Raw genomic sequence first — 51,523 nt, forward strand, 5'->3', positions numbered from 1 at the left:
AAGCGATCGTTCAAGCCTTTAGTCAGATTACATTGCGAGACATCCATCACTGGTTTACCCATTGTTGCTATTGCGATACCCCTTTTAAAGAGCCTACCTAGTCATCCATGCTGTACCTCATTCAACTGAAACCCGCTATAAGGAAAAAAATTAATTGTAAAAACTTGAAGAGATTCAGTATAATGCTTTATTGATTCTTTTATATTATCGCTTTTATTTCCTTGTATTCTGTATTGGTAGGCATCACCTAAAATCATTTTTGTAAATGCCCAATCATAAGGATAGGCTGTTAAAGTTCTCACTTTAAGAGATTCATTGCAAAAGTTAATAGCCATTTCAATATTATCAGCTTTGTTCCCTTTGATTCTATCTATGTAAATGTTCCCTAAAGCATTTTGATTCATTGCCCATTCATAAGGGTAAGCATTTAATGTTCTTACTTTCAGAGATTCAGTGTAACACTTGATTGCTTCTTCTATATTATTAGCTTTATTACCTTTAATTCTATGAGAATAAGCATGGCCTAAATTATATAGAGTTGTTGCCCAATAAAATGGAGAACTCTTAAAGGTATAAACTTTTAGAGATTCATTAAAAAATCCTATCGCTTCTTCGATATTATCTGCTATATCACCTTTTATTCTACTAACATAAGCATTTCCTAAATTATTTTTTGATATTGCCCAGTCATAAGGAAAATCATCAAAATCAAAGAAAGTGAGAGAAATTTTATGAAATGTAATAGCAATCTCTTGATTAATAGAAATATTACCCAGAGGAAATTCTTGAAATTTATTGCCAAGATTTACTAGAGCATCCGCAGTATATTTGATATCAAAATCTAGTACACCACCATCTTCAGTATATTCGACTGTCTTTTTCTCAAAAGTTGAAAATGTATTTATCCCCCAATCACTGATTACTTCTATAAAAGAATTATCTAATTTATCTAAGTGTTTTTTAAGAAAATAATTAAAAGATGCAGAAGGTGCAGAACTTAGCTCCAATAACTTTATAAACAACTCAAAATAACTTTGAGGTTGGTTTGCTGAATTGATAATTTCAACTTCATACAAATCAAATAAGCTTGGTAATTCTTGAGCTATGGCAATAATTCCTTGTGATCCTTCTTTTTCCCCGTTTTCTTCAAGCTGCTGTGCAAAACTCCTCATCGTTTCAAGTAACTCCGAATCTAGCAAATCTAAGTTGTCTTCTAATACTTGAGCGAATATTTGTGCGGTTTGTTCCTTATCTTCTGAAGCTGTAGAAAGTATTTTATGAATTAGCTCTAAATACTCTATTTTTAATGAAGGTTTTGAGTCATTAAGTTCTGATGTTGCTTGATTAAAAATTACACCTTCTCTAGGAGGATTTCGATTTTCTTCTTCTGGCACTAAATCCCAATCATAACCCTGCTGCTGACAAAATCCCAAAATATTCTCATATTCTACTGCTTCAACACTCGGTACAGGAAAATTCTGCTCCCCTAATTGTCGTGCGAAAGTAGCCGCATCTTCTTGAGTCTCAAATATTAATATTGTATCCTTATTGCCTGTGCTTATAGTATGAATACCCTCATCATCTGTTCCCACATTGTAAAGCAGAACATAAACAGTTTGAGGTAACTGATTAGAGGGTTGCTGCTGAAAATACTGAGTCAAAGAAACAGTTAAATCTTTTAGATTAACCTGTAAATTTTGTAAAATTATCGCTGTACTTTCCCCCTCTTGAAAAATCCCAATCAGTAAATGCTCTGTATCAATAGATTCACTCCCTAATTTATCAGCAAATGATAATGCACTGTTTAAAATGAGTTTTGCGGACTCTGTAAAAGGAATATCTACAGGATTCATTTCTGGGCTAATTCCTGAACCCTTTCCTAGAATTTTTTCAACTTCAATTCGAGCATTTTTTAGCGTTATTCCCTGCTGTCTTAAAACTTGCGACGCAATTCCTGTCGCTTCACCGATTAACCCTAAAAATATAAACTCCGCTCCTACAAAATTATGCCCCAAGCGACGCGCTTCCTCCTGCGCTAACATAATTACCTTAATCGCTTTCTCTGTAAACCGTTCAAACATAATTTAGACTCCTTATCACTTCTAAACCACGAAACTTATCAGAACTACAACACCTTGATTCGCCATTCCGTAAAAAATTGGACATAATTGAATGAGGACGATGATAATTGATTAATGAGGTTTAGGTATGTTTGGGTGCGTTGTTCATTCATAGCGTGGCAGATGGGGAATTGATGGGTAGGGGCGAAGCATTCGGATAAAAAATCTAGGATTTTAGCGATAAGTTATTGTCCGAATGCTTCTCCCGTACAGGGATTTAATGGGGAGATTATCGTAATTCTATCATCGGCATAATAGGCGAAGGTTATTAGTTTATTGCCCAGGGTAGGGGCGAAGCATTCGGATAAGAAATTTATGGTTTCAGCGATATGTTATGCCCAAATGCTTCGCCCCTACAGGTTATTCGTCCCCGCAGGTTATTTGTCCCCACAGGTTATTTGCCCCTACATTGGTTTGAATTTATTCAGATTGTTCTCGTCTTGTTCCCAATTTCGCGGATTATCAAGAATGTATTGCCAGATTTTTTGATAAGAATTTTCATTGCGAATGATATGTTCATAATAATTGCGCTGCAAATTTTCAGGCGATCGCCACATAAAAAATTGATTTTACGAGTAGAAATTGATTTAAAATTCACAATAGCCCCCAAAGATTCCGGCATTGTACCGTGAGGATATTGCGAATCGTGTGCAGCCTTTTCCAGAGCTTGATTTTGTATTACTATAATTCCATGAATATGATTGGGCATGACAATAAAAGTATCTAGTTCAATAAACTTAAAATGTAGAGGCAGTCTATACCATACCGCTTCAATAGTATCAGCAAGTAAATTTCGCTCCATATTTCCTTCAACAATTTCACCAAATAGATACTGCTTCTGATAAGAACAAATTGTTATATAATAAGCTCCATTAAGCCTATAATCATAGCCTTTTAAACGAATAGATTGTCGATGTTTTTTGGGTTCATTCATGGCGTGGCGGATGGTGGCGGTTAATTCAGTTATCTTTAGCGATAGGTTATTGTTCGGGGGTAGGGGCGAAGCATTCGGGCAATAACTTATCGCTGAAACCCTAGATTTTCTATCCGAATGCTTCGCCCCTACAGGGATTTAATGGGGAGATTATCAAAATTGTATCACAGGGATAATATCCAAAAAAAATCCTAGTCAATCAAACAATCAAAAAAATCATAATTTAGACACAATCATCGGTTAAAATAAGAGTGGTTTAGAATTAAGGATTGAGTTATGCCGCAACAAACCTGTGAAGCCGTCTTTGAAAATGGCGTTTTACGTCCTCTTGGTAATCTCCAACTCAATGAAGGACAGTGCGTTAAACTCATTATAGAATCGAATTCAATTTCCCAGCTTACTCCCCAAAAATGGTCAGAAACGGGTATAATCGCCCAGTTAACAGCAAATCCGATTAAAATCGAAGACTTCCATCCTCTTACCAGAGAACAAGCCAATGAACGCTGGTGAATCTCAACCCTTCTTTATTGATTCCAATATTTCGCTCTATCGCTTCATTGTTAATGTCAATTGTAGCGATCCCCTAATGCCATTATCATAAAAATGAAGTGTAACCTAATCTCGAAAAACTGCTTTTTTAGCCTCTTCTAAATCGTCATCACTGATCACAACATCTTTCCATAAACCTTTAATTTGAGTCTGATGATGAATGACCATTTTTTTTAAGGCTTCTAATTCTTCCTGAATCACTTGAATCCGAAGTAAAACATATTGACTCATGGCAAATAATACCCTTACTCTTTGATTTGATTTTTTAATACTGCATATTTTATTGTATCACAGGGACGATAGCCGAAAAAAATCATAGTCAATCAAACAATCAAAAAAAATCATAGTTTAGACGGTATTGGGTGCGTTGTTCATTCATAGCGTGGTAGATGGGGAATTGATGGGTAGGGGCGAAGCATTCGGATAAAAAATCTAGGATTTCAGCGATAAGTTATGCCCAAATGCTTCGCCCGTACAGTGATTTTCTGCAATTTGAGGAATCACTGTTGCACAAGGCGGTTCAAAATTCATTGTCTTAATTATGATTGAGGAAAAGGGAGAATAATATAGCGAATCACTGTTCCTAGTAAAGCTGTTCCCAAGATGCCGATTAACGTCCAAATCTGGGCTTTCTGAGAGCCTTTTAATTCTTTTGTATCTTCTTTTACCCCTTCAATATCTTTTTCTAAACTATCGAATTTTTCCTCTAATCTTGCCTGTACTATTTTAATATCCATAACATCTTTTTGCAGATTATCCAACTTCTGATTAATTGAACCTAAAATTTCTTTGAGATCCTGTTCAATAGTAACTGACATCTAATGATTCTCCTAATAATGATAGTTATCAGCATTGTTATCTATCTTATCTTAAGTGTTTGCCCAACCGAAGCGCCTCATTTTCCCTTGCTGCCTTCCCTCATTGTTGCCCTCCCCCTCCCATTATCTCCACTAATTTATGAGCCGATAATTCCTGATTAAGCCAATCCTTTCTCAGCCAACCATTGAGGATTATATAAACGAGATTGATAACGGGACCCACCATCACAAAGAACAGTAACGATGGTGTGGCCTGGTCCCATTTGTTTAGCTAAAGCTACGGCAGCACCAACATTAATACCCACAGAACCTCCCATAAATAAACCATCTTTTTGTAATAGTTGATAAACAACTTTAATGGCAGTGGGATCATCAATTTGAATGGCATCATCTATGGGTGCGCCTTCCATATTAGCGGTAATACGACTATTACCAATCCCTTCCGTAATTGAACTACCTTCCAGGGTAATTGTCCCAGTTTTCACATAACTATATAAACCGCTACCCATCGGATCCGCCACCACGCAACGCACCTGCGGATTTTGGTCTTTTAAAAACATCGCCACCCCCGCGTAGGTTCCCCCGGTTCCTGTGGCAGCCACCCAAGCATCAATTTTACCGTCGGTTTGTTCCCAGATTTCCCGGCCGGTGGTTTCGTAGTGAGCGCGACGATTAGCCAGATTATCGAATTGATTGGCCCAGATAGCATTTTCCATCTCGCCAGCCAATCTCCCCGATAATTTAACGTAATTATTGGCATCTCGGTAGGGAACGGCGGGAACAGTACGCACTTCCGCGCCAAGGGTTCTCAATAGGTCGATTTTCTCTTGGGATTGGGTATCGGGAATGATAATCAGGCATTTATAACCTTTAGCATTGCAGATATGGGCCAAACCGATGCCAGTATTGCCGGCGGTTCCTTCGACAACGGTTCCCCCCGGTTGGAGAGTACCGGCTTTTTCCGCTTCTTGGATAATATATAAAGCGGCCCGATCCTTGACCGAACCACCGGGGTTAAGAAATTCGGCCTTACCGAGAATCTCGCAGCCGGTTTCCTCGCTAAAACTATTGAGACGAATTAGGGGAGTATTACCCACCGCATCGACGAAACCATTTTTAATATCCATAATCTGTTATTTTTCGTGCTGTTCGTAGGCTGAGACGATTTTTTGTACTAAGGGATGACGCACCACATCGGCCCGCGATAGGTAAGAAAAAGCGATCCCTTCTACTGATTTTAGGATTTTTTGAGCGGCAATTAACCCCGATTCCTGTGGTTGCGGTAAATCGGTTTGGGTGACATCTCCGGTTACTACCATGCGCGAACCGAATCCCAAGGGAGTTAAGACCATCAATGCGATCGCACTTTCTCCACTGGGGAATTGAATCGTTGGCCAATTTCTACCACTTTAGCAAAATTGTTGTCTTAGCTGGAAATATTGATTAAATTGGAAGTTTTTTAGCTGTTATTAGTTACTTAACCTAATATATTGGTGGCATTCTGTAAGGAGTCCCGCCGTGACTAACAATTCCCTCGAGCCTTTGAATATTGGCAATACGATTAATACTGCCTTCCGTCTTTATCGTGATCGCTTCCAGACTTATGTATTCTTTGCTGTCCGCGCCTGTTTGTGGTCGCTTCTCCCCTTAGTTTTGCAATTAATTCTCAGTCAATTACTTTATCAAACAATTACCCCCGAACAAGGCAGCGATATCGGTTTACGTTTATTTCTTTTCCCGATACAAATTTTCTCGGCTGCTAAGTATCTTTTCAATAATGCGGTTATCTCACGATTAGCTTTTCAAGACATCATTTATCAGCCAGAAACTGCCGGACAAGCGGAAAAAAAAGTTAAGCCGAAAATGTGGCGCTTGTGGTGGATGCAGGTTTTGATCGGTTTGTTGGGAGCGGCAATAATCCTGCCGATAACGCTGTCTCTGGTGCTAGTCAGTTTTATCCCCATCCTTGGTGTATTGCTTATTTTACTGGCTTCTTTCTGTCTTCCTTTTTTCTTCCTTTGGTTATCTGCTCGCATTTGCATTGCCGAATTGCCCTTAATAATTGAAGATGATTTAGGCAGTTGGCAAGCAATCAAGAGAGGTTGGCATTTAACTAAAAACTCGGCTTGGAGAATTGTGGGAGTGATATTTATTGCCAGTTTATTAATTATTCCAGTTTATATTCTGTCAGTAGCTTTGGCTTCAATTCCCTTTTGGTTCAATTCTTCGGAGGACTGGCAAACGCTCGCGGAAAATCCTCTTTTTTTCCAACAAATGGCGATGTTTTCCTATGGTATGATTACTGTTTTTGTACTTCTGAATATTTTATTAGTTCCTTTTTGGCAATCTCTCAAAAGTGTGATCTATAATCATCTTTTGGACCAGGAAAAAAATGATGGGGGAGAATACTAATAACTGAGCGGCTGTTGATGTATCTAAATTACTTGTTAAGACTGTCTATGAGAGGGGTTTTGAGCATTTGTACTAAAACCCCCTGTAGGTAGTTTAAATACAGTACAGCTTAACAGAATCACTAATTACTAAGTACCTAAGCAAAATTAATTAGACATCTTGCTAACCCTCTCACCAGAGTACAAGAGCGACTATCTCAACAATCTGTTATTTTTCGTGCTGTTCGTAAGCTGAGACGATTTTTTGTACTAGGGGATGACGCACCACATCGGCCCGCGATAGGTAACAAAAAGCGATCCCTTCTACTGATTTGAGGATTTTTTGAGCGGCAATTAACCCCGATTCCTGTTGTTGCGGTAAATCGGTTTGGGTGACATCTCCGGTTACTACCATGCGCGAACCGAATCCCAAGCGAGTTAAGACCATTTTTAACTGTGCTGGGGTGGTATTTTGGGCCTCATCAACGATAACAAAAGCATTAGCTAAGGTTCGTCCCCGCATATAAGCTAAGGGAGCGATTTCGATTTTACCCCGTTCCATCAGGTCGGGAATTTTGGCCGCTTCGATAAATTCGTATAAAGCATCGTAGAGGGGACGCAAAAAAGGATCAACTTTTTGCTGTAAATCCCCCGGGAGAAAGCCTAATTTTTCCCCTGCTTCCACGGCCGGCCGGGTGAGGATAATCCGTTCTACTTTATCTTCTAATAGAGCTTGTACGGCTAAAACGGCGGCTAAAAAGGTTTTCCCCGTGCCAGCAGGTCCAATACAAAAGGTGATATCGTGACTTTGAATCGCTTGGATATATTGACGCTGACGGAAGGTTTTCGCCCGAATTAGCTCCCCGCGACGGGTACGAGCGAGAATATCCTGCTGTAGTTCTTTATACTCGCTAGAACGCCCCGTATCGAGGGCATGGATAGCGGTCATAATATCGGCTTCGGCGATTAACTTGGCCTCTTGCCATAAAATACTTAAGGAGCGTACAATCGCTGTGGCACGCTCCACCGGGGTCGGTTGCCCCGCAATCCGCAATTCCATGCCTCTGAGGACTAAATTCGCCCCAGTTTGCCTGGCTATCAATTTGAGGTTAGCTTCTTGATGACCCGCTAAAGCGATCGCACTTTCTGAACTGGGGAATTGAATCGTTTGCCAAGTTTCCGTCATGCTCGGGGCTAAATTATCCTTTGGCTAGTTCTACCACTTTAGCAAAAGCGACGGGATCGAGGACGGCTAATTGGGCCAACATTTTCCGATTGAGGAGGATATTAGCTTTCTTTAATTGTCCGGTCAGTTGGCTGTAACTGATGCCCTGTTGACGAGCAGCGGCGTTAATGCGGGTAATCCAAAGACGACGAAAATCGCGTTTCCGTTTGCGACGGTCTCTATAGGCATTCCGCAAGGCCTTCATTACCTGTTGGTTAGCTGTACGGAATAAGCGCGAGTGAGAACCGCGAAAACCTTTGGCTAATTTGAGAATTTTTTTGCGTCGCTTGCGGGCGACATTCCCCCGTTTTACTCTAGACATGATAATCCTTTAGACGATTTTTCTGGAAAATTTACAAATAGGGCAACATTAAGCGCACTTCCTTCTCGTCGCGCTCGTGTACCAGGGTAATCTGGGACAAACGACGGCGTTTGCGTTCGGCACTCTTATGATCGAGTAGATGATTTTTGAAGGCTTTGCGACGTTTGATTTTTTTGCCGCTTCCCGTGGCCTCGAATCGTTTGGCCGCCGCCTTTCGCGTTTTTAGCTTGGGCATAAACTCCTTTTTATTAAATCGACACAATCACTAATACTATCACAAATAAAGGACTTTGGGCAAGGAGTGGCCAAAAGATTCCCCGGCTTATCCCCACTTTGGCCAGGTCTGTGCTTGGGAATTAAATCAATCGGGAATTTTCCCCTTCCTCTCGATCGAATCGCTAAGATCCAGATAAAGTCTTGCGTTAACACGCATCTGGAGAAGTTATGGCTAAAACCCTACTAGAACAATTACGCCAATTTACAGTGGTTGTTGCCGATACCGGCGATATCCAAGCGATCGAAGCTTTTACCCCCCAAGATACCACCACTAACCCCTCTCTGATCACGGCTGCGGCCCAAATGCCCCCATATCGGCCGATTGTCGATCAAACCCTGCAAGCGGCCAGAAAAGAATTGGGAAAGCAGGCGACCCCGGAAGATGTGGCCAAATTGGCTTTTGATCGCCTAGCGATCGGTTTTGGTCTGCAAATCCTGCAAATCGTCCCCGGCCGCGTCTCCACCGAAGTGGATGCCCGTCTTTCCTACGATACCCAAGCTACCATCGACAAGGCCCGTTATCTCATTTCCCAGTATGAACAAGCGGGTATCTCTAGAGAAAGAGTCTTAATTAAAATTGCCTCGACGTGGGAAGGGATTAAAGCCGCAGAAGTCCTCGAAAAAGAGGGAATTCACTGTAATTTAACTCTATTATTCGGTTTTCATCAGGCGATCGCCTGTGCGGAAGCGGGAGTCACCTTAATTTCTCCCTTTGTCGGTCGCATTCTCGATTGGTATAAAAAAGAAACCGGTAAAGACTACGTTGGTGCTGAAGATCCCGGAGTCCAATCCGTTACCCAGATCTATAACTACTATAAAAAGTTTGGTTATAAAACCGAAGTTATGGGGGCAAGTTTCCGCAATATCGGCGAAATTTGCGAGTTAGCTGGTTGTGATCTTTTAACCATTTCCCCGAAACTTCTCGAGCAATTGCAAGAGACAGAAGCCGATTTACCCCGTAAGCTCGATCCAGACCAGGCCGCAACCCTTGATATTGTCAAAATTGCCATGGATCAAGCGACTTTTGAGAAAATGCACGCCGAAGATGCCATGGCTTCTGAAAAACTAGCGGAAGGTATTCAAGGTTTTACCAAAGCTTTAGAATTATTGGAACAATTGCTGATTCAACGTTTAACCCAGTTGGAAGGTCAGTCAACCTTAGAACACGCCGCCGAAGATATTTTCCGAGTCTATGATCATGATGGGGATGGTTTCATCACCCGGGAAGAATGGGCGGGAACCGATGCGGTATTCGATGCGATCGATATCAACCATGATGGTAAAATTTCTCCCGATGAGATTGCTGTCGGTTTGGGTGCGGCTTTTCGTTTAGTGGAAGCTTAGAATTAGTCGTGAGTTGAAGGAACCGGCATCAGTCCCCACCCGCACTCACCCCCACCAGTGGGGAAAGTGCAGGGAGTGGGGAGCTTTTTGTTGTGAATAGTAAACAGTAACCAGTAATCAGTGAACAGAAAGCTCTGAACTTGCCACTCAATACTATTCACTGAAAAATAAAATCTGATCACTGGTAACTGATCACTGATCACTGATTAAGCTGTCTCTTGGGCAGCGGCTAATTCTGCCAGTTTTCCCTGTTGATCCTTGGCGATACAAGATTGGATCACCTCTTCGATGGCGCCGTCTAAAATGCGATCGAGGGAAAAATTCTGATTTAAGCGATGATCGGTGAGACGATTATCCTTATAGTTATAGGTGCGAATTTTTTCCGAACGCGAACCGGTTCCCACCTGAGAGCGTCGCATGGAACTGACCGCTTCCTGTTGTTCCTGTAACTTCATATCGTACAGTTTCGCCCGGAGAATCTGCATAGCTCGTTCCCGGTTTTGCAATTGCGATCGCTCTTCGGTGCAAAAAACCCGGATTCCCGTGGGTTTATGGATTAAATCGACGGCAGTTTCCACTTTATTGACATTTTGACCGCCTGCTCCCCCAGATCTAGCCGTGGTTAACTCAATATCCTTGGGATCGATATGCACTTCCACATCGTCCACTTCTGGCATAATCGCCACGGTAGCGGTGGAAGTGTGGACGCGACCACTCGCTTCCGTCAGAGGAACCCGCTGCACCCGATGGACTCCTGCCTCAAATTTCAGCTTACTATAGACGTTATCGCCTTTAATCTCTAAAATTGCCTCTTTAAATCCTCCCATATCCGCCGGAGATTCACTCAAAAGGCTAACTTTCCAGTTTTGAGTTTCGGCATATTTTGAGTACAAACGCACTAAATCCCCCGCCCAAATACTGGCCTCATCACCGCCAGTCCCGGCGCGAATTTCCAGCATGATATTCTTTTCATCGAGGGGATCCCGGGGCAGCAGCAGAATTGTTAATTGGTCTTCCAAAGTGGCGATTTTTGCCTCTAATTCTGCCACTTCTAGGGCGGCCATTTCGCGTAATTCGGGATCGCTGGCGGATTCTTTGAAGATTTGTTTCGCACCGATTAAATCCTCTTGACTTTTTTGCCAAATTTCGTAGGTGTTGACCGTTTCCTCTAGGGAAGCGCGGGATTTGGCCAGACGATGCAATTCACCCGGATTACTGGTGACATCGGGATCCGCTAGACGACGGGTTAATTCTTTGTAGGTCTGTTCTACAGATTGCAGTTTGTTTAATAAGTAACTTTCAGCCATGATCGATAATAAATAGGGTTAAACGGGGTTAATTGGAAGATAACCCGCAAATTCACTGGAATAGAAGCGTCTGACAGATAATAGAGACGCAATCCTTTTAATTGTCTTAATTTTCTTTGTCTGGGGTTCTTCGAGCCTGGAAAAATCCCGCCCAACTGCTGACAGTCAGTCAGTTTTGCTAATACTTAGAAATATTTTTAGGCCAGCAAGCGGCAAGGGAAGACATTTTTTTTCTTAACCAGATTATTCCTCTATCTGAAACTATCATTTTTTGGCCGGTTTGAGCAAGTCATGTTAAATCCTGTTTAAAAGCAGGGAAGTGGGGAAGTGGGGAATTGGGGTGTGGGGTGTGGGGTGTGGGGTAGTGGGGTAGTGGGGTGTGGGGTGTGGGGTGTGGGGTGTGGGAAATTGGGGAAGTGGGGAGATCGGAGATGGAAGCAGGGAGAAAAAAGCTGATAACCGATAACTGATCACTGATAACTGATCACTGATAACTGATCACTGATAACTGATCACTGAATACTAAACCTGCCGGAAAGGGGTACAAAAAATGCTAGGATTGCCACAGCACAGAGAAAAGTGAAAGAAAGGAATATAGCTTTACATGGAAGAGTTTGACAAGTCAATATCCTTTGATGGCAGGGATATTCGACTAAAAATAGGGCTTTTAGCCCCCCAAGCTGGCGGGAGTGTTCTGATCCAATCGGGAGAAACGGCGGTTTTAGTGACAGCAACCACAGCCAAAGCCAGAGAAGGAGTAGATTTCCTACCCTTAACCGTTGACTATGAAGAAAGATTATACGCCGCCGGGCGCATCCCGGGAGGATTTTTGCGTCGTGAAGGTCGTCCCCCGGAAAAAGCGATTCTGACTGGTCGTTTGATCGATCGCCCCCTGCGGCCCCTATTTCCCAGTTGGATGCGGGATGATATTCAGGTGGTCGCTACGACCCTCTCAATGGATGAGGAGGTACCCCCGGATGTTTTGGCTGTTACTGGAGCCTCCGTGGCGGTTTTGTTGGCAGGTATTCCCTTCCAAGGACCGATGGCAGCGGTGCGCGTCGGTTTATTAGGGGATGAATTTATCATCAATCCCACCTACAAGGAAATCCATAACGGAGAATTGGATCTAGTGGTGGCCGGTAGTCCTGAAGGGGTGGTGATGATCGAAGCGGGAGCCAATCAGTTACCGGAACGGGATATTATTGAGGCGATCGATTTTGGTTATGAAGCAGTGCGCGACCTGATCACCGCTCAACGGGAATTGATCGATCAGTTGGGTATTCCCCTCGTCACCCGAGAAGCACCGGCAGTAAACGAAACCGTGCAGAATTTCCTGAGAGAACAAGCTAAAGAGGAAATTAAACAGATTCTCTCTCAGTTTACCCTCAGCAAAACCGAACGGGATGAGAAATTAGAGGCGATCGAAAATCGGATCAAGGAAACTATAACCGCTCTCCCCGATGAAGATCCCTTAAAAGCTCCAACCCTGGAAGAGCCAAAGTTAATCGGTAATCTCTTTAAGGATCTGACCAAAAAACTGATGCGCGCCCAAATTATTGAGGATGGGGTGCGGGTTGATGGTCGCAAACTGGACGAAGTACGCCCGATTTCTTGCCGGGTAGGAGTTTTACCCCGTCGGGTTCACGGTAGCGGTTTGTTTAATCGCGGTTTAACCCAAGTGCTTTCGATCGCCACCCTTGGCACCCCCGGTGATGCTCAGGATTTGGGGGACGATCTCCATCCCGAAGACGAAAAACGCTATCTTCATCACTACAACTTCCCACCCTTTTCCGTCGGTGAAACCCGTCCGATGCGTTCTCCCGGCCGTCGAGAAATCGGTCACGGTGCTTTAGCGGAAAGGGCGATCGTACCTGTCCTTCCCCCCCAGGAGGAATTTCCCTATGTGCTGCGGGTGGTGTCGGAAGTCCTCTCTTCTAATGGTTCCACCTCCATGGGTTCCGTGTGTGGTTCTACCCTGGCGCTGATGGATGCCGGTGTTCCCCTGAAAAAACCCGTTAGCGGTGCGGCCATGGGTTTAATTAAAGAAGGGGAAGAAGTGCGGATTTTGACCGATATTCAGGGTATCGAGGATTTTCTGGGAGATATGGACTTTAAGGTGGCTGGTACTGATTCTGGCATCACCGCTCTCCAGATGGATATGAAAATCCCCGGTTTAACCATGGAAGTGGTGGCCAAGGCGATCGAACAAGCTTTACCGGCCCGCAAACATATCCTCGAGAAGATGTTAGCGACCCTAGAAAAACCCCGCACGGAATTATCTCCCCACGCACCCCGGTTATTGACGATCAAGATCGATCCGGATCTGATTGGGTTAGTAATCGGGCCGGGTGGTAAGACGGTTAAAGGGATTACTGAACAGACCGGCACGAAAATCGATATCGATGACGATGGGACTGTGACTATTTCCTCTACCGATGGGGAACAGGCCGAAAAAGCTAAACGACTGATCTACAATATGACCCGCAAACTCAATGAGGGTGAGGTTTATCTCGGTCGCGTGACTCGCATTATCCAAATCGGTGCTTTTGTGGAAGTTTTGCCAGGCAAAGAGGGAATGATCCATATTTCCCAATTGGCCGAGGGACGCGTCGGTAAGGTGGAGGATGAAGTGGCCGTGGGGGATGAGGTGTTAGTCAAGGTACGCGAGATCGATAGTAAAGGTCGTCTCAATCTCACCCGTCTCGGTATTCATCCCGATGAGGCCGCTGCTGCCCGTAAGGCTGCTACTGTAGTCTAGGTGAATTTTTTGTTCATGGTTAACTCTCGATCGCTCGATCGAGAGTTTTTGTTTAGGGCTTGCTGAATAAATGTGAAATGTAGGCAAGGTAAGGGTTTTGTGGCTTTTCTGGCGAAACAGGTGCAAGATTTTGAGAGAATCGTGCTTCAAAACCTGGCATCTTGAGCGGCGATCGCGTCCTGTAGGGGCGAAGCATTCGGGCAATAACCTATCGGTGAAACCGTAGATTTTCTATCCGAATGCTTCGCCCGTACTTTTTGCCGCAAACCCTACCTAAAAACAGCAATAGAGACGCAAAAACTACGCCTCTATCCCGGTATTTTCCCTAGATATTGTTTCTGACTACCAGCTAGACTTGACCACACCGGGTAAAAGACCTTGGTGGGCCCATTCGCGTAAAACGTTGCGGGATAAACCAAAATCGCGATAGTATCCTCTCGGTCTGCCGGTCGTTAAACAACGGTTGCGGTGACGACTGGGGGCGCTATTGCGGGGTAATTCCTGTAATTTTTGGTGAATTGCTAGTTTTTCTTCAAAATCTTCGGCGGTACGGAATTGTTCTTTTAGTTCCGCCCGTTTAGCTTCGTATTTTTGTCTGAGACGAGCGCGTTTTTTCTCGCGTTCTACCATCGATTTTTTTGCCATGGGGTTTCTCGAAAAAGATTTAACCTGTAAAGACAGCATTTCCCATTATAACCTGAAACACCGGTGACAAAGGTGACATTTCTTGATATTAATTCTTAAAGTCCTAGTTGCAAATTTTCTATGTCTGAACCGCCTCAATTTCTCCAACAACGTCTTTTTTATCAGGGTCGCGTCTTTCAATTTGAAGTCTCGAAACTGCGTTTACCTAACGGTGTCGAGGGAGAATGGGAATGTGTGCGTCATCCGGGGGGTGCTTTAGCAGTTCCAATCACCAAGGAAGGTCAATTAGTTTTAGTACGTCAGTATCGGTTTAGTTTGCAAGCTCGCATTCTGGAATTTCCCGCCGGGACGATTGATGAAGGAGAAGACCCTGCTACGACGGTAAAACGAGAATTAGAGGAAGAAGCGGGTTATCGGGCGCATAATTGGCAATCTTTGGGTAAATTTGCCCTAGCGCCTGGTTATTCCGATGAATACATCTATGCTTTTCTGGCCCGGGATCTGGAAAAATTAAGCTTGCCCCCCGCTCAAGATGCCGATGAAGATCTGGAAGTGGTTTTGATGAGTTTTGAGGAAATGGAATCAGCGATCGCTAGGGGAGAATCGATCGATGCTAAAACTATTACTAGCTTCTATCTGGCCCGTTTAGCCCTTAATTAATCTTTTCAATCACCGTTTGTCCTAGTTGAATCAACTCAAAACCGATAAAAAGGCTTAAAATCACGGTGACAGCCTGATTAAGTAGGGGTATATTGCCTTTACCTAGAACAGAAGCGACGAATTTGACCACAACTAAAACGAGAGCGCTAACAACGGCGATTTTGACGGCTATCATAGATTAATTTTTCCTCACGGTTAACCGAAGTATACTATTTTTAGACTTTTTCTCGCTAGTTTCATCTTGGGCTTGATACAAAATTTAGCATTTTGGTGGAGAGCGCTCCTGTCATTACCAAAAATGCCCGGGTTTTTGTTAAGAATTGTAAAATGTAGTTAGATTTATTCACTCAGAAAGGGATTTATGTCTAACCGAGAGTCGATTTTTCCATTCCCTCAAAAACCAGTGTATTCCTCCGTATTCAAGCCGATTTTAGCGATAATATCAGTTATCTTAATTATGTTAGCAGTGATCGGCGGGTTAATGATGGTCAGTTTATCATTATGTTGGCCGGAAGACAATATTTATCGATTACTCCTTGGCTTAGTAGAAGATTTTTTTAATCCCTTTGCTTGGATTAAAGTTCCCACGGTTGCTCATAGCTATCAATTATTATTACCCACGGTTATCCTGCTAATTTCTACGCAGTTAATCATTTTCTTGTCTCCGCGTCCGCAAGTTTGGTCAAGATTAGTCATTATTTCTATCACTCTCGCTATCACCCTGCGCTATCTACTCTGGAGGATTCTGGAAACCTTAAATCTTTCTACTCCTCTCAATGGCTTTTTTAGTTTACTACTTTTAGGCGTTGAGATGATGGTTTTAAGTATTAGCATAATTCAGTTAGTTTTAGTCTTAACCACGAAGGATAGACGCAAAGAAGCTGATTTTTATAGCCAAGCAGTGATCAATAAACAGTATTTGCCCACGGTAGATATTCTGATTCCCACCTATAATGAGCCAGCGTTCATTTTAAAAAGAACTATTATCGGTTGTCAAGCCCTTAATTATCACCATAAAAATATTTATATTCTCGATGATACCCAGAGGTCAGAAATTTATGAATTGACAGAAAAATTAAATTGTAATTATCTGACTCGTCAGGATAGAAAAAACGCTAAAGCAGGTAATTTAAACCATGCTCTCAAACAAACACAAGGGGAATTAGTGGTGGTTTTTGATGCAGATTTTATCCCTTGTCGGAACTTTCTAGAAAGAACTGTTGGCTGGTTTCAAAACCCCAAAATTGCCCTAGTGCAAACGCCCCAAAGCTTTTATAATGCCGATCCTATCGCCCATAACTTAGGTTTAGAAAATATCGTTACTCCCGACGAAGAATTATTTTATCGTCATATCCAACCGGCTAAAGATGGGGTGGGTAGTCCTGTCTGTGCTGGCACTTCTTTTATTGTCAGAAGAAAAGCATTAGAAGAAGTGGACTACTTTAATATAGAATCTATTAGTGAAGACTATTTCACTGGAATTGCTATCTCTGCCCAAGGTTATGAAGTTATTTACTTAAATGAAAAACTTAGCGCTGGTTTATCTGCCGAAAGTTTATCAGCTTATTTACGGCAAAGATTGCGCTGGGCAAGGGGAACTTTACAGGCCTTTTTTATCAAAGCTAATCCCCTGAAAATTGCGGGACTAACTTTACCTCAAAGATTGGGACACCTAGAAGGACTTTTATCTTGGTTTTCTCCCTTAGCTCGTTTATTTTCTCTGCTGATTCCTCTCCTTTATACCTTTGGATATATCGTACCTTTGAACATTACCATCGATGAGACAATCTATATCTTTTTACCCTACATGATGCTGCAGTTAGCCACTTATCACTGGTTAAATTCTCGCTCGCGCTCTATTGTTTTTTCTGAGGTACTATCGATGATTATTTGTGTACCTACAGCCCTAACAGTTCTCCATATTCTTTGGAAACCCTTTGACAAAGGATTTCAGGTGACACCGAAGGGAATTGCTCGCCAAAATTATCAATATAATTGGCGTTTATCCTACCCATTGCTGTTTTTTCTCACCATTACTTTAATTAGTATTTTATTTAATTTACACCATCACAATTATCAAGAAAGTTCCATAAATTTTGGCTTGATTTTGGCTATATATAACGTGGTTATTATCATGACTGCTCTGGTGGCTTTATTGGAAGCTCCCCTCACCCTAGAAACTCAATATCAAGTACTAAAATCTCCTGTTAACTTGATCACAGAATCGGATATAATTATACAGGGCAATCTCAAAAAACTTTCGGAAATAGGAGCAGAAATTCACCTGATGGAACCCATATACTCAGAAAAATTACTCCTAGATATTTTAGGCGAAGATTTGCGCCTATCGGCTCATCTAGTCAATCTAGAAAAACGAGGAAAAATTTGGCAAGCAACCCTTAAATTCCAGCCACTTACCCTATCAGAGCAAAGAAAATTAATTACTTTTCTATTCTGTCGTCCCCAGCGCTGGCAACCGAAAAATACGGCGGGAGAATTACAATCACTTTGGTTGTTAATTATCAGCTTTTTTCGGGGAATCGGCTTGATTTGGCGGGCAATTCTGAATCGAAAAACAGCCCTTTAGTTTAGTCAAAAGTCGAAAATACTTAAGTAGCTGGTTATAATTAAATTAAAAATAGATTTTAGGTTCGATCCCCCCTGCCCCCCTTGATAAGGGGGGTGCCGATCCCCCTTAATAAAGGGGGCATCTGATAATTTTTAACGCCTACCTACTTATCGAAAAATTACTGGCTGACTATTCTATTAACTGGCTTTTGTCTGTGATTTTACTCACAGTGCTATTCCTGTATTATCACATTTGTCACTTGACCAAAACTTGACAGTATTATAATAAAAGTAACCATTCTTAGATGGACTGGCCCATGAACAATCGTTTATACCTTCACCTGATGGCTAATAGGGAAAAAGGGTTTGCCTTGGCTCTTGCCCTGTTAATTGGAGTTATCATAATGGGAACAGGAATAACTATGATGATGCGCGTCCAAGGAGACCAATCGAAAGTAATTGCCCAAAAAGCCCAGGCTGATAGTTTAACAAGTTCCGAAACTGGAGTGGCTCGCGTGCAGGATTTACTGAATAGCGTTCGAGTCATGGCAACGGTTGATAGTAATTGTACTGCTGGCGATTGTTGGCAGACCGCCCAAGTACCTACTGGCAATCCTAGTACCAATTTACAAAAAGATTTAAAAAAATTAGCCATTGCCACCGCCTGTGGTAATCGCAATCGTAATAACGAAATTGCCTACAAAATACTCGCACCCACAGAACAACGAGCAGTAAATCCAGGATTAAGAGATTTGGCTAGTGGTGAATGGTTTCAGTTGAATGATAATCATTATTATCGCGTGGTTAAGTACGTTTATCTCGATGATACCGAGAAGACTCCCCCCCCTGGGGGTTTGGGTTGGGGAGTTCTCATCCTCGAAGGACGTTCTCGCAAAAGTGCCGAAACAGACCTAACTAACATTGATATCAATAGAGATAGTGGCGATAATGCCGCCTCGCGTAACCGCGTGGTGGTAACTATCCCGATTCTGCCTTCCCGTCCCCTCGCATTCACTCGCACCACGGTTCCAGCTTTGTGGATAAGGGAGGGAGCCACAGAAGATCTCAGTCAAACTAGCCAGATTACGGTCGGCAGTGCAGATTATTCCGGCGGTGCTCAGTTTCGGGGGGATGTGGTGATGAGCGACACCACGACATTTGACGAGCCGACGGCAACTTTGCAACCAGATCTAGAATGTCATATTAACCAAAATAATATTCAACAGCCCACACCCGCACTCAATCCCCCCTACAAGGCCCAATTTGTCGGTGTCCCTTTCCCCAGTTTGCCGTGGATTCCCACTGGCCTTCCCTCTGGTCAGCAAAACCTAGCACTTAACGATAGTCTTTCGGTTGCTCAGAGAACTTTTCCCAGACAGGGAGACACACCCACTACTCGCACGATTAACGGTCAAAGCGTACAGGTGTACGAGTATATCGTTAATAATATCAACTTGAGTGGTAACAATAGGATCACCATTACTCCGGGGCAACGGGTAGTTTTTTATGTTAAAGGTAATATTGATGGTGAGATCGAACACAATTGTGGTAACGTGACTGGCTGTAAACCGGGCAATCTACAAATTTATGCCTATAATGACCGTACTCTTTTAGGTGCCACCGCGCCGCAAATTTGTCTGACAGTGGGTCAAAACCGAAGACTAGAAGCGTTTATCTTTGCTCCTGACTATTCCCTCGGTAAAACCGGTAACGGTGATTTCGTCGGCGCCGCCTGGGGTAAAAATTGGGGCAAAATTTCAACCTGTGGCTCAAATAGCGGCGCAGTTGCTGTGACCCAAGGGGTAGAATGGACTGACTTAATCAAAAACCTGAAACCCAATCCCTTAAACACTTTGCCCCGACTTGGTAAGATTGCCAATTGGTGTGAGGAACCCATTGATACCACGGGTACATCTGAGTGTGATTTCCCAAATCCTTCACCCTCTACCTCTCCCAGTCCCTAAAAAAGTTTAACTTATCGGGTTGATAAGGGCGGTTGAGGATTTAGGTTCAGGACAGGTTTGATTGGTGAAATCACAGCGATAAATTGCCGGTTTTTGCCAACTGAGGGGAATTTCCAGTAAATCCCTCGAACCGGTCATCGCTTGTCCCAGAAAGAGAGCCAGAGCGACACAATTGAGAATTGTATGGGCAATGCGCCAACGATGGGAACGGTCTTTATAGATATCTTCGACAATGGCCAGAGAGAAAATCATCAGTAATGATGCCGCCATGCCGATATAGTAGTGAGACCAGTACCATTGGTCCGAGAGTCGCCAGACCCCATCCTGAGAACCGATAATAATTAAACCGATGCCAGTCAAGGTGGCAAAAATTCCGCGCCAGAGGCCTTGTCTAGCACGGTAGAGACAGACCAAAGAGGCAATGGTGACAAAAAACATCAAAATCACAAAAATGACCTGAAAGGAGTCTAATTTTCCCTCTTTTTGTTTATCGACAAAACCATTAAAACCGTAAACGACCGAGTAAGCTAGTGCTAACAGGTTAACCCCTACCACTGTACCCGTTAACCAGCGGCCTAAGCGTAGATGTTCTAGCCCGACCACTGGCGGAATGTTACTTTTATTTCCCGCGTTGGTTTCTAGGCGACGTTGACGGGTTTGCCAAGCAAAGTTAACTACGAGGCCGATAATAGGAAAAACGACCACTATCGCTAGGACAGGATGAATGAGAGCCAGAAAATCGACGAATTGCATATAAATATCCCGAAAATAGTCAGCAGAAAATCGTCAACAGTTGACAAGCTATAGCCTTGTTTTTTTTAGCTTATCGCAGATATCAGGAGGCGGTCGGCAGGAGTTAGGAGTCGCTCGTCAGGAGATTATTTTTATTTATTCTCCCCATTTCCCCACACCCCAATTCCCCAATTCATAATTCATAATTCATAATTCCCTACACCCCCACTTCCCATTTCGGACTAGGAACCTCTTTGATAATCGGCTAATCTAAAAGCAGCAATCCCTAGATTCAATCCTGACTATGAAACTACAAGAACTTTTAACAACTATCCCTCTGGTTTCCCCGATTGCTTCTCCTATCGCTTTAGAAACCGAGATTACAGGAATTTCCACCAATTCCCATGCTTGTCAACCGGGAGATTTATTTATCGGTTTACCCGGTACTCGCGTCGATGGCGGCGAATTTTGGCGTTCCGCTTTGGAAACCGGGGCCCTAGCGGCGCTTATCTCCCCAGCAGCCGCAGCTAAATTTCCCCCCCCGGAGGATGCTTGCGTAATCGTTGTGGCAGATTTAGTTACTGCCACTGCCGCGATCGCTGCTAAATTCTATCATTATCCTGCCCAAACCCTAAAATTAATCGGTGTGACGGGAACCAACGGCAAAACCACCACCACCCATTTAATTGAATATTTTCTCAGCCAAGCAGAGATTCCCACCGCTTTATTCGGGACTCTTTACACCCGTTGGCAAGGATTCCAAGAAACCGCCAATCATACCACCCCTTTCGCTAACGAGTTACAAGCTAGTTTAGCCAAAGCGGTGAGCGCCGGCAATGAAATCGCCGTCATGGAAGTTAGTTCCCATGCACTGGCCCAGGGACGGGTACAGGGTTGTACTTTTCCCGTGACGGTGTTTACTAATCTCACCCGGGACCATCTCGATTATCACCTCGATATGGAGGATTATTTTGCCGCTAAAGCTAAATTATTTAGTCCCGATTATCTGCAAGGTAAGGCGATTATTAACCTTGATGATGCCTATGGTCAACGTTTAGCGGCCTCCCTGTCTCCCCAACAGGTTTTAACCTATAGTGTGTCCGATGCTAGTGCCGATTTTTATACTAAAGACTTACAGTATCAACCCACAGGAGTTAAAGGGGTGATGGTGACTCCCCAAGGAGAAATAGCCTTTGCTTCTCCTCTGGTGGGTCAATATAATCTGGCTAACCTCTTGGCGGCGGTGGCGGCAGTGTTAGAATGTGGTGTAGATTTAGGGAAAGTAATCAGTCAAATTCCCCAGTTTTCAGGAGTACCGGGGCGGATGGAACGGGTTAGCATCGCGCCTGACCAAGATATCAGCGTCATTGTCGATTATGCCCATACTCCCGACAGTTTAGAGAATGTTTTAAAAGCTTCCCGACCCTTTATTTCCGGTCGGATGATTTGTGTTTTTGGTTGTGGCGGCGATCGAGATCGGACAAAACGGCCGTTAATGGGAAAAATAGCCGCAGAATTAGCAGATTTAGCCATAGTTACCTCCGATAATCCCCGCACAGAAGCTCCCGAACGAATCCTTGAGGATATCGTCGCTGGCATTCCCCCAGAAATTACTGTGCAGGTAATTAGCGATCGCGCTTTGGCCATTGACACCGCTATTCAAGCAGCGCAACCGGGAGACGGAGTAATTATTGCGGGTAAAGGTCACGAAGACTATCAAATTTTGGGGACGGAAAAAATCCATTTCGATGACCGCGAACAGGCCCGGGCCGCTTTGATGAAAGTGAAAAAGTGATTAGAGGTGATGAATTATTAAGAAAAGCTAAGATTACTTGACAATTGGTAGAGGTCGCCAATTGTCAAATCTGTGATAAGCTAAAGGAGTTTAGGTAAAAATCCCAGTTAGCAAGCAACCGCTATCTTGATAAGTTGCCTCTGCGTTAACTAAGCAATGACACTAAAAGGCGTTACAGGCGCTTTGAATGTTTCAGGCCTCTGGTTTTGGACTTTCGGAGATACCTCCTCTTGAGGAGAATCTCTGAGGGTGCATTTTTGAACTGTCTTAGCAAAAAAGTATTGGTCAACTGGTGACTCTATATGACCTACTGCCTTAATCCCGACTGTCCTCAACCGAAAAACGCCCCAACAGCGTTAATCTGCGAGAGTTGCGGTTCAAAACTTCTTCTCCACAACCGCTATCAGATCCTAGGCATTTTAGGGAAAGGAGGGTTTGGGGCAACCTTTGTCTCATCGGATTTGTCCCTACCAGGTACCCCCCTATGTGTGGTCAAACAACTGCGACCTTGCAGTGATGATGCTAATATTTTTCAGATGTCCAAGGAACTTTTTGAGCGAGAAGCGGAAACCCTGGGAAAACTGGGGGTTCATCCGCAGGTTCCCCGATTATTGGACTATTTTGAAGATAATCAACAGTTTTATCTAGTTCAGGAATACGTTAAAGGTCATAACCTCTACCAAGAGGTAAAAAAACGCGGACCGTTTAGCGAAGCGGGAGTCAAACAGTTTTTAAGTGAACTGTTGCCGATTTTGAAATATATCCACAAACAAAAGGTAATTCATCGGGATATCAAACCCGCTAACCTAATTCTTCGGCACACGGATCGAAAATTGGTTCTGATTGACTTTGGGGCTGTCAAAAATCAAGTTAACAGTGTTATTGCCAATGTCAATTCTCAAGACGCTTTGACTAATTTTGCCGTGGGTACCCAAGGTTTTGCCCCTCCCGAACAGATGGCCATGCGTCCGGTCTATGCTAGTGATATCTATGCTGTGGGAGTTACCTGTATCTATCTACTCACGGGCAGATCTCCTAAGACTATCGAAGTTGATATCAATACAGGTGAATTACTCTGGGAAAAATTAGTCAAGGTGAGTCCCCAGTTTGCTAAAGTCCTGAAAACAATGCTGGAAGTCTCCGTCCATCATCGCTACAAATCCGCCCAAGAGGTAATGGATGCTTTAGACATGACCGCTTATGCCGATAGTCTAGCCCAAAGTTTAATCGCGGCTCCAATGGTTACTTCCCGGAAACCACCACAAGATTCAGGTCAAATAGTCACTTCCTCAGTTTCTGGCACTCTCAACTCTAAATTTCGCTCCAAAAATAAAAATCCAGAGGCCTCTCCAGATAATCTGCCGGGGGCGCAGATGGCCTTTTCAACAACCAATACAAATATACAATCTAAAAACAAAGACCACAGCAGCCCAGATATAACCTTACCGAAGAGAAAACGCCGCTTAGATGAAAAAGCGATTCTCGATGCTTACAATAACGGCCGGCGCAATTTTGCCCAGGAGGAATTATCGAATCTCAATCTGTCTAAAGTACAACTTTTGCGGGTAAATTTCTTTCAATCCAAATTAACAGGAACTAATTTACAAGGGGCGGATCTGTCCAATGCGGATTTGGGCCGGGCTAATCTCAGTCAAGCGATTCTCAAAAATACCAATTTAAATAATGCCTATCTCGGTTATGCAGACCTGGAAGAGTCCGATTTGCGCGGGGCGAATCTCACTGGAGCCAATCTTCGCCACGCTCATCTCAAAAACGCTAATCTTTGCGGGGCTAATCTCTCTGATGCCCAAGTAAATCAAGAACAAATCGCCCTAGCAAAAACTAATTGGTTAACAGTTATGCCCAATGGTAAACGCGGTTCCTGGTAATCTTTCCTTATGAATTATGAATTATGAATTGGGGAGCAGGGAGCTTTTTTCAGTGATCAGTAAACAGTGGCCAGTAAACAGTAATCAGTAATCAGTGAAAAGACAGTAGGAAACTTCGATTTAATACTGTCACTTAAAACTCAAATCTGATCACTGATAACTTACCCACTGATAACTGATAACTGATCACTGATAACTGATTTAACCGCGACTTTCCTTAAAGGTTTTGTAGGCGGTTTCGGAGTCGAAAATATGGCAATAATCAACGATTCGCTTCATCAATCCCCAAGAAAACTCAGTTTCTTTTAGGTGACTACCCCAATTTTCTTTGAGACTAGCGTGAACTTTGCGGAGGTTATAGGAAGGAATCGCCGTCGAGATATGATGGGGGATATGGACATTAATATCGTGACAGAGAATTTCTACCCAACGGGGATAGCTACAGTGAACTGTCCCTTCTAGTTGCGCTAAAGCTTGATTCCACTCTTCGGGATAGTAAAATTGAATATCGGGGTCTGTGTGATGGACAAGGGTAAAGGTACTCATCCAAAAATGATAGACAAACCAAGGCACCACCCAAAATTTAACCAATCCCCAGACACCAGTGTAGAAAATTAGGGTTGGGAAAAAAATAGCGGCAAAAACTAGGACGACAATCATCGAAAAGCGGGCTTTTTCCCGTTCGTTCTCCTTGAATTGTTCGATGTTGAAGTGTAGAATAGCCCAGTGGGCGATCGAACCAAGCCACCAGAAACGTCCGCGGATGCCGCGATAAAAGAGACGCACTAAGGGATTGGCCGAGTTAAAAGCTTCTAATTCCCACGGATCCCAAGCATTATCTATAGTTACCATGTTAGTTTTAGCATGATGGCGATCGTGCAGGAAACGCCAGCAGTGGAAGGGATAGATAAGCGGTAACAGGAAAATATGACCGACAAGATCATTAACCCAGGGTCGATTAGAAAAAGACCGATGACCGCAATCATGGGCGATCACAAAAAATCCCGTTAAAGCTGTACCAGTGAAAATCCAAGCTAAAGGCAGTAAATACCAGGGAGAATAAACTACCATTGCATAACCCGCAATGACCGCCAAAATATTCGCAATCACACCAAACCAAGCTTTAACTGGGTCTTTCTGGAAATATTCTTTGGGAATGGTTTTAATAATATCTTTCAGTTTAAAGTCTGGCTCGATCGAGGTGATCAACTCCCCATGCAATTTATCCGTCGTTGCCGTCATGAAATCTCCAATTACACTTAGGTGAACCCTTGACAAGAAATCAGCTAGGAGGTTTGGCTAAATTATGCTCCTTACCACAAGCCAATTTTTTTGTCAATATATTTTTAACTTTAATTAATAAACTTCCGCGAAGCTTAATAATCCTTTACTTTATATAACATAAGAGGGGATTTTCTGTTTTGGCAAAATTTGCCTTTTGCCTTCAGAAGCTGATAACCGATAATAGGCTTTTTTCAACGATTAGCCGTGTTTTCTAGGGATTTAATCTCCTCTTGTACCTTACGGTGTTCGCGATTTAACTGTTTTTTGACCGATTCGGGGAGTTGTTCCTGTTTTTTCAGGGCATTATTAAAGTAATCCAATGCCAGTTTCAAAGAGCCAGTATTTTTATCCGTATTGCCTTGAATTCTCAGGATTTGACCCTTCAGATACATTAATTCTGGATTATCGGGGGTCGCTTCCAGAGCGTTATCGATAAACCGCAAAGCCTGATCATACTGCTTTAAATCCCGGTAAGCTAGAGCTATACCTCGATCGACCAAGTAATCAGGACTTCCGTAGGTTTCTAGCCTTTCAATTGCCTCTTGGGGACTAGAAAAGGGCAGATTAACCGCTAAAATCAAATCCATATAACCCTTTAACAGGTTCAATTCCGGATCCGTAGGATTAACCTTTTCTGCGGTTTCCAAATACTGAAACACCTGTTGTAATCTGGGGATAGCCGATACTGCTCCTTCGGTTTGAAAAACGTAGGTTCCCTCTAAAAAACTCCCCACCGCTAGATATAAATTTCCCCTTAAAGGGTCGCTGGCCTGCATTTGCTTGGCCGCTGCCTTAGTCTTCTCGGAGTAGGTTTTTAGGGTGTTCCAATCCTGGTCGGTAAAAGCAAGAGAGGCCCGCATAGCATGGGACAAAGGTTCTTGGGGTTCCTTTTCTGTGGCCTCAACAATTAATTTTTTTGCCTCTAGATAGTTACCTTGTTTAAAAATAGCGTTAAAAGCGGCCTCGGTCTTATCACCAATCGGTCGGGGATTGGTTTTGCGGAAAGGATCTCCGGCTAACCCGGGACCAATCCAGTTAACCATTACCATAACAGCCAGGGAAGCACCGATCGCCATTTTTTTCGTTAAACCTAACCTCAGCACCATGGTCAAAAGTCTCCTTGAGCGAATGAAAAAATCTGTCACAATAGAAACGAGTTTCTAGACTTAATTTCCAGTTATTTTCCTGTCAATGCTTTATCTCAAAGATGTGGTTTATCATCCTCCCGCTGCTCTCAATCCCATTTTACAGGGGATTAATCTCGAATTAGCCCCCCAAGAATTAGGTCTGATTGTTGGCCCCAGTGGTTCCGGAAAAACGACTCTTTTGGAAATTCTAGCAGGCTTTGCTGATAAAACAGGAGGGACAATTCACTGGCGCGACCAAGAATTAACGGTGCTGCACCTGCAACAATTAGGAGGAATCGTTTTTCAGTTTCCCGAACGTCATTTTTGCGGTAAAACCATCCTTGAGGAGTTGCGTCTCGGTCATCCAGAAATTAAAAGCGATCGCCTAACGGCGGCCTTAAAGGAGGTAGGATTAGAAAATATTCCTCTGGATACTTCTCCCCACAATCTTAGTGGAGGTCAACAGCGTCGTTTATCTCTCGCTGTCCAGTTAATCCGGCAGCCGAATCTGTTACTTCTCGATGAACCTACGGCCGGTTTAGATTGGTCTATGCGTCGTCAATTGGCCAAACTTCTCGCTAGTCTCAAACAACACTGGACTTTATTAGTAGTTAGTCACGATGCTGGGGAATTACTCCCCATTGCTGACCGTCACTGGAAAATTGAACAAGGACATTTGAGGGAAGTGAAAAATGAAAAAACAGATAGTTGAGGTTTTCGGGTTTTGGGGTTTTTAGTTGAAATTTCCCCACTCCCCTCATACCTGATGACTGATGACTGATAACTGATTACTGATAACTGATAACTGAATTAATGATCCTTCCTGAATTATTTGACCTTTGGCAAGAAACCCTAGAATGGCAACCCGATGGGGTCCAACAAGCGCGATTTCAACAACTTTATGAGTTGATTTTAGAGGGTAATCAACGTTTTAATCTCACCCGAATTACCCAACCAGAGGAGTTTTGGGAAAAACATCTTTGGGATTCTTTATCGGGTTTAGCTTGGTTACAAAAATCCCAGCCAGATCTATTGACAAAATCCCTATCAGTCATTGATTTGGGGACCGGGGCCGGGTTTCCGGGGCTGCCAATTGCGATCGCATATCCCCATTGGTCGGTGACTCTCTTGGATTCCACCCAAAAAAAGATTAATTTTCTTGAAGAAGTTATTGACAAATTAGAGTTAAATAACACGAAAACTCGTTTAGGTCGGGCGGAAATCGTCGGGAAAAACCTTAAACATAACTGTGCTTACGATATCGTCTGTTTGCGAGCGGTTGCTAATGTGGATATCTGTGTTAACTATGCTTTGCCTTTCCTGAAAAAGACTGGAATCGCTATTCTCTATCGTGGTCAGTGGTCGTCGGAGGATAGTTTAAGTTTAGAGGAGAATCTAGGGAAAGCTGGCGGTAAAATCCTCGAAATTGCCAGTTTTACCACTCCCTTAAGCCAAAGCATCCGTCATTGTCTATATATCTCCAAGAAATAACTTTAAGCAGTGAGAGGATGAAAAAAGAAAGCCAAGGCGAGGATAGCATAGGTAGCTAAGAGTAACATTCCCTCTAACCAATTTGATCGCCCATCACTACTAATCGAATTAGCCAACCACACCGCTACAGCCACTGCTACCAACTCAAAGGGATTAAAATTGAGATCCATGGGCTGACCGATAATATAACCCATGATAACCAAAACCGGAGCCACAAACAGGGCGATCTGCATACTGGAACCGACGGCCACAGATACCGATAGATCCATTTTATTCTTAAGGGCGACGGTGACGGCCGTAGCGTGTTCGGCCGCATTACCGATAATAGGCAAAAGAATCACCCCCGTAAACAGTGCCGTTAAACCTAGCTGTTCCGTAGCCTCCTCTAGGGATGCCACCAATAACTCCGATTCTACGGCCACGGCGATGGTAACGATCAATAAAATCAAAGACCAAAACCAGATTTTCGGCCTTGCGGTGCTTTCTCCAGTGCTTTCCTCCTCGATACCGGCAACCCCGACATCGTAGAGATAGGTGTGGGTTTTCATGGAGAATAAGAGACTTAAACCATAGACGAAAATTAACACCGCTGCCACGGCCACGGATAGACGTTGCAGGACTGCTTCCCCGACTCCCGTGGAGGTAAATTCCACGGCAGTGGGTAAAAGAATCGCCACCACCGCTAAATTCATGGCTGAGGCATTTAAACGAGCGGTTATCGGTTGAAATTCCTGTTCTTTGAAGCGTAAACCGCCTAAAAACATCGATAATCCCATAACTAAGAGTAAATTACCGATAATTGAGCCAGTAATCGTCGCTTTTACCACATCGATAAAACCTTCCCGCAAAGCGACATAGGCGAGAATTAATTCTGTGGCATTGCCAAAGGTGGCATTCATCAAACCGCCAATATTTGGCCCAACCACCACCGCAATTGCTTCGGTGGCTTCCCCCATGTAGGCCGCTAGGGGGATAATGGCTAGACAAGCGGTGATAAAAACTACCGTTCCGCCCCAGTGTAACAGGGAACCGGCGATCGATAGCGGCACAAAAATTAATAAGATGGCGAAAATGGTGTTTTTGTTTAACATAAAGTGGGTAATTTTGTCAAGATAATTTTATTTTGATCGGGTTGGGAACTGAGGGGGACTAGAATCGGATTCTAGCCAAAATTCCCCAGTAGAACCGGTTATTATCCATAATATTGCCCTAAAACCGTCTCTGAGGGACTTTTCTAGGGGTTCGGGGGGTGATTGGGAGGGAACAGTCACTGGTTTAATCACGATTCCGCGACTACCAAAAACAATTTCTCCCACTAATTGCGCCCTTCTCATGTGATTATCGGAAGTGACTAGATAGACACTATCAATACCTTCGGCTTTCAGTTGATCGGCTAGGCTAGTAAAGTTAGTGACAGTATCTCGCGCATTGTAATCGAGATGGAGACGTTCTAGAGGAATTCCCGCTTTTTTAAAAATCTTTTTCACATATCGTCGCGGACTACCGGAAGACACCCAAATCGGTAGATCGGGAGATTCCTTAGCCAATTTTGCCGCAAAACGTTCTCGATCGGCATGACCTCCCAAAACAAAAATCGCTTCCGGTTTTAGCCACTGCTGACGCAAATCGTGGTATAACCAGCCTAAACTCGCCAAAATTAGCGGAATAGCCAGCAATTTTAACCTAGATTTGCCTAACTTCCCTTGCGGGGAAACTCGCTTTTTTCTGCGAGAATTAGCCTTGAGAACCATATATCAGTGATCGGTGATCGGTTGTCAGCCTTCAGCTTTGTGGATTAAAGTGATTGAGGGTGAGTCATCGAACTCACATTGACGTAGGAGATAGGGATTTTATTCCCCAACTGACCGATAATTTTTCCGGAACTCAGGTTGATTGATGCGGTTGCTTACATCCCCCACCAACGGGCCACCGCTTCGGGAAGGGGCAGCAAAATACTTAATAACAAAGCCAGGGAAAATAGACCTAATAAATCTCGTTTATTATCCAATTCCGTCACATCATTTAAAGCAGGTTGATCGCTGACTGGCATTAATAAGAGAATAATCGCCCAGAGTAAAAAATCTGGTTGCACTAGGGCTAAAATAAACATGAATAATCGAGTTAATTGACCGATAATTATGGCGGTTTTCTGTCCATACATGGCGTGAACAATATGACCACCATCCAATTGACCCACGGGCATTAAATTTAGGGCTGTAACGATAATTCCCACATAACCGGCCACCGCTAAAGGATGTAAATGGACGGCTTTTCCTGCGATTAAATCACTGCCGAAGGCTAGTTTAGCTACGATAGACAAGAGAAAAGAAAACTGTGGATTTAAGGACTGAAAATTTAATAAACTGCTTTGATTAGTTAGGGGAACTATTTCCGAGAGGGACAACCCCCAAAACAGTAGAGGAATAGCGATAATTATACCCCCCAAAGGACCGGCCACCGCCACATCAAATAAAGCTTTGCGGGTGGGTACAGGCGATCTCATTTGAATAAAAGCCCCGAAGGTGCCTAGGAAGAAAGGAATGGGGATAAAATAGGGCAAAGTAGTTTTGATTTTATATTTAACTGCTGTAAAATAATGACTGAATTCGTGCAGTCCTAAAATAGCAATTAAGCCCAAACTGTAGGGTAAACCTTGCAATAATAAACTAGAATTATTTTCTAATTGTTGGGTGGTAATGCCACTTAATCCCGCACCGATGACCGTGGTAGTTAAGAGAGTTAATAACAATAAACCCAGGGCAAGAAAGGGGCGAGTAACTTTTTCAGTTTCTATAGTTTCTGTTTTTTGCTGCCAGGGATTAGCCACAAGAGCGAAAAAAGGTTGTCCCTGAAAACTTTCTTGGAAAAGCAATAAAAAGCGATCTCCAAAAACCTTTTCCACATTGTTTTTAATCACTTGATAAGCTTCTTCGGGAACTGCTCGCAATTTGCCCCGACAGAGAATTGCTTGGGGACGATAATCGATATTTTGCAGATAATAAATACCCCAAGGAAAACAATCTCGTAGGGATTTTTCCTCTTCGGCAGTGATCGGTTTTAAATCATTTTTAGGTGCATGATTATCAATATTTTCTAGGACTAAATTCGCTTGTTTCGGTGATGATGGGGGGCTTTCTTGGGGAGTAACTCGACCCTTCTGTACTAGCCACCAATACAAAAAAGGGCAGATCACAAAAGGACCGATGAGCAAAAATGCCGGCATGGGGGTATCCTGTCCATAGATTAACGTCCAGCCGGTCCAAATAAGAGCCGGAGTCATCAGGACTAACCAAATTAACCATATTGGTGTCGTCGTGATTTTGGCCACGCTACGCTTGACGATAAAATAAGTGAAACCACCAAGAATCCCTAATAACAACCACATTTCCATATCGGCTCTTTTCTCTTGAATAAAAAGCGGCTAATTTCAGCCGGCCCGGTCATCGATCGTGCTAAATTGTAAACCGCATTGATTGTGATTTGGATAGGCAAACCATGCGATCGGAAACCGAATCGTCTCCTTTAGAGGTTAGCAAAACCACAAAACCCCCTCGATTAATTCTAGAAGGTTTATACGCTTTCTCCCCTAATCGGGAAACCCTAGGGGGAACCTCTTATCTTATTGTAGAAAATACCGGCAATATTCTGGTGGATTGTCCTAGCTGTGAGGAGAGCGAGCGGGATTTTCTGCGAGAAAAAGGGGTCCGTTACTTATTTTTTACCCATCGCGGGGGTCAGGGTAAACAGAGCGATTCTCTGCAAAGTTGGCTTGATTGTGAGATTATTCTACAGGAACAGGAAGCTTATCTGCTTCCTCACCGTCAAATTACCGTTTTTCAGCAGCAAATCCAGTTATCTCCCACTTGTAGCGGTTTTTGGACTCCTGGCCATTCTCCCGGCTCCTGCTGTCTCTACTGGCACCATCACGGGGGGGTTTTATTTACCGGTCGTCATCTTCTCCCCGACACTAAGGGTCAACCGCAACCCCTACAGACCGCGAAAACTTTCCACTGGCCGCGGCAATTGCGATCGCAAAAGGACATTTTAGACCGTTTTAGTCCGGAAACCCTCTCTTATCTTTGTCCGGGAGCTAATACCGGCTTTTTGCGCGGTCGGGGAATTATCGATAGTGCCTACGAAAAAATCAGCGCCAATCCTCTTAACTAAAGACTTTTTAGAAGCTGTATCGTTCAATTCCCAGAAATTATGAATTTAACCGTTAAAGACTTGGGTGAACAGGGATTGCTACCGATTCTGCAAAAATATTGTCCTGCGGAGATTATCGGTGATGATGGGGCGATTTTATCCCTCAAGGATGGTTACTCTCTCGTCGTCACCACTGATGTTTTAGTTAATAACGTCCACTTTAGCGATCTTACTACCTCTCCGGAAGATGTGGGCTGGCGAGCGGCGGCGGCTAATTTATCCGATTTAGCGGCTATGGGGGCAGAACCCCTGGGAATTACGGTAGGATTGGCTTTAACTCCCGATCTAGCCATCGATTGGCTAGAAGGACTCTATCGGGGTCTTAGCTCTTGTCTGCAAGTATATCAGACGGCGATCGTCGGTGGCGATGTCTGTCGGGCCAGGGAGATTAACATCAGTATCACTGCCCTGGGACAAGTGGCAAAAAATGAAGAAATTAGACGTTTTAACGCAAAAGTTGGCGATAGTATCGTTATTACTGGTTATCACGGTTTATCGCGGGCCGGATTAGAGTTACTCTTTCACCCTGAAACCGGCAGGAATTTAAATTCCGCCCAAAAAAAGCGATTAATCCAAGCTCATCAACGGCCGCGACCGAGACTTGATTGCATACCACATTTACAAAAAATTGTCAAGCAATTTCCCATCGCCGGCATGGATAGCAGTGACGGGTTAGCAGATGCTATCATCCAAATTTGTCGCTGTAGTGGGGTTGGTGCTGAAATCGAGAGGATTCCCCTGCATCCAACCCTGAAAGAATATGTAGGAGCCGAAAAAGCTCTAGAATGGGCTTTATACGGCGGTGAAGATTTTGAGTTAGTTTTGTGTTTGCCCCCGGACAGTGCCAGAGAATTGCTGGAGAAAGTGGGGGAAGAGGGGGCGATAATCGGTCAAATTGTCCCGGGGAGAGAGATAAAATTAGCCGACGGTAGAAACCTAAGTTTAAGCTGTGGATTTCAACATTTTTAGCCTCTATAAATCGCCAAAACCTTTCTTTTTCTTGATTTTCTTCGGTTTTTTCGGGCTGCCACCCTGACCGCGGAACCCCGGTTGATTGCCACCCCCAAACATTCCGCCACCCATCCCAGGCATCCCAGGCATAGCGGGCATTTGTCCCTGTCCCATCTGTTGCATCATCGATCGCATTCTGGTGAAATTAGTAATTAGTTTGTTAACTTCTGTTTCCGGATGTCCCGAACCTTTGGCAATGCGACGACGACGATTAGGAGACTTAGCCAATAAATCGGGGTTAGCGCGTTCCTCCGTGGTCATGGAATTAATCATCGCTTCCGTGCGTTTTAACTCTTTTTCGCCCTTTTCGATGTCTGTCCCGCTCAGTTTGCCCAGACCGGGGATTAACTTCAAGACTCCCCCCAGGGAACCCATATTTTTTAACAGCCGCATCTGTTTGAGGAAGTCATTAAAATCAAACTTAGCCTCTAAAATCTTGGCCTGCATTTTGGCCGCGTCTTCTAGGTCTAACTGTTCCTGAGCTTTTTCCACTAGGGTCAGGACATCACCCATATTGAGGATGCGACTGGCAAGGCGATCGGGATAAAATGGCTCTAAAGCTTCTACTTTTTCCCCAACCCCAACAAATTTAATCGGTTGTCCCGATATTTGCCGCACTGATAGGGCCGCCCCACCGCGAGTATCGCCATCAAGTTTAGTAAGAATTGCCCCCGTGATGCCAATTTGTTGGTGAAAAGTGTGGGTAAGACTGGCCGCTTCCTGACCGGTCATGGCATCCACCACTAATAAAGTGTCGTCGGGCTTGACAATTTTCTTGATTTGTGCTAGTTCGCCCATCATCTGGGTGTCTATCTGCAAACGACCGGCGGTGTCGATGATAACGGTATCTACGCCCAATTCTTTGGCTTTTTCCACACCTTGACGGGCGATATCGACAGGATTAGCCTGAGAACCCATCTCGAAGACGGGAACATTTATCTGTTTACCGAGGGTGATTAATTGGTCAATGGCCGCCGGACGGTAAACATCGGTGGCCACCATCAGGCAGCTTTTGGACTGTTTGCGGAGATATAGGGCTAATTTGGCGGTGGCGGTGGTTTTTCCTGTCCCTTGCAACCCGGCCATTAAAATTACGGTGGGGGGTTTATCGGCCTGAGCTAGGGGAACGTTGCTTTCCCCCATAATTTTGACTAATTCATCATAGACAATTTTGATAAATTGCTGACCGGGATTGACTCCGGAAATCACTTCAGCGCCGAGGGCTTGTTTCTCGACCTCAGCAATAAATCCCTTGACTACCTGTAGGTTAACATCTGCTTCTAATAAAGCCCGCCGGACTTCTTTGAGGGTTTCTTGTATATTGGCCGAGGAGATTTTATCTTGACCTCGTAATTTTTTCCATGCGTCTTCTAAGCGGTCGGCCAGTGCGTCGAACATAGTTTCGGAATTAAATTTTTAACTAGATCGATTTTATCTCAAATGTCAGGGGAAGACCCCCCTTACCCTGTCATTGGTCTCGGACTGGCATAGGGTGGGAAAGTTCGATCGAATGTTAAACTGAGTCTGTCTTAGCTTCGGAAGTATTCGATCGCTGCAGGAATCGATTAAAGAGAAAACCGAGGAGCAGGGCCTTAAATTCAAGGTCGTCAGTGAACTTTTTATAAAAGCTGAAGTTGATTTCCACCATGTCCTGCATGATGTCGGATGCCAGGATATCAAAGGCTAGTTTAACATTTTCGGGAGTATTGATCTTAAGGCTCGCTTTCAGGGGTGCGCTGTCATCCAGTTTAGTTTCAAGGTGTTCGATAAAAACTCGCTCATCCTCACTGAAATCAGTACCAAATCGTCGATTAATTTCTTCAATGATTTTCGAGAGGGGTTCTATCTTTTTGGTGGGGGGTTGGCCCGTGCCGGGAGAATAAACCCTAGTACTTTCCGGGACACTCCGTTTTAGTTCAATTTTGCCCCTGTGGGTCTCTTGGATGCGGTAGGAGTTTAGTTCGATACTTTGTTGAATAGGCAAAGGAAGGGCCTCTGGGGAGGTGGGAAGTTTGCAGATTAAGTGGCGGGAAAATTCATAGAACTTCTCTAAGTCTGCAGCAGGTATGGAGAGTAATTGAGAGACAAAGCCATAAAGTCGGATAAATTCTTGTAGTTTACCGCGAAAACCGACTTTTTCCTCCTCAGAAGCTTCTAGGTAACGGTCGAGGACGGGGTCGAGGCTGCCATGAAGCTTGGCCTGGGTTCCTTGGGGGTGAAAGAATATCTGCGCGAAGCTATCGATGTCCGAGTCTTGGTAAAAGTGATAGTCGTCAAGCTGTGCTTGGATTTTATAGAGCCGGTTGGGGTCGGTGGCTTCCGTCAAGATGGTGCAGTCGTAGTAATCTTTAAAGGCTGCTTCGATCTCATCGGCCTCGTTGGCGAAGTCCAGCACCAGAGTCCCGGTTTTGTGGGAGTGGATGCGGTTGAGACGGGAGAGGGTCTGGACAGCGTTAACCCCGGCTAATTTCTTATCGATGTACATCGCGCCTAGGAGGGGTTGGTCAAAACCGGTCTGGAATTTGTTGGCAACGACGAGAAAGCGGTAGGGAGCTTGTTGAAAGGTGTCTGCGGTGGCTTTGTCAGGGATATGACTACCTGAGGAGGCGCTATTCATGTTGGTTTCGGTGAAGTCTTCTCCGTCTCTAACTGTCCCAGTAAAGGCGACTAGGGACTGATAGGGATAGTCTTTTTCCTTGAGATAGCGGTCTAGGGCCAACTTGTACCGCACGGCATGGAGACGCGATCGCGTGATAATCATGGCCTTGGCCTTGCCTTGTACCTGATGGGCCACCTGCTCATGGAAGTGTTCGACAATGATGGCCACTTTCTGCTTAATGGTGTGTTCGTGTAAATCGACGAAGTGGCGCAGCAGCGAGGCGGTCCTGGCGCGATCATAGTGGGGGTCATCTTCGATGGTTTTGAGCAGATTAAAATAGGTCTTGTAGGTGGTATAGTTCTCCAGCACGTCGAGAATAAAGCCTTCCTCAATCGCCTGAGCCATGGAATAGAGGCTAAAGGGAGCAAAGCTGCCGTCCGGTTGTCTGGTGCCGAATACTTCTAGGGTTTTGGGTTTCGGCGTGGCGGTAAAAGCAAAATAACTCAAATTAGCAATTTTTCCCCGTTTTTTTGTATCAGAGACGATCCCATCTTCTAAATCCTCCTCTTCTCCCCCTTCCTCGGCGGCGGCCGCTTCTAGGCTGGTGGCGGTGAGGACGCTTTTGAGTTTTTTGGTACTTTCTCCGGTCTGGGAGGAATGGGCCTCATCGATGATTACTGCGAAGCGCTGCCCAGAAAGGGACTGGATTTGATCGACGATGACGGAGAATTTTTGCAGGGTGGTGACGATGATATTTTTCCCGGACTCTAGGGCCTCTTTGAGTTGCCGCGAGGTTTTGTCGATGTTTTCCACCACCCCAGAGGTCTTTTCAAACTGGCGAATAGTGGCCTGTAGTTGCTGATCCAATATACGGCGGTCGGTGATGACGATGATAGAGTCAAAAACGCGGGTATTATGATCATCGTGCAAGCTGACAAGTCCGTGGGCCAGCCATGCTATTGAATTACTCTTGCCACTGCCGGCACTGTGTTGGATAAGGTAGGATTTTCCTGTCCCTTCGGCCTTGGCATCGGCCAGCAAACGGCGCACGGCATCTAATTGATGGTAGCGGGGAAAGATGAGGCTCTTTACTCCTGTTTTTCTGTCCTTGTCGTCTTTTTCTTCCTCGAGGGTGATAAAGTTCTGGATTAGGTCAAGGAAGCTATCCTGCCGCCAGATTTGCTCCCACAGGTAGGCGCTGCGGAATTTGGTAGGGTCTGGGTTTGCCGCTACGCCAGTCTTTCCGGGGTTGAAGGGTAGGAAGCGGGTTTCATGGCCCTGGAGGTGAGTGGTGACATAGACCAGATCCGAGTCAACGGCAAAGTGGGAGAGACATAGGCCAAACTTGAGGAGTGGCTCTCTCGGATCTCGATCTTCTTGATATTGTTTAATCGCTTGTTGGACGTTTTGCCCTGTAAAAGGGTTTTTTAGTTCGGCGGTGAAGATGGGTAAACCGTTAAGAAAGAGGACAATATCGATGCTGTTGAGGGGATTTTTCTGGCTGTAGTACAGTTGTCTAAGGACACTAAAGCAGTTGGTCTGGTAGAGTTTTTGGGTTTCCGGATTGAGACTGCTGGGGGGTTGGAAGTAGGCGAGTTGGAAGCGGCAGCTGTTGGCTTTGATGCCTTTTCTGAGGACTTCTAAGGTTCCCCGATTCTTGATGACTTCGGCAAGCTGTTTGAGGAGTTGGGTGTTTGCGTCGTCACCGTACTGGGTTTGGAATTTCTGCCACTCTTGAGGTTGGCTGGTTTGGATGAAGTTAAGGACATCTTCGGGTATGAGGCAAAGTGAGCGCTCATAATCTTTGGAGCTGCGGCGCTGGTAGCCGCTGTTGAGGAGGCTTGCTTCGATGGTGGCTTCAAAGTTTTTCTCGGAGGTGTCTATCATGTCTTTAGACTGCTGATTGTCAATATTATGCCCTACTTAGATGTTAAGCTGTTCGTGATTTAAGTTGCTTGTTGAGACGAGGCAAGAGTGGAAAGAACCACAGAGACACAGAGGACACAAAGATCGATCGCTATTATCAATAGGAGAGCCAGCAACCGTGAGTGGAAAGAACCACAGAGACACAGAGGACACAAAGATCGATATTTATGGTTATCTCTCCGCAAATTCGTTTAAAGGCTTGCGAGTTATAATGTGCATGGCTTTAATGTTCCCTCACGTCTATTTTACCAGTAACGGCGGCTGAAATTAACGCGGTGCGATATTCTTTGAGATGGTCAATACTGGTGCGGGTTTTGGTGATTAGGTTGTCAATTTTGCTGGTTTCTCGGTCTAGGAATTGGGCGATTTTTTGTTGTTCGGGAAGGGGGGGAAAGGTAAAGATAAACTCCCTAATTTTATCCAAATGTAGATTCATTACTGTATTTGTCTTAGTACCATAACTCATCTGACTTTTAATTTCATGACTCAAGAAAAAGTAATAAGAGTAATGAACTGACAATAATTTTCTAACTTTAATAAGACATAAACTGACAAAAATGCTAAATTTATGATTCCAATCAACTATTCTAGGAACACCAATTGTTCCATTTTTTGAAAGTAATAGATCACCTTTTTCGGGATTACATCTCTTAATAAGTTCTTTATGCTCACTTTCAGGAATAAGTTTGACTTGTTCAAAATTAATAACAGATTCTTGAATATCTGTTACCCTTAAAAAAGGAACTCCTTCAACAGCATAAGTAGGTGTAAAGTGAGTACCATCAATTATTTGACGAGTTAAGAATTTAAGCCGCTTCACCTCCCAATGTTCTGGAATTTCACCCAACCATTCAACCCCAGAATCCTTCATCGGAACATCTGGGTTAAGTCCTTTGGTGACTGCATGGCTAATCAGTGCGGTGCGCTTCTCTTTAAGGAGTTCGATTAAGCGCTCTTTCTTGGTGATTAGTTTATCAATTTTGCTGGTTTCTTGGTCGAGAAATTCGGCGATTTTTTGTTGTTCCGGAAGGGGGGGAGCAGGAATTTTAATAGAACGAATCTTTTCTTGATTTATGTTAGGCTGTCCTCCTCCAGAGGATAAGATTATCAACTCATTTCTCCTCATCCAGAGCCAATAAAACACAAACTTTGTATCCAATAATATTGGATTTGCTAAAGCACAACAAGCTTGATTAGTACAAGCGGTTATTCCAAGAATACCTAATCTCCCGATTGTTGCTCCATACATAGCTATCAGCAACGTACCCGGAGAGTATAGATTTAAAACAGAATTATCTAGTAATGCTTTGTTAGTTATTTTTACACTGGTATCAGTAATTATATTTTCTCTTAACTCTGATGTATTAATCCAAGGAACATCACCATCGTAATAATCATATCTATTAGTAGAAGGGGTTGTGCCACTTCCTATTTTTTGAAACGCATGACTAATTTTCCAATTTTCCCAATGTTCTGGAATTGCACCCAACCATTCAACTCCAGAATCCTTATAAGTAGGATAAGGCTGCCATTTTTTTGTCATCATATTACTCTAGCTCTTAGGTTACTATTTTATTTGATATTTTGTCTGAAAAAGAGAAACTGAAATAATCTTGGTATGGCCTAGATTTTTAACTTCATCAAAGTCCTTGTCTCCTGTAATAAAGTAATCAGCATTATTAATAATTCCACAGGCTAAAAACTTAGCATCTTTTCTATCTCTGGGGAAATCAATTTCTAAATTAATATCGACGACAAAAGTAACGGCACTTGTAAGAGTCAACCAGTATTGTTTCTGCTCATTAGTTAGCTTTAACCGTTTTCGGGATAAAACCTCTCTATATTCTGCTAAAATATCCGGTGATACTATCCAGTAAAAATCTGGGTTAGATACTATAAAGAGAATTATTTTTTCCGGGTTTCTGTCAGCTATTGCGGCGAAAATAAGAACATTAGTATCGATTACAACCTTCATTTTCCTCTTCTATAATCCTCAATTTCAGCTTCAATTTCCTCTTCAGTCAAAGGATTGTCAGCGTGTAAAGCTTGGACTTCTTTAAAGAAATCTCGTAACTTATTAGCTAGAGCTTCCCTGTCATAATTTTTGGCAATAATCATTACTTCCACTTGCTGACCTTTTTGAAAAGGTAAATCAGACAAAACAAGCTGATTAGGATCTTGAATGACCAAGGTTTTCTGATAGATATTCATCACTGGGGACTTAATAAGCGAGAACCGTTATCTGTATAAATTTCTGTTAACACCCATTTGATAGCTACATTAGCATCAACAACAAAACTCGTCACCTTTGTCTATCCTCTCTTAATAATTCTGTGCTATCCAAAAAATTTCTTCCTTGAAAATGTTCTCGCACTTTAGCAAATCTTTCCCTTGCTTGAGATAAGGTTTCCTTTGTTTTGGTTTTCTCCTCTGTAATAGGTTCAACAGTTACCGTTACATCCACTTCCTGACCTTTAAACTCAGGGGGAATATCTAAATGTAACATCCCATCTTCGCCGATATGAGAGCGTAATTTAATTACTGGCATTTTGACACCTCTTTTTTATTTTATTTGCTTCTCCCCCCTTTTGAAGGGGGGTGGGGGGGATCGTCCAAATCTAAAACAAAATCAGTTAGAATATTCTCACCTGATAAATGGGTAGGATTGTGCAGAACTTCCACCTCTTGATTAGCTCGATAAATCTCAACGGTTTTACTTTTCGGATCGATTAACCATCCTAATTGTAAGCCATTTTCTAAATACTACCGCATCTTCTCTCGTAGGGTCATCCTCAAATTCTCTCCTCTAGACTTGTTAACATGGCTAAAATCTCCCCTTCCACTTCCTTAATATCAGCTTCAATTGCCTCTAAAGTTCGCGGTGGCTGATACTTATAAAAATAGCGATTAAAATTAATCTCATACCCCACCTTTCCGAGCGCACCGTCCCTAATATCGCGCACCGTGTCACTAATCCAAGCATCGGTTACATGGGGGAGAACTTCTCGATCGAAATAGTCATTAATATCCTGTTTAAGTGGTACATTTTCCGTATCTCTTAAATCTGTATCCGGTTCGGGATTACCCTGTTTATCCAGACAAATATTAGCCGATTCGTCCCGCTCAGAAAGAGCCGAAAGAATCGCCTTATAAACTGCTGGTGCGACCGTTATTCCCTTGGTTTTCATCGCTTTCTTTAGCACCTTCTCAAATTCCCCTCGATCCTGATATAAAGTATCGGGAAAACTATTAAGAATGTCTAAAATCAGCCTTTGTTGTTCCTTGCCGGCCTGTTCCTCGATCCCCTTCATTTCATCACTTTTCTTCTTGCTTACTGCCAGACTAGCAAACGCGCTCTGCTCTTTCAATCGCTCAATCCGCTCCGGTGATGCCTGAAAATTGAGCCTCAAGGGACGCTCTACGGTAATCTTGCGGTAGCCGAAATCTTCCCTATCAAAAATCTTACTCACTTCCGAGGGTTGAAAACTCTGGAAAATTTCAGTTATCTCCCGAATATGCTGGGAACTAATCTCCCGGCGCTTGCTGCCAAGACTCTTCCGCATCGGCAGCCAAAACTCGGAGGCATTAATCAGCTGCACCTTACCTCTTCTCTCAGCAGCCTTGTGGTTGGTCAATACCCAGATATATGTGGCAATGCCGGTGTTATAAAATAGGTCATTCGGCAGAGCGATGATTGCTTCGAGCCAGTCATTTTCCAAAATCCAGCGCCGGATCTCGCTCTCCCCACTTCCTGCATCCCCGGTAAACAATGGCGAACCGTTCATAACAATCGCCACGCGGCTGCCTCCTTGGGTCTCCGGCTTCATGCGTGCAATCATGTGCTGTAGAAAAAGAAGTTGTCCGTCACTGATGCGGGGTGTTCCTGCTGAAAATCGGCTGCCCGCTTTTTGTGCCTCTGTCTCCACTGCCTCCTTATCTCGCTTCCAGTCCTTGCCGTAGGGTGGATTGGCCAGGAGATAGTCAAAGGTTTTGTCACTGTGCTGGTCCTGGGAAAGGGTGCTGCCAAACTTGATATTTTCAGCGTCCTTACCGTCCACACTTTTCATGTAGAGGTCGGATTTACACATAGCAAAGGTCTCCGGGTTGACTTCCTGGCCAAAGAGAAACACCTGGGCCTTGGGGTTGAGTTCCAAAATCCGATCCTTGGCAATGGTCAACATTCCCCCGGAACCGCAGCAGGGATCGTAAACGCTGCGGGTGATATACTCTTGGCTTAACTGTGTTTTGTCCGGGGAGAAGATGAGGTTAACCATTAACTGAATCACTTCCCGGGGTGTGAAGTGTTCCCCCGGATTTTCATCGAGAGCTTCGTTAAACTTGCGGATGAGTTCCTCAAAGATGTATCCCATCTCTAGGTTAGAAACCTTATCGGGGTGTAAATCGATGTTCTGAAACCGCTCGGTGACGAGAAAGAGCAGGTCTGATTGTTCCAGCTTGTCGATGGTGTTGGCAAAGTCGAACTTCTCTAACACCTCGCGCATATTGCCGCTAAAACTGTTGATGTAGAGCTTGAGGTTAGCGGCCAACTGTTTGGGATCATCGAGGAGTTTCTCGAAGTCGTAGGGACAACTGTTATAGAAGGCAAATCCTGATTTTTTGCAGAGGAGGGGGTCGAGATTGTCGAGCTTGTCTTTGTACTGGTGGTAGGCTGCTAAGACCTCCTCTTTGGTCGGCTCTAACACACAGTCGAGGCGACGCAGCACGGTGAAAGGCAAGATGACATCTTGATATTTGCCGCGCTTAAAGGTGTCGCGGATTAAATCCGCGATACTCCAAATAAAACTTACCTTGTCACCGAAGTTGTTCATCTGTTAAGACCGCAGTTTCCCCGCGACCAACCCCATTCTTCCACTCCCACGGAAATTTGCGAACCGGGACGGACATCTCCTTTGGATAAGTCTATCAGAGTGACACTGACTGCGGCGAATAAACTGCCGCGATAAATCGGCTGTCCTTTGTTGTTGGTATTTTTAAAACTAAGGCTAGAAACTTGGGGAGGTTGACCGGAGCGCGTCCAGCGAATGCGCTCAAAACGTCCATTGATAAATTCTGCTGAATAGGACCAACCGTTATTCATGCGGCCTCGACAAAAAAGCTGTTGTGTGGCTACGGTAGGGGGAATATTGACAGATAAACTCAGAAGGCTGAATGTAGCGAGAGCGATCGGCAAAAATTTCATAAAAGTTGGCACTATAGGGTCAAATAATCCTATTATAAGTTTTTAGTTCGCAAATTTAACTATCGCGGCCGCGGTAAGTTCCGGTTTTTCGAGATGGGGAACATGACCACAGCGAGGAATCCAGACCAGTTGATTATTGGGTAAGGCCTGCTGAAATATCTTCGCGTCTTTTGTGCCTAAAATTTGATCGTTTTCTCCCCAAATAATCAGAGTTTCTCGGTTTATTTGGCTTAATTTCGGTAAAAATGCCCCATAACCGCCACTTTTGGTAAAGGAGATTAAAGCCTCACTCCAGTGGGGACAATTCAGGTGCAGATTGGCACAGGTGCAAGCATCAACAGTGGCTAAAGTTGCATCGAAATAGGCAGTACGACTGATATTTTGACGCACGCGGGGATTGGCTAAAAAATTAGTTGCCCACTTATCGAGGGGAGAAAACATCAATTTACCCAAAACTGGGGGGTTAGCTAGTCCTGCGCTGTCAATCAGGACTAATTTTGCCACTATTTCCGGGTAGGAGAGGGCAAAATCTAGGGCCACTGCACCCCCCATGGAAGCACCGACTAAAATTATCGGTTCTGCGATCGCAGTTTGCCAGAAATGGTAAAGATGGCTTTTAATAGTTTTCGGAGATACTTGTAAATCTGGGTATCGCTCAGTAAAACCGAAGCCGAGCAGATCTATCGCCCAAGTTTCCCTATTTTGAGCGAGTAAGGGTAGTAAACGCCGAAATTCCAGCAGGGAACTATCAAAACCGTGCAGGAGAACAAAGGGCGGTTGACCTTGCCCTTGTTGACTATAGGTAGTTAGAATCGATCGAGGATAGATGGGGCTATCGATGGCAATTTGTTGGATATTTTCGAGGAGAGCAAGGGAGGTATCTTCACTCAATCCCTCGCTAACACTGGGTAAAAAGTTGGGATAATTCACGGATGAGGGCGAAAGTTTGATGAGGCAACAGGCAAGAGGTGGTTAGATATGTGTAGTTAGTTGTCTCTAGCTACAGATGTTAATAGCTAATTTCGAGGGTGACAGCAGCGCGCAGGGTTTGTTCCCCTCCGATAACCGGGCTACTGGCAGCATCGGCACTCCGAAAAACCGCTTCTGAGCGGGCTATTGGCACGGGATTACTGGTATTACCCACTTGGATAGAAACCGTTTCTTTCGGCACTAAACCGAGGGCTTGTAACACGATTGTAGCCTGTTCTCTAGCTTGTTCCGTGGCTTTGATGAGAGCGGTTCTTTGGGCAGCTGCGATCGCTGATTCTCCAGCAGTAAAACTGACCCCATCGATGCGTGTCGCCCCGACTTTCACCGCTTCATCGATTAAAATCCCCGCTTGGGCTATATCAACCTGAAAACTAATCAAATTAGCCCCGATATAACCGATTAAACGTCTTTGATTGTTGCTGAAGTCGTAATTGGGCTGTAAACTAATGCCGGTGGTTTCCAATTTTTCCACTTGACGGGAACGGAGAAATTTAACCACCGCATCGCTACGATTGGCGGTTTCCCGCTGCACCTTACCCGCTTCTTTGCCTTGAATTTCTACCCCTAAGCGCACTATTGCTTGAGAAGTGGCGATATTTTCTATCCCTTCTCCCGTTACGGTAATTGTCCTCAATTCTCTTTCGTTTGCGTAACTAGGCATAACTAATCCGGTGTTGATGAGGATAAGGGACAGCAAAAAAGCCAAGCAAAATTTTCTGTAATTCATGAAAAATCCGTAGCGATCGATACTATATTTCGATTCTAGCCTTTATTTTGGGCAATTGAGTGGAAGATTATCCCTTTTCTGTCACTTTCGCAATATTGGTGACTAAGCTCTGGGAACTTGAGAAGGGGCATTTAAGCAATGAGTGTGAAGAACCACAGAGACACAAAGAACACAAAGACCGATCGCTATTATATAAGTTAAACTTGTCACACAAAGAATAAGAGAGCCGATTGGTTCGCACACTGGTGCTGTTGATTAAAAAGATAAATTCTCAAAACTTGCTATGATCTAACAAGATTGTTAATGCACTTTCTCGGATTAATTATCCCCTGCAATGACGCGCCAAATTCACGACCAATTTGCCAAGGAATATTTAGAAGAACTCTTAGCGTCTCTAGGGACGATTAAAAAGAGCAAGAAAGTCAAGAGTGAAGTTCAAGAAATCGATGTCTGGTTTGAACCAGCCAGTTCAGCATCAAGGACTGACTTACCCTTGGGCTTACTCGCTAAAATGGCGGCGACTTGCTGCTTATTTGAACCTTTCCGTAACCCACCCTCCGAGGTAGAGATTCGCAGTTGCATCTCAAAGTTATATGCGGTTCATGGCGAGGTCTTGAGGAAGGCGAAACGGACAAACAAAACTCTAACAGAAGCTGAACTACCAGTTCTCTGGATTTTAACGCCTACTTTTTCAGCGAGAATGATTGAAGAAGTCGTGGGAATCCCCCCTTCATTCCTACCAGAAGAGGGGATGAAAGAGGAGTGGGGAAAAGGAGTTTATTTTTCCCCTAGCCTGTTCAAAACAGGAATTGTCGCCATCCATCAATTACCAGTCAATGAGGAGACTTTATGGTTGAGGGTGCTAGGAAAAGGAGGGACACAGAAACGAGCAGTAGAAGAATTAGTGCAATTGCCTGAAGGTAATCCTTTCCAAGAGAATTTACTGGAAATTCTGGCCAACTGGCGCAAGAGTTTGGAATTAAGAGATAATTTAAGTACCGAAGAACAGGAGGAGATTATGAACCTATCACCAGCTTATTTACAACAACGAGAAGAGTGGAAACAAGAAGGGATACAAGAAGGGATACAACGAGGCAGTTTAGAAGGACAACTATCGCTGATAACCAGTCTTCTGGAAGGACGGTTTGGCCCCCTAGATGCAGAATTATCTGGTCTGGTGGAACAGATTGCCCAACTTCCTATCTCGGAACGCACCGGGTTACTTCTTTCTCTGGCTAATTTATCTCGCTCAGAACTGTTAGAAAGATTCAGGGAAAATTAAACTTTCAATCCCAATCTCAAAAACAGACAATTAAAATTCCCGATGAACAATCATTTCCAAATCCTGAAGAACCTTAAATGTCCTGCTTATTTTGCTAGACTAAAGAAGTCCCAATTCTTGATTAGCCTGAGATAGGAAGGATTATGGTCAATCAAATCAGCATTGTCATCTCCAAGAATCCCGACGGATATTCACTCAAATCTCCTGAATTAGCAGCAATTGATTACCAGGATAGCTCTCTAGAAGGCGTTTTAAATCGACTGAAAGATGCCCTGGAAACTCATCTGATGGCTTCTGATATATCTCAAGAGGAGACTGGAGAATCAATTTTAAAGATAGTTGATAGGTTGAATCTGAACTTCCCTGAAGAAGAACTTGATCCGCTTCCATCTGACGGTGCAGAAGAGCATGACCATTATCTTTATGGGAGTCCCAAGAAAAGGCAATGAAACAAATTTTTGCCGACACTTTCTACTGGGTTGCTTTAATCAATCCCCAAGATAATTGGCATCAACGAGCCAGAGAAGTTACGTCCAGTCTCAAAAACGTTAAACTTGTGACGACGGATGAAGTTTTGGTAGAGCTACTGAATTTTATGTCAGTCCGGGGAGCAAATCGGAAGCGGCGTACTGTCGAATTTATCGATGATCTGCTCCAGAATCCCCGCCTTCAAGTCATTCCGCAAAACCGAGAATCATTCCTGCAAGGCTTCGAGTTATACCGCCGCCGTCCAGACAAAGAATATAGCCTGACAGATTGTATTTCAATGACGGTCATGCAGCGCTTAAAAATCAGTCAAGTGTTAACTCACGACAATCATTTTCAGCAAGAGGGTTTCATAATTCTATTTGAATAACAGAGGGAAAATTAAACTTTCAATCCCCCTAAGCTAGGAAAAAATATTCCCAAGCATTAATAGAAAACGGGTTTCTCGGAGAAACCCGTTTTCTGTGCGTTACTCAACGGATTTAGTATGACAACTGATAAAAACCCCTCCAATTAATGAAGGGGAATTATCGGATTTTATTGATGGTATTAGGAGACTTTTGTGGTTTCTTTTTCTGAGGATTTGGAGGATTTCAATTTGCGCTTGAGGGTTGAGGCTGCGCCGAGTGTGCCGAGCGCGAGGAGGCTTAGAATTGAGGTGGGTTCGGGGATTATTTTCTGGGCATCAACCCCCAATGATACTGACTCCCATGTAAAAGTAGCGGGTTGGATTGAAGTAATCATTACCTTGAAATGAAGATCGTTAAAAATTATACTGCTTCCTGGATCAACTAAATTGCCAAACCAAGGATAATCTATTGTCGTCGCCCCTCCTGGAAGACTACCGATCAATCCTGAAGACCAGTCTCGACTAGTATTAGGAATTTCTGTACCATTATTAGTTAAATAAGCCAAGAAATGCAGTCGAAATGCTCCTGTTCCAGAAACACCTTTGAATTTAATATGATAGGATTCTTTAGATTGAAAAAAACCTGTATCACTGAGAGTTACTTTGCCTGGACTATTACAAGTAACATCAAAAGTAAATTTGTTATCATCACTCACGTCTATCGTTCCGCCGCTTCCAGATAAAAATCCAGTCAGCCATTCATCCGTGAATACACCTACATTTGGATTAGGACAATCTATAGATGTCGAAAATGAACCTGCTTCTGCCTTACTGGTAAAAACAACACAATGACCTATAGTTACTACAGCAGTCCCAAGGACCAAAGCTAAATTCCAGTTTTTCATTTACCTACTCCTGAATAGTGTTTTTGAGTGATCGCGATCGCCCCTCTCGCAGCCAGGTCAAGCAACAACCCAACCCAACCCCAAAAGGAGATAGCAAAACAATACACATTACCCCCCCCACAAATGTATTCTAAGCTACATTTTTATAAATATTTTACATTCCTCTCCGTCAGGCTTCTTTGGCAAGGTTAAGAGCGATCGCATTCTATCTCTAGTAGTCATTAATGCCGTTGACTAGAGCTAAGTTAAGATTGAAGGGCATTCAGTTGTTAACTCATGTAATTCTTGAGTAGGGCGAAAATATGACGACACTACTTGTGCAAGCGACCTCGGCTCCTTTGATGATTGATCTTCCTTGGATTATGCCGATGACGGAGGAGCAATTTTATGAATTTTGTTTAGCCAATCGAGATTTACGCATTGAACGCAGTGCTAGTGGAGAAGTGATCGTTATGCCTCCTGCTTTTTCAGATACGGGTAATCGCAATTTTAATATAGCTCTGCAACTGGGGAACTGGTCAGAACTAGATGGAACGGGGCTTGGGTTTGATTCCAGTGCGGGTTTTACGCTGCCCAATGGTGCGACTCGTTCACCGGATGCTGCTTGGATTAAATTAGAACGCTGGAATGCTTTAACAGAAAAACAAAAAGCCTCTTTTGCCCCTATCTGTCCCGATTTTGTCATTGAATTGCGTTCTGCTAGTGATACGGTATCCAGTTTGCAGAAAAAGATGGAAGAATATATTGCCAATGGTACTTTATTGGGTTGGTTAATCGATCGCCAAAATCGCCAAGTCTATATTTATCGCCCCCATCGAGAACCGGAGATTTTAAATGCTCCTGAAACCATTAGTGGTGATCCAGAATTGCCGGGGTTTGAGTTAGTAATGGCTAAGATTTGGTAAATGCGATCGCTGATGAAAGGTTCCGTCAATATAGAACAACTAAGCACGATTAACGCTGTTCTATATTGTTGCTCACGGGAATCCTCAACACTGATAGAACAGCGATAACTAATCATCCTGTTAAGATGGGGACAGGGTAGCCAATTCTAAGGCTAAAGGATCAACCCGGCGTAAATTTGCCCCTAATGCTCCTAATTTACCCTCTAAATTATCGTAACCTCGATCGAGGTGATGGAGTCCCTGCACAATAGTAGTCCCCTGGGCTGCCAATCCCGCCACCACCAAAGCTGCCGAAGCGCGTAGATCCGTGGCCATCACCGGCGCCCCAGAGAGGAAAGGCACACCGCGCACTAAAGCCACATTTCCTTTGACCTTGATATCTGCTCCCAGACGCTTTAATTCGGCCACATGACGCAGACGATTTTCAAAAACCGTCTCATTAACTACGCTACTGCCCTCGGTTAAAGTTAACAGAGCCATAAATTGGGCCTGCATATCCGTGGGAAAACCGGGATAGGGCAGGGTTTCGATATCGGTGGCTTTTAAGTCTTTAGGGATAATCCGGAGACGATTAGGGCCATCTTCCACCACTTCCGGACCGATTTCGTGCAGTTTAGCAATTACCGAAGCTAAATGGCTGGGAATCACCGGATAAAGACTAATTTCTGAGCGGGTAATCGCCCCGGCTATCAGTAAAGTCCCGGCTTCAATGCGATCGGGAATGATATTGTAATCGGTACTGTGCAGACGGGAAACTCCCTCGATGACAATTGTATTGGTCCCAGCACCGCGAATTTTTGCCCCCATGGAAACACAAAAATTGGCTAAATCAATCACCTCTGGCTCCTGGGCCGCATTGCCGAGAATGGTTTCCCCGAACGCTAAAGTCGCCGCCATCATTAGGGTTTCCGTCGCTCCCACACTGGGATAATCCAGATAAATATTCGCCCCTTTCAGACGACCATTACCCTTAACGCGGGCGTGTACCATGCCGCCATCGATTAATACATCTGCACCCATTGACTGTAGGCCCCTAACGTGCAGATCCACTGGTCTGGCCCCAATGGCGCAGCCGCCGGGGAGGGGAACTTTTGCTTCTCCTAAACGGGCTAAAATCGGTCCGATGGCGAAAAAACTGGCCCGCAACTGGGAGACGAGATCGTAGGGCGCTTGAGCTTGTTTGAGGTCTCTGCCATCAATCTCTAGTCTATCTCCGGTGCGACGGACCTGCACGCCTAGGGCCGAGAGAATTTGACTCATCCGCTCGATATCGGCTAGGGCGGGTACATTACTAATCTGGCACTCGTCGGAGCAGAGTAAAGCTCCCGCCATAATCACGAGAGCGGCATTTTTGGCGCCACTGATCTTGACTTCACCCCGGAGAGAGTGACGACCTTGAATTTCTAAATAGGGATGCTCGGTATCGATGGTCATAGGATGATTCATTTATCTTGGTTGGGAGTCTTGGCTAAGGAAAGCTTCAGCAAAATGAGACTGCATCTTATCAGATTTTTGAGGAAATTATTGGTGATTCTACCCCGAAAAGCGATTTTTGTCTTAATTATCTCAACTATCTTGACTTATGGATTGTCCGATAGTATAATAAAAGATTGTGAAAGAAAAATGCGGAACTGGCGGAATTGGTAGACGCGCTAGATTCAGGTTCTAGTGTCTGCAAAGACTTTCGGGTTCAAGTCCCGAGTTCCGCATTATCTCCCTCAAGACGCAGTTGTTTAGGGTAGCCCTAGCGGGGTGAAAAATCCGATTGGCTATGATTAGCAGTGTTCAAAACCCTTTAATCAAGCAAATTCGCAAGCTACACCGCACTAGAGAGCGACAGGAGCAGAATTTGTCCTTAATTGAGGGAACCCACTTACTAGAGACAGCTTTAGCCCTGAATTGTTCCCTAGAGACGGTTTGTTATACGGAAAAGTGGCGGCAAAGACAGGGAGAATTAGCGGAGAAGCTTCAAAATCAGGCCAAACGAGTCGAGATAGTTTCCCCGGAAGTCCTCGCTTCCCTAGCAACAACGGTTAATCCCGATGGTGTGATTGCTACTATTTCCCGTGATCACCTTCATCCAGTCCCCCAAAATCCGCTACAATTGGGCTTAGTTTTGGAAAGATTGCAGGATCCGGGTAATCTCGGCACTATTATCCGCACTGCCGTGGCTACAGAGGTACAGGGTATCTGGTTAAGTCTCGATAGCGTCGAAATCGATAACCCCAAAGTGATCCGCAGTTCCGCCGGGGAATGGTTTCGATCGCCCCTGGTGGTAGAATCGGATTTATCGGCTTTAGTGAAAAAATATCAAGCACAGGGGGTAAAAGCGATCGCGACTTTACCCACAGCCACCAAAAGCCATTGGGAGATTGATTTTACCCGTCCGACTTTAATATTATTAGGCAATGAAGGAGCCGGTTTATCACCCCAATTAGCGACTTTAGCCGATGAAACGGTGAAAATTCCCCTCTTTGGTGGTGTGGAATCTTTAAATGTTGCGATCGCTACTGCTGTCATCCTCTACGAAGCTAGAAGACAATTATCCTACTGGACTGTTTCAGCTAATTTGGTGCAATAGATTCTCCCGATTCCTCTTCCTCAAACACAGGATAAAGATGTTTCAGCTTGACCCTAGCATCGCTGGTCGTAAACGTCCATATTACTGTAGATGCAGTCTGATTACGTTCTTTTTGCCATGTTTCTATCTCCCTTTTCAGTTCTTCCTTGCTAGAAATC

Annotated in this window: 47 protein-coding genes, 1 tRNA gene and 3 pseudogenes; 19 read left to right on the top strand and 32 right to left on the bottom strand. The window is 44.0% G+C overall.

Annotated elements, in window-relative coordinates:
- Window positions 1-101: 101 nt before the first annotated feature.
- Together IM475_RS02440 and IM475_RS02445 are read right to left on the bottom strand one after the other, a co-directional pair.
- Window positions 102-2,081, bottom strand: coding sequence for a DUF3110 domain-containing protein (locus IM475_RS02440; protein ID WP_287726566.1), 1,980 nt, complete (start codon window positions 2,079-2,081; stop codon window positions 102-104).
- Window positions 2,082-2,544: 463 nt separating this feature from the next.
- Window positions 2,545-3,054, bottom strand: coding sequence for a glucose-6-phosphate 1-dehydrogenase (locus tag IM475_RS02445; RefSeq protein ID WP_287726567.1), 510 nt, complete (start codon window positions 3,052-3,054; stop codon window positions 2,545-2,547).
- A 276-nt stretch (window positions 3,055-3,330) separates the two neighbouring features.
- Here IM475_RS02445 and IM475_RS02450 point away from each other — a divergent pair, with 276 nt between their 5' ends.
- Window positions 3,331-3,564: an antitoxin family protein gene (locus IM475_RS02450; RefSeq protein ID WP_287726568.1), complete on the top strand. Its 234-nt coding sequence runs from the start codon at window positions 3,331-3,333 to the stop codon at window positions 3,562-3,564.
- Window positions 3,565-3,669: 105 nt separating this feature from the next.
- Here IM475_RS02450 and IM475_RS02455 read toward each other — a convergent pair whose 3' ends face one another.
- The 4 genes and pseudogenes from IM475_RS02455 to IM475_RS02470 all read right to left on the bottom strand — a co-directional run.
- Complete coding sequence (locus IM475_RS02455) at window positions 3,670-3,834, bottom strand: hypothetical protein (RefSeq protein ID WP_287726569.1); 165 nt, start codon at window positions 3,832-3,834, stop codon at window positions 3,670-3,672.
- 308 nt (window positions 3,835-4,142) lie between these two features.
- A complete protein-coding gene (locus IM475_RS02460; RefSeq protein ID WP_004268290.1) occupies window positions 4,143-4,421 on the bottom strand; it encodes a hemolysin XhlA family protein in 279 nt (92 codons plus the stop codon).
- Window positions 4,422-4,579: 158 nt separating this feature from the next.
- Complete coding sequence (locus IM475_RS02465) at window positions 4,580-5,548, bottom strand: cysteine synthase A (protein ID WP_287662395.1); 969 nt, start codon at window positions 5,546-5,548, stop codon at window positions 4,580-4,582.
- Between the two features lie 6 nt (window positions 5,549-5,554).
- Window positions 5,555-5,773: pseudogene (locus IM475_RS02470) on the bottom strand (PhoH family protein); the annotation flags it as partial.
- Between the two features lie 166 nt (window positions 5,774-5,939).
- On the opposite strand from IM475_RS02470, the gene IM475_RS02475 reads away from it, so the two are divergent.
- Window positions 5,940-6,833: a hypothetical protein gene (locus IM475_RS02475; RefSeq protein WP_287726570.1), complete on the top strand. Its 894-nt coding sequence runs from the start codon at window positions 5,940-5,942 to the stop codon at window positions 6,831-6,833.
- Between the two features lie 207 nt (window positions 6,834-7,040).
- Here IM475_RS02475 and IM475_RS02480 read toward each other — a convergent pair whose 3' ends face one another.
- From IM475_RS02480 to rpmI, 3 genes are read right to left on the bottom strand one after another with little or no spacing between them, the layout of a single operon-like run.
- Window positions 7,041-7,997: a PhoH family protein gene (locus tag IM475_RS02480; RefSeq protein ID WP_002772048.1), complete on the bottom strand. Its 957-nt coding sequence runs from the start codon at window positions 7,995-7,997 to the stop codon at window positions 7,041-7,043.
- Between the two features lie 13 nt (window positions 7,998-8,010).
- Window positions 8,011-8,358, bottom strand: coding sequence for a 50S ribosomal protein L20 (rplT, locus tag IM475_RS02485; RefSeq protein ID WP_151696679.1), 348 nt, complete (start codon window positions 8,356-8,358; stop codon window positions 8,011-8,013).
- A gap of 31 nt (window positions 8,359-8,389) precedes the next feature.
- On the bottom strand, window positions 8,390-8,593 hold the full coding sequence (rpmI, locus tag IM475_RS02490) for a 50S ribosomal protein L35 (protein WP_002781071.1): 204 nt from the start codon (window positions 8,591-8,593) through the stop codon (window positions 8,390-8,392).
- 209 nt (window positions 8,594-8,802) lie between these two features.
- Here rpmI and IM475_RS02495 point away from each other — a divergent pair, with 209 nt between their 5' ends.
- Window positions 8,803-9,978 (top strand): transaldolase, encoded by a 1,176-nt coding sequence (locus IM475_RS02495; protein WP_287726571.1) that lies wholly within the window; start codon window positions 8,803-8,805, stop codon window positions 9,976-9,978.
- Window positions 9,979-10,184: 206 nt separating this feature from the next.
- Here IM475_RS02495 and prfA read toward each other — a convergent pair whose 3' ends face one another.
- On the bottom strand, window positions 10,185-11,285 hold the full coding sequence (prfA, locus tag IM475_RS02500; RefSeq protein WP_287726572.1) for a peptide chain release factor 1: 1,101 nt from the start codon (window positions 11,283-11,285) through the stop codon (window positions 10,185-10,187).
- Window positions 11,286-11,889: 604 nt separating this feature from the next.
- On the opposite strand from prfA, the gene IM475_RS02505 reads away from it, so the two are divergent.
- Window positions 11,890-14,043 (top strand): polyribonucleotide nucleotidyltransferase, encoded by a 2,154-nt coding sequence (locus IM475_RS02505; RefSeq protein ID WP_287726573.1) that lies wholly within the window; start codon window positions 11,890-11,892, stop codon window positions 14,041-14,043.
- 342 nt (window positions 14,044-14,385) lie between these two features.
- Here IM475_RS02505 and rpsN read toward each other — a convergent pair whose 3' ends face one another.
- The gene (gene rpsN / locus IM475_RS02510) at window positions 14,386-14,688 is read right to left on the bottom strand and encodes a 30S ribosomal protein S14 (RefSeq protein WP_002740009.1); all 303 of its coding nucleotides are present in this window, start codon (window positions 14,686-14,688) and stop codon (window positions 14,386-14,388) included.
- A gap of 120 nt (window positions 14,689-14,808) precedes the next feature.
- On the opposite strand from rpsN, the gene IM475_RS02515 reads away from it, so the two are divergent.
- Window positions 14,809-15,348, top strand: coding sequence for an NUDIX hydrolase (locus tag IM475_RS02515; RefSeq protein ID WP_287656820.1), 540 nt, complete (start codon window positions 14,809-14,811; stop codon window positions 15,346-15,348).
- Here the strand turns inward: IM475_RS02515 and IM475_RS02520 are convergent.
- Entirely contained in the window at window positions 15,341-15,523 is a 183-nt protein-coding gene (locus IM475_RS02520; protein WP_002739991.1) for a hypothetical protein, read from the bottom strand. The two genes, IM475_RS02515 and IM475_RS02520, sit on opposite strands and share 8 nt — an antisense overlap.
- A gap of 186 nt (window positions 15,524-15,709) precedes the next feature.
- Between IM475_RS02520 and IM475_RS02525 the strand changes: the two genes are divergently transcribed.
- Both IM475_RS02525 and IM475_RS02530 read left to right on the top strand, forming a co-directional pair.
- A complete protein-coding gene (locus IM475_RS02525) occupies window positions 15,710-17,935 on the top strand; it encodes a glycosyltransferase family 2 protein (protein ID WP_353737431.1) in 2,226 nt (741 codons plus the stop codon).
- A 298-nt stretch (window positions 17,936-18,233) separates the two neighbouring features.
- Window positions 18,234-19,880: a DUF7305 domain-containing protein gene (locus IM475_RS02530; RefSeq protein ID WP_287726575.1), complete on the top strand. Its 1,647-nt coding sequence runs from the start codon at window positions 18,234-18,236 to the stop codon at window positions 19,878-19,880.
- A gap of 6 nt (window positions 19,881-19,886) precedes the next feature.
- Here the strand turns inward: IM475_RS02530 and IM475_RS02535 are convergent, their stop codons facing one another.
- Window positions 19,887-20,633 (bottom strand): DUF4079 domain-containing protein, encoded by a 747-nt coding sequence (locus IM475_RS02535; RefSeq protein ID WP_287726576.1) that lies wholly within the window; start codon window positions 20,631-20,633, stop codon window positions 19,887-19,889.
- 283 nt (window positions 20,634-20,916) lie between these two features.
- Here IM475_RS02535 and IM475_RS02540 point away from each other — a divergent pair, with 283 nt between their 5' ends.
- Both IM475_RS02540 and IM475_RS02545 read left to right on the top strand, forming a co-directional pair.
- A complete protein-coding gene (locus IM475_RS02540) occupies window positions 20,917-22,407 on the top strand; it encodes a UDP-N-acetylmuramoyl-L-alanyl-D-glutamate--2,6-diaminopimelate ligase (RefSeq protein WP_287726577.1) in 1,491 nt (496 codons plus the stop codon).
- Window positions 22,408-22,709: 302 nt separating this feature from the next.
- Entirely contained in the window at window positions 22,710-24,296 is a 1,587-nt protein-coding gene (locus IM475_RS02545; protein ID WP_287726578.1) for a serine/threonine-protein kinase, read from the top strand.
- Between the two features lie 201 nt (window positions 24,297-24,497).
- Here the strand turns inward: IM475_RS02545 and IM475_RS02550 are convergent, their stop codons facing one another.
- Together IM475_RS02550 and IM475_RS02555 are read right to left on the bottom strand one after the other, a co-directional pair.
- Window positions 24,498-25,538, bottom strand: coding sequence for a fatty acid desaturase (locus tag IM475_RS02550; RefSeq protein ID WP_287726579.1), 1,041 nt, complete (start codon window positions 25,536-25,538; stop codon window positions 24,498-24,500).
- A gap of 233 nt (window positions 25,539-25,771) precedes the next feature.
- Window positions 25,772-26,686, bottom strand: a complete 915-nt coding sequence (locus tag IM475_RS02555) for a Sll0314/Alr1548 family TPR repeat-containing protein (protein ID WP_287660599.1) — start codon at window positions 26,684-26,686, stop codon at window positions 25,772-25,774.
- Between the two features lie 85 nt (window positions 26,687-26,771).
- On the opposite strand from IM475_RS02555, the gene IM475_RS02560 reads away from it, so the two are divergent.
- Together IM475_RS02560 and rsmG are read left to right on the top strand one after the other, a co-directional pair.
- Window positions 26,772-27,419, top strand: coding sequence for an ABC transporter ATP-binding protein (locus tag IM475_RS02560; protein WP_287660600.1), 648 nt, complete (start codon window positions 26,772-26,774; stop codon window positions 27,417-27,419).
- A 101-nt stretch (window positions 27,420-27,520) separates the two neighbouring features.
- Window positions 27,521-28,198 carry a 16S rRNA (guanine(527)-N(7))-methyltransferase RsmG gene (gene rsmG, locus IM475_RS02565; RefSeq protein ID WP_287726580.1) on the top strand — a complete coding sequence of 226 codons (678 nt, stop codon included), beginning with the start codon at window positions 27,521-27,523 and terminating at the stop codon, window positions 28,196-28,198.
- Between the two features lie 2 nt (window positions 28,199-28,200).
- On the opposite strand, the gene cax is transcribed toward rsmG, so the two are convergent.
- The 3 genes from cax to IM475_RS02580 all read right to left on the bottom strand — a co-directional run bounded on the left by cax (window position 28,201) and on the right by IM475_RS02580 (window position 31,589).
- Complete coding sequence (cax, locus tag IM475_RS02570; protein WP_287726581.1) at window positions 28,201-29,289, bottom strand: calcium/proton exchanger; 1,089 nt, start codon at window positions 29,287-29,289, stop codon at window positions 28,201-28,203.
- A gap of 27 nt (window positions 29,290-29,316) precedes the next feature.
- On the bottom strand, window positions 29,317-29,949 hold the full coding sequence (locus IM475_RS02575) for a YdcF family protein (RefSeq protein WP_287726582.1): 633 nt from the start codon (window positions 29,947-29,949) through the stop codon (window positions 29,317-29,319).
- 155 nt (window positions 29,950-30,104) lie between these two features.
- The gene (locus tag IM475_RS02580; RefSeq protein WP_287726583.1) at window positions 30,105-31,589 is read right to left on the bottom strand and encodes a site-2 protease family protein; all 1,485 of its coding nucleotides are present in this window, start codon (window positions 31,587-31,589) and stop codon (window positions 30,105-30,107) included.
- 104 nt (window positions 31,590-31,693) lie between these two features.
- On the opposite strand from IM475_RS02580, the gene IM475_RS02585 reads away from it, so the two are divergent.
- Window positions 31,694-32,365: an MBL fold metallo-hydrolase gene (locus tag IM475_RS02585; RefSeq protein WP_287726584.1), complete on the top strand. Its 672-nt coding sequence runs from the start codon at window positions 31,694-31,696 to the stop codon at window positions 32,363-32,365.
- Between the two features lie 39 nt (window positions 32,366-32,404).
- Entirely contained in the window at window positions 32,405-33,373 is a 969-nt protein-coding gene (gene thiL / locus IM475_RS02590; RefSeq protein WP_287726585.1) for a thiamine-phosphate kinase, read from the top strand.
- Between the two features lie 3 nt (window positions 33,374-33,376).
- On the opposite strand, the gene ffh is transcribed toward thiL, so the two are convergent.
- From ffh to IM475_RS02645, 11 genes and pseudogenes are all read right to left on the bottom strand, one after another.
- A complete protein-coding gene (gene ffh / locus IM475_RS02595) occupies window positions 33,377-34,813 on the bottom strand; it encodes a signal recognition particle protein (RefSeq protein ID WP_287660607.1) in 1,437 nt (478 codons plus the stop codon).
- A gap of 115 nt (window positions 34,814-34,928) precedes the next feature.
- Window positions 34,929-37,901: a type I restriction endonuclease subunit R gene (locus IM475_RS02600; RefSeq protein ID WP_287726586.1), complete on the bottom strand. Its 2,973-nt coding sequence runs from the start codon at window positions 37,899-37,901 to the stop codon at window positions 34,929-34,931.
- Window positions 37,902-38,163: 262 nt separating this feature from the next.
- Window positions 38,164-39,486: a restriction endonuclease subunit S gene (locus IM475_RS02605; protein WP_287726587.1), complete on the bottom strand. Its 1,323-nt coding sequence runs from the start codon at window positions 39,484-39,486 to the stop codon at window positions 38,164-38,166.
- 21 nt (window positions 39,487-39,507) lie between these two features.
- Window positions 39,508-39,915 (bottom strand): putative toxin-antitoxin system toxin component, PIN family, encoded by a 408-nt coding sequence (locus tag IM475_RS02610; RefSeq protein ID WP_287726588.1) that lies wholly within the window; start codon window positions 39,913-39,915, stop codon window positions 39,508-39,510.
- On the bottom strand, window positions 39,912-40,130 hold the full coding sequence (locus IM475_RS02615; protein ID WP_198285502.1) for a hypothetical protein: 219 nt from the start codon (window positions 40,128-40,130) through the stop codon (window positions 39,912-39,914). The genes IM475_RS02610 and IM475_RS02615 overlap by 4 nt, the downstream gene beginning before the upstream one ends.
- 112 nt (window positions 40,131-40,242) lie before the next feature.
- Window positions 40,243-40,488: a hypothetical protein gene (locus IM475_RS02620; protein ID WP_004268200.1), complete on the bottom strand. Its 246-nt coding sequence runs from the start codon at window positions 40,486-40,488 to the stop codon at window positions 40,243-40,245.
- 20 nt (window positions 40,489-40,508) lie between these two features.
- Window positions 40,509-40,727, bottom strand: a pseudogene (locus tag IM475_RS02625) (Uma2 family endonuclease); the annotation flags it as partial.
- 5 nt (window positions 40,728-40,732) lie between these two features.
- Entirely contained in the window at window positions 40,733-42,769 is a 2,037-nt protein-coding gene (locus tag IM475_RS02630) for a type I restriction-modification system subunit M (protein ID WP_287726589.1), read from the bottom strand.
- Complete coding sequence (locus IM475_RS02635; RefSeq protein WP_016515882.1) at window positions 42,766-43,140, bottom strand: hypothetical protein; 375 nt, start codon at window positions 43,138-43,140, stop codon at window positions 42,766-42,768. Before IM475_RS02635 ends, IM475_RS02630 begins: the two co-directional genes overlap by 4 nt.
- Before the next feature lie 42 nt (window positions 43,141-43,182).
- Window positions 43,183-44,070, bottom strand: coding sequence for an alpha/beta fold hydrolase (locus tag IM475_RS02640; protein ID WP_287726590.1), 888 nt, complete (start codon window positions 44,068-44,070; stop codon window positions 43,183-43,185).
- Window positions 44,071-44,149: 79 nt separating this feature from the next.
- Window positions 44,150-44,857 (bottom strand): SIMPL domain-containing protein, encoded by a 708-nt coding sequence (locus IM475_RS02645; RefSeq protein ID WP_004268195.1) that lies wholly within the window; start codon window positions 44,855-44,857, stop codon window positions 44,150-44,152.
- A 334-nt stretch (window positions 44,858-45,191) separates the two neighbouring features.
- On the opposite strand from IM475_RS02645, the gene IM475_RS02650 reads away from it, so the two are divergent.
- The 3 genes from IM475_RS02650 to IM475_RS02660 all read left to right on the top strand — a co-directional run bounded on the left by IM475_RS02650 (window position 45,192) and on the right by IM475_RS02660 (window position 46,995).
- Window positions 45,192-46,139, top strand: a complete 948-nt coding sequence (locus IM475_RS02650; RefSeq protein ID WP_287726591.1) for an RpnC/YadD family protein — start codon at window positions 45,192-45,194, stop codon at window positions 46,137-46,139.
- Between the two features lie 143 nt (window positions 46,140-46,282).
- Window positions 46,283-46,588, top strand: coding sequence for a hypothetical protein (locus IM475_RS02655; protein ID WP_061431457.1), 306 nt, complete (start codon window positions 46,283-46,285; stop codon window positions 46,586-46,588).
- Window positions 46,585-46,995: a type II toxin-antitoxin system VapC family toxin gene (locus IM475_RS02660; protein ID WP_012268333.1), complete on the top strand. Its 411-nt coding sequence runs from the start codon at window positions 46,585-46,587 to the stop codon at window positions 46,993-46,995. The genes IM475_RS02655 and IM475_RS02660 overlap by 4 nt, the downstream gene beginning before the upstream one ends.
- Window positions 46,996-47,174: 179 nt before the next feature.
- Here IM475_RS02660 and IM475_RS02665 read toward each other — a convergent pair whose 3' ends face one another.
- Window positions 47,175-47,879: a PEP-CTERM sorting domain-containing protein gene (locus IM475_RS02665; protein WP_287726592.1), complete on the bottom strand. Its 705-nt coding sequence runs from the start codon at window positions 47,877-47,879 to the stop codon at window positions 47,175-47,177.
- Window positions 47,880-48,181: 302 nt separating this feature from the next.
- Between IM475_RS02665 and IM475_RS02670 the strand changes: the two genes are divergently transcribed.
- Window positions 48,182-48,784, top strand: coding sequence for a Uma2 family endonuclease (locus tag IM475_RS02670; RefSeq protein ID WP_287726593.1), 603 nt, complete (start codon window positions 48,182-48,184; stop codon window positions 48,782-48,784).
- A 120-nt stretch (window positions 48,785-48,904) separates the two neighbouring features.
- Here the strand turns inward: IM475_RS02670 and murA are convergent, their stop codons facing one another.
- Window positions 48,905-50,218 (bottom strand): UDP-N-acetylglucosamine 1-carboxyvinyltransferase, encoded by a 1,314-nt coding sequence (gene murA, locus IM475_RS02675; protein ID WP_046661722.1) that lies wholly within the window; start codon window positions 50,216-50,218, stop codon window positions 48,905-48,907.
- 191 nt (window positions 50,219-50,409) lie between these two features.
- On the opposite strand from murA, the gene IM475_RS02680 reads away from it, so the two are divergent.
- A tRNA-Leu gene (locus IM475_RS02680) sits at window positions 50,410-50,493 on the top strand.
- Window positions 50,494-50,555: 62 nt separating this feature from the next.
- Entirely contained in the window at window positions 50,556-51,365 is an 810-nt protein-coding gene (locus IM475_RS02685) for a TrmH family RNA methyltransferase (RefSeq protein WP_287726594.1), read from the top strand.
- On the opposite strand, the pseudogene IM475_RS02690 reads toward IM475_RS02685, so the two are convergent.
- Window positions 51,349-51,523, bottom strand: a pseudogene (locus IM475_RS02690) (IS630-like element ISMae25 family transposase); the annotation flags it as partial. The gene IM475_RS02685 and the pseudogene IM475_RS02690 sit on opposite strands and share 17 nt — an antisense overlap.

Source organism: Microcystis sp. M061S2 (assembly GCF_020245605.1).
Classification (GTDB): Bacteria; Cyanobacteriota; Cyanobacteriia; order Cyanobacteriales; family Microcystaceae; genus Microcystis.

Excerpts from the sequence above, each read along its gene's own strand:
- IM475_RS02440 (WP_287726566.1), bottom strand. The coding sequence starts at position 2,081 with ATGTTTGAACGGTTTACAGAGAAAGCGATTAAGGTAATTATGTTAGCG.
- IM475_RS02445 (WP_287726567.1), bottom strand. The coding sequence starts at position 3,054 with ATGAATGAACCCAAAAAACATCGACAATCTATTCGTTTAAAAGGCTAT.
- IM475_RS02450 (WP_287726568.1), top strand. The coding sequence starts at position 3,331 with ATGCCGCAACAAACCTGTGAAGCCGTCTTTGAAAATGGCGTTTTACGT.
- IM475_RS02455 (WP_287726569.1), bottom strand. The coding sequence starts at position 3,834 with ATGAGTCAATATGTTTTACTTCGGATTCAAGTGATTCAGGAAGAATTA.
- IM475_RS02460 (WP_004268290.1), bottom strand. The coding sequence starts at position 4,421 with ATGTCAGTTACTATTGAACAGGATCTCAAAGAAATTTTAGGTTCAATT.
- IM475_RS02465 (WP_287662395.1), bottom strand. The coding sequence starts at position 5,548 with ATGGATATTAAAAATGGTTTCGTCGATGCGGTGGGTAATACTCCCCTA.
- IM475_RS02480 (WP_002772048.1), bottom strand. The coding sequence starts at position 7,997 with ATGACGGAAACTTGGCAAACGATTCAATTCCCCAGTTCAGAAAGTGCG.
- rplT (WP_151696679.1), bottom strand. The coding sequence starts at position 8,358 with ATGTCTAGAGTAAAACGGGGGAATGTCGCCCGCAAGCGACGCAAAAAA.
- rpmI (WP_002781071.1), bottom strand. The coding sequence starts at position 8,593 with ATGCCCAAGCTAAAAACGCGAAAGGCGGCGGCCAAACGATTCGAGGCC.
- IM475_RS02495 (WP_287726571.1), top strand. The coding sequence starts at position 8,803 with ATGGCTAAAACCCTACTAGAACAATTACGCCAATTTACAGTGGTTGTT.
- prfA (WP_287726572.1), bottom strand. The coding sequence starts at position 11,285 with ATGGCTGAAAGTTACTTATTAAACAAACTGCAATCTGTAGAACAGACC.
- IM475_RS02505 (WP_287726573.1), top strand. The coding sequence starts at position 11,890 with ATGGAAGAGTTTGACAAGTCAATATCCTTTGATGGCAGGGATATTCGA.
- rpsN (WP_002740009.1), bottom strand. The coding sequence starts at position 14,688 with ATGGCAAAAAAATCGATGGTAGAACGCGAGAAAAAACGCGCTCGTCTC.
- IM475_RS02515 (WP_287656820.1), top strand. The coding sequence starts at position 14,809 with ATGTCTGAACCGCCTCAATTTCTCCAACAACGTCTTTTTTATCAGGGT.
- IM475_RS02520 (WP_002739991.1), bottom strand. The coding sequence starts at position 15,523 with ATGATAGCCGTCAAAATCGCCGTTGTTAGCGCTCTCGTTTTAGTTGTG.
- IM475_RS02525 (WP_353737431.1), top strand. The coding sequence starts at position 15,710 with ATGTCTAACCGAGAGTCGATTTTTCCATTCCCTCAAAAACCAGTGTAT.
- IM475_RS02530 (WP_287726575.1), top strand. The coding sequence starts at position 18,234 with ATGAACAATCGTTTATACCTTCACCTGATGGCTAATAGGGAAAAAGGG.
- IM475_RS02535 (WP_287726576.1), bottom strand. The coding sequence starts at position 20,633 with ATGCAATTCGTCGATTTTCTGGCTCTCATTCATCCTGTCCTAGCGATA.
- IM475_RS02540 (WP_287726577.1), top strand. The coding sequence starts at position 20,917 with ATGAAACTACAAGAACTTTTAACAACTATCCCTCTGGTTTCCCCGATT.
- IM475_RS02545 (WP_287726578.1), top strand. The coding sequence starts at position 22,710 with ATGACCTACTGCCTTAATCCCGACTGTCCTCAACCGAAAAACGCCCCA.
- IM475_RS02550 (WP_287726579.1), bottom strand. The coding sequence starts at position 25,538 with ATGACGGCAACGACGGATAAATTGCATGGGGAGTTGATCACCTCGATC.
- IM475_RS02555 (WP_287660599.1), bottom strand. The coding sequence starts at position 26,686 with ATGGTGCTGAGGTTAGGTTTAACGAAAAAAATGGCGATCGGTGCTTCC.
- IM475_RS02560 (WP_287660600.1), top strand. The coding sequence starts at position 26,772 with ATGCTTTATCTCAAAGATGTGGTTTATCATCCTCCCGCTGCTCTCAAT.
- rsmG (WP_287726580.1), top strand. The coding sequence starts at position 27,521 with ATGATCCTTCCTGAATTATTTGACCTTTGGCAAGAAACCCTAGAATGG.
- cax (WP_287726581.1), bottom strand. The coding sequence starts at position 29,289 with ATGTTAAACAAAAACACCATTTTCGCCATCTTATTAATTTTTGTGCCG.
- IM475_RS02575 (WP_287726582.1), bottom strand. The coding sequence starts at position 29,949 with ATGGTTCTCAAGGCTAATTCTCGCAGAAAAAAGCGAGTTTCCCCGCAA.
- IM475_RS02580 (WP_287726583.1), bottom strand. The coding sequence starts at position 31,589 with ATGGAAATGTGGTTGTTATTAGGGATTCTTGGTGGTTTCACTTATTTT.
- IM475_RS02585 (WP_287726584.1), top strand. The coding sequence starts at position 31,694 with ATGCGATCGGAAACCGAATCGTCTCCTTTAGAGGTTAGCAAAACCACA.
- thiL (WP_287726585.1), top strand. The coding sequence starts at position 32,405 with ATGAATTTAACCGTTAAAGACTTGGGTGAACAGGGATTGCTACCGATT.
- ffh (WP_287660607.1), bottom strand. The coding sequence starts at position 34,813 with ATGTTCGACGCACTGGCCGACCGCTTAGAAGACGCATGGAAAAAATTA.
- IM475_RS02600 (WP_287726586.1), bottom strand. The coding sequence starts at position 37,901 with ATGATAGACACCTCCGAGAAAAACTTTGAAGCCACCATCGAAGCAAGC.
- IM475_RS02605 (WP_287726587.1), bottom strand. The coding sequence starts at position 39,486 with ATGATGACAAAAAAATGGCAGCCTTATCCTACTTATAAGGATTCTGGA.
- IM475_RS02610 (WP_287726588.1), bottom strand. The coding sequence starts at position 39,915 with ATGAAGGTTGTAATCGATACTAATGTTCTTATTTTCGCCGCAATAGCT.
- IM475_RS02620 (WP_004268200.1), bottom strand. The coding sequence starts at position 40,488 with ATGCCAGTAATTAAATTACGCTCTCATATCGGCGAAGATGGGATGTTA.
- IM475_RS02630 (WP_287726589.1), bottom strand. The coding sequence starts at position 42,769 with ATGAACAACTTCGGTGACAAGGTAAGTTTTATTTGGAGTATCGCGGAT.
- IM475_RS02635 (WP_016515882.1), bottom strand. The coding sequence starts at position 43,140 with ATGAAATTTTTGCCGATCGCTCTCGCTACATTCAGCCTTCTGAGTTTA.
- IM475_RS02645 (WP_004268195.1), bottom strand. The coding sequence starts at position 44,857 with ATGAATTACAGAAAATTTTGCTTGGCTTTTTTGCTGTCCCTTATCCTC.
- IM475_RS02650 (WP_287726591.1), top strand. The coding sequence starts at position 45,192 with ATGACGCGCCAAATTCACGACCAATTTGCCAAGGAATATTTAGAAGAA.
- IM475_RS02655 (WP_061431457.1), top strand. The coding sequence starts at position 46,283 with ATGGTCAATCAAATCAGCATTGTCATCTCCAAGAATCCCGACGGATAT.
- IM475_RS02660 (WP_012268333.1), top strand. The coding sequence starts at position 46,585 with ATGAAACAAATTTTTGCCGACACTTTCTACTGGGTTGCTTTAATCAAT.
- IM475_RS02665 (WP_287726592.1), bottom strand. The coding sequence starts at position 47,879 with ATGAAAAACTGGAATTTAGCTTTGGTCCTTGGGACTGCTGTAGTAACT.
- IM475_RS02670 (WP_287726593.1), top strand. The coding sequence starts at position 48,182 with ATGACGACACTACTTGTGCAAGCGACCTCGGCTCCTTTGATGATTGAT.
- murA (WP_046661722.1), bottom strand. The coding sequence starts at position 50,218 with ATGACCATCGATACCGAGCATCCCTATTTAGAAATTCAAGGTCGTCAC.
- IM475_RS02685 (WP_287726594.1), top strand. The coding sequence starts at position 50,556 with ATGATTAGCAGTGTTCAAAACCCTTTAATCAAGCAAATTCGCAAGCTA.